Below are 56,189 nucleotides of genomic sequence, written 5' to 3' on the forward strand. Positions count from 1 at the left end.
CTATTACATCGGCTCTGCCGATTGGATGCCTCGCAACTTGGACCGCCGGGTAGAGGCAGTCGTGCCCATCGAAGCAGAAAAGCTGCAAGCAGAGCTTTCTGAGCTACTGCAAATCTGCCTGAATGACAACCGGCAGGCATGGGAGATGCAGTCAGACGGCACTTATACACAGCGCCACCCTGAGGAAGACGAATCAGTGCGGAGCACGCACAACATTTTGATGACAGAAGCACTCGGCCACGGCTAGAAGTCATCGCAGCTGCGCTATTCGAACTTTTCGAGCTGCTCTAGCTTCAGCCACATATTCGGGGTAGGCACCCGGCCAAACTTCACCAAACCGTAATCGTCACGAGTGTCTAAGATCTCGCCTTTAGTCTCAAACAAATACTTAGAAAGGCGAGAATCACTGGCCTTAGCTTCCAGACTATTTTCAAACTTGTCTCGCACCAGACGAACGAAATCCCCTTTTTTTACGGGCATAGCTTTCTCGCGTAATCAGTTATCAACATATAATCGGCCTTATTGTACCGCTCTGGCAATCTTCCATAAGGATCGCATCAGTATCTGTTTGAAGGAGTTCCGCCCCCACCATTTACCGCCCCACCATTCGCCGTCTACCGCTGGCACTGCGGGCAGTAGTGAGCCGATCGCCCCGCTAGCTTGAGTCGGGCAATCTTACTGCCACACACCCGGCAAGGCTCACCCTCGCGGTCGTACACCCAGGCCACGCCGCCATAGTTGCCATTGGTACCGTGAACATCGCGAAAGTCGCTAAAGGTGGTGCCGCCTGACTCGATGCTGGTCGTTAACACCTGTAAAATCGCATCGCGCAGCCGGGCGATGCGCTGCTTGCCCAGGCGATCGCATACCACCTTAGGACGAATGCCGCTCATAAACAGCGCCTCATCAGCATAGATATTGCCAATACCTGCCACCAGTCGCTGATCGAGCAAGGCGTTTTTAATCGGTCGCTGCCTGCCTTTGAGCGCAGCGGTGAGATAGGCAACCGAAAAATCTTCGGCAAAGGGCTCCGGGCCTAGCCGCTGCAAGCCCGTCATCACACCTTCTAACGGCTCCGATGGCGGCACCCACCACAGCCGCCCAAAGGTGCGCTGATCAACGTACCTGAGTTCTCGCCCCTGGTCAAAAAAGAGCCGCACCCGGCAATGGGTCTGTACCGCTTCAGCCTGATCGACCCAGAGCAGCTGGCCCGTCATTCGCAAATGGACGCCTAGCCAGCCTGCCGCCTGCACTTCGCCAGACGGCTGTTCTACTATGTCGTGAGCGATAGCCTCTAGGGGCAGAGGCCGCTGCAATTCACCCAGCAGATACTTACCGCGCCGATGCCAGCACCGGACTTGCGTACCGACGACGCCCGCCAAAAAATTATCAGCCAGCTCAGGGTAGGCGATGCTACGCGCTAAGCGTACCTCTCCCCCTCGAACCGGCTGATTGAGCGAGACCCGATTGAGCCCCAAGCGGACGGTTTCTACTTCAGGTAACTCAGGCACCGCAGCAGCTAGCTAGTTGTTGCCTTCACCCGGAATATCGCCCTCGGGAGGTGCGGTCTTCCGCTCAGCAGTAGGCGTTGCCTTCTTAGCAGCAGACTTCTTGCTTGCCTTCTTCTTAGGAGCCTCGACTTCGACCAGCTCAAATTCGCCGAAGTTGTTAGTATTGACGCCCGCGTAGTTCACCTTGTCAAAGCGCACCACAACTGGGTACTTAATCCCACTTTGATCAACTGAAGCAACGTTGCCAACTTCTCGAAACCAGTAAGACTCCGGACGGAGCACTCTAACTTTAGAACCACGCTGAACCATGAATACTAACCCTCTCAAACTCTAGATAAAATTAGTCCGTGACCCACAGGGCCACTCGTTACAAGGTTACTACTCAGCTGGGAAGAACTCCCGTTTTTGCGGTTTAAGTTTTATTGCTACGAAAGCATAACTTTTACAAACGCTGAGCCTGACGCTAGCTGATATGGCATTACAAAGCCCTTATTGGCGCAGCGATAGCAGGCAAGGCAACTGTCGGTAACCCAACTGTAGGCAAAGCCGCTTGAGCACCGGTAGCAGGCGTCGCTGGGCTATCCGGCTGGTCGCTACTGTCAGCTGAAATTGGCCGAGAGACCTCAACGCCATTTTCTTCTAAGATCACCCGAGGTTCAAAAGCTAGCGTCTCAATGCGCTTAACGCGGACGCTGCCACCCGCAAGGCGATCGCCCACCCGCACATACCGCTCGGGTTCACTGCCAGAGCGCACAATTGCATAGGGCACATTACCCAGCTGAACCACGCCAGAAACTGATATCGTTGGCGCAATCACCGGTTGTGGAATCGGTGGCAGTGCTGCCCGTGGAGAGGGCAGTACCAAAGGTCGATTATTCGGCTGTACGCGCACTGGCGGCGGCAGCGGTGCGGACCTGCTCGCGACAGCCCTAGCCGCAGCGCTGCCGCCACCAGCAGACCTACCGGCGGCAGAGCCGCCGCCTGCAGAGCCGCCGCCTGCGGAGCTAGGGGCATTTCCAGCTGCATTAGCGCCCGCATTGGAAGATGGAAACCCACCATTACCCGCCGCCCCAACGGGAGAAACCACAATCGGCACGGGTGCAGGTGGAATTGCCAAACTGGCGAAAGGATCGGTTCGACTGCGCTCCACCTGCTGAGTACGCGCATTCGGGTCGGTGGAGCGAATCAGATCGGGAGCCGCTATAGAGGTCACACCCGTCGGCTCTACAGTCGGGTCAGTAAACGCTTCACCCCCCTCGCCCGCAGGCACAGCGGCGACATTACCGCCACTCTCATCAGTAGCCAGCGGATCAATCACCACGGCATCTTCGCGGTTGAAAAATTGGCAACCTGTGAGTGAGATGGTTGCAAGTGAAACGAGCAGCAGACGCCGCATGCCTGATCCCTCCCGGGAGTAGAGTAGAATAGTTAAACAAAATAGTCAGCGCTAGCCCTATACTTCCCCAGCAGGCCGCATAATTACCTGCAAATGCTTAAGCCCTTTTTTAACCTGTCGGGAGACTGTTACAGAGCTAATCCCCAGGCGCTCTGCCGTTTCTTTTTGCGTGAGATCGTACAAAAACACAAATTCCACCACTTCACGGGTGCGCTTTTCTAGCTGCGATAGCGCCTGCTGCAGTCGAATCCGGTCTTCTTGAGCGAGCTGAAAGCTGCGATAGTGCGAGTCGGGCAGCAGATCACCCAAGGAGGATGACCCGCTTTCATTCTCTTGAGCGGGCGCGTCTAAGCTCAGTAGGCTACGATTACTGCTGGCGATTCTGACCTGCTGCCACTCTTCCAGCGTAATTTCCAGATAGTCAGCGACTTCTTGATCGCTGGGCCGCCGGTTGAGAGTGACCTGTAGCTCACAGATCGCCTTGGCTGACTGATTTTGCAGGGTTTGCCAGCGCCGAGGAATACGGACTACGGTGCCTTTATCTCTTAGATAGTGCTGAATTTCGCCCCGGATATAAGGAATCGCAAAAGAACTAAAGGCATAGCCCTTCTGTAAGTCAAAGCGCTCAATCGCTCTGATTAAGCCAAGGCTACCGACCTGCATCAGATCGTCAAAGGCTTCTCCAGAATTGTGCAGCCAGCGGTGCGCTTCACGGCGAACAAGGCCGATGTTCATCTGTACTAGACGGTTGCGGAGCTGCGGTGAACGATTTTTCTGATAGGTCGTTAAAATTTCTAACGACTGACTTTTGATGACCTGGTTGGTAGACGAGGAACGCATATTTTTAGAAGGGCCTGATAAGTGTCAATTGCGGCCTCTTAGCAGATGAGAGAAGGCACACCCAAGGCGGATGAGACTCCCAACAGAACCCTATGAAGGCCAATCAACTGCTTGGGATGCCCACCGACACGTTCAGCCTAATTAAGGTTTCTCTCTCCAACAATTGGGTTTCTACTGAACTCACCTGCCTGGCCGGAGCTAGAGGCTAGATTGAGGCTAAATTGAGGAAATGGGCTGACCCCAAAACAAAAAAGAGGACACCATGAAGGTGTCCTCTTTCGCTGATATAGAAAGCGTACGGATGCAGGCGTACGCTGGCGTAACACTTGACCCGCCATACACAGCGGTTCTAGCGATTACTGATGGGGTGAGCAAAGTGGCCAAGTGCCATAGGTCAACAGCATTTTGCCTGTTGATACGCCTGGTCAGCGGCTCAATAGGCTACTTTGCTGAATTTATCTAAGGCCATGTCTTGGCCGTGTATTGGCGCTTAGGCACCGTAACCCGTTTCAATGCGACCGTAGAAGACGCCTTGGAGACGAACATCATCTGCCGCTGCAGTTCCCATGTCTGTGTCGGAGGGCTGCTCGGAGATGAAGGTGCCACCAATTTCACCAGTGCTGCTGTCTACTTTAGAGACCTGCAGAGAAATGAAGCCTTCACCGACATCAAATGCCTTGACGTTCTCTCGGCTCAGATCTACGGCATCGGCTCGGGCAGGCAGTGCTACCGCGTTGTCATAGCCGGTTGTCAGTCCACGGGCTTTGGGATCTAGGAAGTTAGAAGTCCGGTAGGAAGGCACCCGGAAGCCGCCTTCAAAATCTGTAGAGGTAGTGACTGCGTTAAGACCAGGCTGTGAGAGAGCTTTGAGGCCTTTAATCGTGAAGAGGAAAGGAATTTGATCGCCACCGGGCAACTGTACGGTAATCGGCTGGAAGTCCATGCCGAGCTTTTCATCAAACAGTAGGCTACCGTCTTCTTGAAGTTTGATGTCGCCACTGACCTGCTCTAGAGAGGTCGTGTAGCGAGTGAGGGATTTACCTGAAATAAATTCAGCTTCTTTGCGCTTGTTAGCAGACTCTTGCTTGACGAAGAAGCTAGTGGGCTCCAGGCACAAATCAACCAGCTTATAGGATGTGCCTGATTCGATGGGAATCTGACCGCGACGGGTTTCGTCTACTTGGGGGCAGCTGTTGGCTAAACCAGTATTGCGAATTTGGTCATAGGTGAGTGGAATGTCGCTAGTAGCGCTAGGGGCTTCGCTACAGGCAGTGAGTACACCTAAGCAAAGAGCAAAAAACGCAGCGAGCAGGGCGCGATACCTCATGGGCAACCTCATGACTGTTGAATGTTAAAGATTAAGGGATTTAGTAGATTATTTTACACCGCGACCGCCCGGTTTTGGGCGAGGCTTGCACCATCGCCGAGCGATCGCGTAGGCTCTGACAGGTTACCGCACGCAAGCAGACCTGTCAGCTCTGTCCTTAAACCCGCCCATTACCCGAGTCGAAAACGGTGAGCAATTCTGTCTCTTCTCCTCACAATCTGCCTGCCGACCTTTCGGAGCTTACCCAGGCAGTTAATACAGCGGCCCAAAACCGCGAAGGCAACTGTCTGGCATTGCTAGAGTTGTTAAGGCTGCTCAATACGCTCCACTCTGATATTCGAGATACGCTGTTTCGAGATGCGCTGCCTGACAACCGTCAGCGGCTGTACCGACTGCTGCGAGATATTGAACAGCAAGGCGGCTGGCCCTATATCAAAAGGATGCAGCTAACCGCGCTACTGGAGCATCTGGCAGAGTTCGCTGAGGATAGCGAGGTTGACGCTGGTCGCGTTCAATCTGTCCCTGAGTCATACCCTGATTCATAGTTGTAACCGGGGAGTCATAGTGTGATCGAGCTGCGGGCATGAGAGAGGCTGCCTGGGCGATCGCCTGTTATTTTGGCTATGTTTGGGGTTCCTAACGGCCATATCAGAGTTTTTTCTTTTTTAAAGGGTTCGCCAATTTTTGCGGGTAGTGGTGTTTTCAGGCTGTAAGTGGTTAATACTTTTACAGGTCGTTGGTAGTGGGCCTTGGGTCACCAGTGAGCTTTTATATTTTCAGAGCAATTCAGAGCAATATTGAAGCGGCCAATTATCCTCAAGCGAGCTAGCGATTTAGCTAAACAAGCAACTATGGTCTTTAGAGAAAGTTACAAAAGCTGGCATCGCCTTTTGAAAGGCACTGTTTTATCTGGCGTGATGGCACTGCTGGCCCAGGGAATGGCGACCCCACCCGCCCAGGCCGAGGTCAATCGGTTTTGCCAGCTGTCTCAGGCAGATGTAGACAGCAAGGAGGCGCTGCGCGTTGCGGGTTTGCAAGGAGATGCCGCAGCTCAGCGGCAGTATGAAGCCCTGAGACAGCAGCATTCGGCTGAGGTACAAGACTGTCGCCGGAGCCGCTGGCCAGAAAATCAGGCTATTTGGCTGCGGCTGTATCCCTGCGATCTGCAGCCTGGCCAGCTAGATGCGCTGATGGATCGCATTGTTAACCTGGGCTACAACCAGGTTTACATTGAGGCTTTTTCGAACGGGCAGGTGCTGCTGCCTAAAAATAATAATCCGACGGTTTGGCCCAGCGTCGTGCAGTTTGATGAGTATGCTGATCGCGATTTGCTGGCAGAAGCGATCGCCTCTGCCCATCAGCGCGGGCTTAAAGCCTACGCCTGGATGTTTACCCTCAACTTTGGCTATTCTTACGGTCAGCGGACTGATCGCCGTCAGGTGCTCGCTCGCAATGGCAGCGGCTTAGATACGCTGGACTACGCCGATACTGGCAATAGCGGCACTTCTGAAGAGGCGTTTATTGACCCCTATAACCGCCAAGCGCAGAGCGACTATTCACAGATGGTGCAGGCCGTGATTGCCCGGAAGCCTGATGGAGCACTCTATGACTACGTGCGCTACCCTCGCCTGACCGGTGCCGCTTCCGTCGTTAGTGATGTCAGGAACCTTTGGATCTATGGCCCAGCATCCAACCAGGCGATGGTGCAGCGGGCCAATAACGGAAAAGGCAGAGAGCTGATTCAGCGTTTTCTACGCAGCGGCTACATCACCAATACCGACGTGGCCCAGGTTGATAGTCTGTATCCTAGCGAGGGCGAACCCCTCTGGCAGAGCCGCAACCCGCCCGCCGTTGACCCTAAAAATTTAGCGCCTGCGGCTGATCGCAGGCCAGGGCTGCAAAGCGAGCTATGGCGGCTGAGCGTCGCCCATGCGATTCAAGGCGTCGTCGATTTCTTGCAGGCTGGGGCAACTCCGGCACGGCAGGCAGGTTTACCGACGGGGGCTGTCTTTTTCCCTTACGGCAACCGGGCAATTGGGAGTGGCTTTGACTCTAGATTGCAGCACTGGAACCGCTTTCCTAGCTGGATGGAGTCTCATCCAATGGCTTACGCGGTCTGTGGTAACGCTAGCTGCATTGTAGAAGAAGTACAGCGCGTTCTAGACGTGCGGCGTAACCCGGCTACGGTAAAGCCTGCCCTTGCCGGAACCTGGGGCGCGGCCCAACAAAATCGACCTTCGCTAGAAGCACAGATGGATGCGTTGCAGCAGTCTATTCCTCAGCTGAAGACAGTGAGTCACTTTTCCTTTGCCTGGCAAGACGCCGAATTTGAGCGTACGCGCAAGTCTTGTAGGCCTGCCGCTCGAAGTACTGATCTAGAGTCGTTGAGAGGCGGCGTTTTGCCGGAGAGCCCCGACCAAAGTGTGGTCAACTTACAGTAAATAACCTCTTGGTGTGATAAACCAGCCGGCGTAGTTTTTGCTGCTGCGGTTGCCGATGATGACGGTTGTGAGCATGTCGATGGGGTGGTTGAACATCTCATCGAGAGTGGTTAACGTCACGTCTTCGTCGGGGCGATAGAGGGAGCGAGCTAGAGCGACAGGAGTGTCAGGACTGCGATGCGCTAAGAAGGTATCGCGGGCAAAGATGATCTGCTCTGTGCGGGTTTTAGACTTGGGATTGTACAGCGCTACGATGAAGTCGGCTTGGGCAGCAGCTTGCAGCCGGGCTTGAATCACTTCCCAGGGGGTGAGCAGGTTACTCAGGCTGATGGCACAAAAGTCGTGCATCAGCGGTGCGCCGACGCGAGAGGCTGCTGACTGGAGGGCGCTGACCCCTGGAAACACCTGAACTGCTGGCGTTTTGCCATCCCAATTTTGGGCTCGTAGCTGCTCTAGGACTAAACCGGCCATGCCATAAATGCCGCAGTCACCAGAAGAAATAACGGCGACGGTCAGCCCCCAGTTTGCCAGGTGAATGGCTCGCTCCGCCCGCTGCTGTTCTTGAGTGATGGGCAGTGCTTCTACGATTTGGCCGGGGCGCAGTAGGGGGCGAATGAGATCGACATACAGCGCATAGCCAACAACAACATCGGCGTTAGTAATAGCGGCTTTAGCGGCGGGCGTGATTTGATCGAGGCTACCGGGGCCGGTGCCGACCAGGTGCAGTTGGCCAGTGCGACCGGTGTATTCGCGTTCGGACTGGGCGATCGCTACCGTCACCGCCCCTCTAACCCCGTCCTGCTTGACCACCTGCTTTTTGACTCGGAGCCCACTAGCATCAGCCACATCAGCTGCCACCATCGCCGCCGCTTCTGCCACGCTGGGCGTTCCGACTGCGTTTTGCACAACATCAGAAGGGTTGGGAACGGCTACGGTTTGCAATGTTTCGGACTGGAAGCAGCGTAAGGGCCAGTCTCTTTCCTGGACGAACGCCAGCAGTCCGGTTTCGTCGGCTTTGAGGTCTATGGTGGCAACGCCAGCGACGGCAGCGATCGCCAAATGCTGCGTCTGGCAAACTTTCTCAACTGCGTACTCAATCAGTTCCTTAGCAGTATCGCGCTCACAGCCAATACCGACCCACAGCACGCGCGGATGCCACTGCACTTTTGGCAGCTCCGAGTGCTGTTCTGAGGGGGGCGCAAAGGTTCTTTGTATAGGGCTAATCCAGATGCGCGCCTGCGGATGGGCCTGCTGGTCTCTCTCTGCAAATTCTGGAAAGCCAAACTGAAAGGGATGCGCTGCCGGTAGATGCTGCTGCCAGAGATCGGTGCCAGCTTCTTGTAAGACTTGAATGGGGGCTTGACTAGCGATCACCGCACTGACGCCTGTCCAGTCTCCGGTGCCGCGAATCCAGCCAAAGGGAGTGCCTAACGTGTCTACTCCTGGCAGGTCAAGCGCGTTGGCTGCACCGGTCAGGATGGGTTGGCTACCGAGGAGGTGACTGAGACGTTGGGTGAGGCGATCGCCCCCGCCCTGATGCCCGCCACACAGGCTGATGGCAAACTTACCGGACTGATCAACGACAACAATGGCTGGATCGACTGTCTTGTCAGTGAGCAGAGGGGCAATCAGTCGCACGACTGCGCCGCTTGCCAGGCAAAAGATAAACCCTTCGTATTCGTGCCAGTGGGCCTGCAAGAAGGTCGCTAGCGAGGTGTCGTAGACGCGATAGTTAAGATTTAAAGAGTCCGCTGCGGGCTGTAATTTAGGCGTGATCCATAGCTGGCTTTCTTCGCAAAGAGGAGCCAGACAGCGCAGCCCCGCAGGAGTTGTGGTGATAGCGGCGAGGGCGGAGGACATGTAGACATCTATCGGCTGAGACTACACGACATGATAGGCCGTAATCGCCACTTTAACTTTACGTGACTGGCTTTATCGGGTGGAGAGCGTACAAATTTCTACGGTGCTGCTGGGGTTGGGAATGGCGGTCGTTGAGGAGAATTTGGGGCTATCGTAAACTGAGAATGATGGGGCGATCGCTCAATAGTCGATCAAGCCAGAGAAAATAGTTTTTTACGCAGACAACGCTAGGGCGACAGACGATGATTGCCAGTAAAAGCAGCGGGCCTTACTTTACGCCAGAAGAATATTTACAGCTTGAGCGCGAAAGCTCAGTCAAGCATGAATACAGGCAGGGACTTGTCTTTGCGATGGCGGGAGCAAAAAAAGCGCATGTTGCTATCGTGGGTAACTTATCGGGGCTGCTGTTTAATCATCTGCGCGGGTCGGGAGATTGCGTTACTTATGCCACTGACATCAAGGTCGAGTTTTTGGAGGGAAGCATATATTACTATCCTGACTTAGCAGTGACTTGTGACAAGCGGGATCAAGCTTCAAACAGTGCGCTTATTCAGCATCCTAAGCTGATTATTGAGGTGCTGTCTGATTCGACTGAAGCCTTTGACCGAGGAGAAAAATTTTCAGATTACAAGAATATTCTAGAGCTAGAAGAGTATGCGCTAGTTCATCAAAAACAAGTTTTAGTGGAACGTTTTTGGCGCAAAGCTAGCGGCCTGTGGTTGGCGCAGACATATCGAGTGGGCGAGAAGGTTGAGCTGGCGAGCATCGGCTTTACCTGTCCCATAGAATTTTTGTATGAGAAGGCTGAGCAGTTTCTAGAAGATCAAGGGTGAGATTGGATATTACACGAACACCGCCGTTTTGACTGCACACGAGAATAATGGAGCGATCGCCCAGTGGCTACTAGAAACTCTCAAGCAGGCATCGATTCAGATCTAGAGGCCATTTGACGGCTGAGTAGAGTGATATAGTTTTCTATTGTTTTTAGTAGGAAACCCATGATCATCAGCAGGCGGCGGGCGGCTCAGTTCACGCCCGAGAAATATCTAGAGCTTGAGCGCAGCAGTAAATTTAAGCATGAGTACATTCAAGGGCATGTGCTCGCGATCGCTAGTGCGACCAGGGCGCATGAAGTCATTACCGATAACCTGACCGCCCTATTTGTAAATCACCTGCGGGGGACGGGCTGCATTTCGCACTCTGGCGGAATGAAGGTGTATATGCCGGAGCTGGGCGTATTTTATTATCCGGATCAGTCGGTAACCTGCGATGAGACCGAGGGCAGCGGCGATCAGGACTTTATCGTGTATCCCAAGCTGATTATTGAGGTGCTTTCTGAGTCGAGCGCTGCTTTTGACCGGGGCGATAAGTTTGCCGATTATCAGACGATTCCTTCATTAGAGGAGTATGCGTTGATTCATCAGCGACAGATGGTGGTGGAGCGCTTTTCTCGCGATATTGAAAAAGATGTTTGGCTACCTCACATTCATCGGGCTAAAGATCAAGTCAGGTTCAAGTGCATCGGCTTTACTTGCCCGATAGAATCTTTGTACGAGAATGTCAATAGTCTTTGATGGCGAGTTCTGCGAAGGCTGCCGAATGCCTGGGATGACGAGGCGATGAAGGAGGTTTGCCAGTAAAATTCAAGGGCCGCACTTTACGCCAGAAGAGTGTTTTGAGATTGAGCTGACGAGCCCTGTCAAGCACGTTACGGTACAGGTACGAAGGTTCAAATTTCAGATCGAAAAGGAAGTTATTTTGCAGGTCAGAGGAAATTATATAAAATGACTAACGCGCCACCGTCAATTTTTATTAGCTACAGCCATACAGATGAGGCTTACGTCAGAGGGCTAGTAAAAGCTTTTGAAAGTCGAGGATTGTCTGTATGGCTAGACAATCACATTAATTATGGCGCTCAGTGGCAGCAAGTGATTGAGGCAAATCTGAGAGCTTGTCGGGCATTTGTACTCGTAATGACACCCCGCTCCAACCAGTCTCATTGGGTGAATTGTGAGTTAGCTCTTGCCGTAAGCTTGAACAAGAAAATATTTCCGATCCTTCTAGAAGGGGATTCGGTATGGTTCAACGTTTATGCACTTCAATCTGCTGACGTGAGAGAGGGTAGACTGCCCTCCGCTCATTTCTTCGAGGATATGATTGCAAGCGGTTCAGATTCAATACATGTGGAGGATAGTAGATCGTCAGTTCAAACTTTAGATCTTTCTACAACAATTTCTATAACAGAAAGCGTAAACGACGATCTCGCCTCTGACAACAGTAAGATTGACGGCACAGAACTGCAAAACCTAGCGTGGGCTGGCGATTGGTTTGTCAACGTAGGTGAAGGTGTACACAGAGACTGGGATGACTGCGTAAAGTATGGATTTATTAGTGCGGGCCAAGGCTCAGTATATTCAGATGCCCTGAGAAAATTAGAGATCGGCAGCACAATCTATGCGTATATTTCTGGATTGGGTTATGTCGGTTTAGGCAAGGTTACTGAACAAGCTGTTCCTATCAAAGATTTTACTGTAGGGAGAGAGAAGATGCCCCTACTCAGCCTGGATTTGAAAGCGGAAAAACCCAGTGAGCACAGCGATAACTTAGAACTTTCGGAATGGGTTATTGGTATAAAGTGGCTCAAGACTTTTCCAAAGGATAACCCTCAGCGATTTGTAGGTGCGTTTGCAAATCCGAATGTCGTTTGCAAGTTGAGGAACAAGAGGACTTTAGAGTTTCTGCGTGAGAAATTTGGCTGGGCAGGAGACTGGTTTGTCAACATAGGGGAGAGACAAGGACATCTTCTATGGGAGGACTGCTTGCGATATGGATGTATCAGCGCTGGCGGCGGTCAAAAATACAGAGACGCTATACAGAAACTACAGCCTGGTAACGTTGTTTACGCATACATAGCCGGTGCAGGCTATGTCGGCTACGGCAAAGTCGTTGAGAACGCCGTTCCGGTTAAGGATTTCATGGCGAGAGACGTACCTCTGCTTGAACAAACCTTGGCAACGGTTAGATTTGAAGAGCATAAAGACAAGAATAACCTAGAAATTTCAGATTGGGTTGCTCGTATAAAATGGCTCAAAACATACAAAAGAGAACAGGCGCGTTTCTTCCCTGGTGCGTTTGTTCACCGAGGTACACTATGCAGACTTGGTCAAAGGGAAACTTTGGAATTCCTTCATCAGGAATTTGGTATATCGGATAGTTTTAGTACTTAAATTCGGTGGTAGAGAGTTGACACAAAACCAGAAACATTTTCTGATTTTGTGTTGAGCGCCTTTTCTCTTAAGGTGATGTGTTTGGGAAACAGGATAGTCAAATGCAATAAAATTGGCAACGAGCTAGATTTTTGCTGAGCGAGATCGCCCATTAACCCACACCCGATTCTTGAAAAGCCTGAGCTAAATCATCACTCATTGCCAAACGATCAGCCCATTCTCTCAAGTATTCAAAATCTAAACTTTCATGCTGTACCTTAAGAACGCCGAGAATGTCTCTCCACTGTGTTTCGGAGCGCGATCGCCTTCGCCACAAAAGCTTACTGAGCACAATGTCTTCTGGCGAGATAAAGTAAAGCTCACCTTCTAGCCGTCTCCGTTCAAACTTGACAGTATCCCAGGATTCCTCCCCTGACAGGATTAAGTCAGCTTGCATCACTGTTTCCTGGTGAATGATTTGTAGCGTTCTCATTCTGCCTGAGATGATATCCTCCACGCCAGGAACATAAAATCCGGCAGTTTCTAATGCTGAAACCAAAGTAGCCATATCCGATTTACTGACGTTGAGTACAACATCGAGAGCTCGCGTTGTGCGAGGGTCGCCGTAGGCGGTCGCAGCGACACCACCAGTGATGTAATACGCAATGCCTATTTGCTCGAAGATGGGGTGTAGCTGCCTCGCTAGCTGTAGTGAGTCTTGAATCCAATTCATAGGCTTTCCTCTAAATGCAAAGCCGGGTGGCCACTGATGCCCTAGCCAAACAAAGGCAACCTTTTTTGCAAAGTCGCTGGGGCTTAGCTCGCTGAATGTCCGTTTTAAGCCCATGAGAGAAAGTTCTCTCGCCCCTCTGCTGAGCGCGGCTGACATGGCTAGGCGATCGCTATTCGACTTCTGTCGCAACAGCTGAAACACAAACCGATCCGCCTCGACCGACGTATCAATAGATTGGGCCTTGTACATAACATCCATTCTACGAGCGATTATCAAGCGGCGAAATTGCCAAGATTCCCTGTCAAAGATAGTTGACGTTTTTAAAAGAACACTGGTACTCTAAGTCTCACAGCTATTGCGTGTAAGGCGCGATCGCTCAACCGCCCGAAAATTTAGCAGTCGCAGCCAATGATTGGTAGGACAATCACTGACTGCTCGCCCCCTCGCTGACGAGACCAGCAAGGCGGTTATGGTCATGATGCCATAGCCACCCTGACTCTTAGCAAGTTGGGGTGGCTAAATTTTGGGTTTTTCTAACCACCACACTGGAGAAACCATGAAAACGACCGCTTATCTCACTAGCGATCTGTTGAATCCTGACCCAGAGGGCAGACAGACCGCACCCGCCGCGCTGCGAATTGGGCCCGGTTTTAGCAGCAGCCCGCACAGAGAAGAACTGAGACACATTCTGCTAGGGACTCCCGAGGCTATCCAGCAAGCCATCCATCAGCTCCACGTTTTGAACTATGCCGAAACAGTGCTGTGGAGCCCGGTGATGCCCGTTGGCGAACAGATCATTTTAACCACGACGCAAGGAGAGGCGATTAGTTTGCTGCGGCGATCGCTGTAATCCTCTGTATTAATATGGGGCCATCTTTGTCAAAAAGCAGAGATGGCCGAGAGGGGAAGGGCGATCGCCGTTTTATACCCTTTGCTCCGACTGTCTGACCGCTGGCTGCGGCTGCGGCTGGAACTGGAAGAGCGTATAGACAACGTTGCGGCGAATGCCGGTCATCATATCGAGAAAGACTTCGTAGCCTTCGCTCTTGTACTCAATCAGCGGATCTTTTTGACCGTAGCCGCGCAGCCCTACGGTTTCTCTTAGAGCATCCATCTGCTGAAGGTGCTCGCGCCAGAGGCTGTCGATCTGCTGAAGGATAAAGAAACGCTCAGCTTCTCGCATCAGCCCAGACTTGATCGAATCTACCTGAGCCTCTTTGAGATCGTAAGCAATTCGTACCTGTTCAATTAAGAAGGTTTTGATTTCTCCCATCGAGAGATTTTCGAGCTGATCGGGGGTGAGGTCGGCCAACAGGTAAACAAATTCTTGCACCTTAGCAACAACACTCTCTAAATCCCATTCTTCTGAGGGCAGTTCTGGATTGACATAGGCTTCAACAATGTCGTTCATAGTCTGCTCGGCATAGCCCAGCACCAGCTCTTTGAGCGCATCTCCTTCTAGCACCCGTCGTCGCTCGGCGTAGATGGCGCGGCGCTGGTTATTCATTACTTCGTCATATTCAAAGACTTGCTTACGAATGTCGTAGTAGTAGGTTTCAACCTTCTTTTGTGCGCCCTCAAGCGATCGCGTCAGCATTCCTGACTCAATCGGCATGTCTTCTTCGACGCGGAAGGCATTCATGAGTCCGGCAACGCGATCGCCGCCAAAAATCCGCAGCAGGTTATCTTCTAAGCTCAAGAAGAACTTCGTCGAACCCGGGTCACCCTGACGGCCTGCCCGGCCTCTGAGCTGATTGTCTACCCGGCGCGACTCGTGACGCTCGGTACCAATGACGTGCAGACCACCAAGTTCGACTACTTCGTCATGGGCTGTCGAAGTGATGCTTTCGTAAACTTTGAGCACCTGATTATAAACGTCGCGCAGCTTTTGAATCACCGGATCATCGGTTGGGGCTTTTTCGGCAGCCACAGCGATCTTATCTTCGGCAGCAAGTTCAGACAGACTTTGCTCCCCATAGGTTTTGACGGCAAAAGACACCGCTTCTTTGAGCACTGATTTTAGCTCGGGCGAAAGCTCGGTCGGGAAAATTTGAGGAGACGCCTTCCAGGTCTTTGGCTTCTTGCCACCAGCGAACCCCTGAGCCTGACTGCCGCTTTTAGCCGCCGCAACTTGAGCCACGCCAAACTTTTCGTCATCTTCAGGCTTCACCAGACGGGGCATGAAGTACTCTCGCACCTTGAGCCGGGCCATGTAGTCGGCGTTACCACCCAAGATGATGTCTGTACCGCGTCCGGCCATGTTGGTGGCAATAGTCACCGAGCCACGCCGCCCGGCCTGAGCGACGATTTCTGACTCGCGCTCTACGTTCTCGGGCTTGGCGTTAAGCAGGTTGTGGGTAACGTTGAGGTCGCTGAGCAAAAGTGAGAGGACTTCAGATTTTTCCACGCTAGTGGTACCCACCAACACCGGGCGACCGGTTTCATTCATGTCAGCGCATTCTTGAGCGATCGCATCCCACTTAGCGTTTTCAGTCTTGTACACCACGTCTGCCAGGTCGCGCCGCTGAGAAGGGCGATTGGTCGGGATGATCGTGACTTCTAGCTTGTAGATTTTCTCGAACTCGGCCTCTTCCGTTTTGGCCGTACCCGTCATTCCTGAAAGCTTGGGATAGAGCAGAAAGAAATTTTGATAGGTAATCGAAGCCAGAGTTTGAGTTTCTGGCTGAATCTCGACATGCTCTTTCGCTTCAATCGCCTGGTGTAGGCCATCGCTCCAGCGGCGACCGGTCATCACCCGCCCAGTGAATTCATCGACAATGACAATCTCGTCATTGCGAACGATGTAGTTCACATCTTTAGTGAACAGTTCTTTTGCCTTAATAGCATTGAATATGTAGTGGGCCCAGGGGTCTTTAGGGTCGAATAGATCGGTAACGTTGAGCAGATTTTCAGCTTTTTCAAAGCCCTCATCGGTCAGCAGCACGTTACGGGCTTTTTCATCGACCTCGTAGTCCACCTCGTCGCTCTCTAGCTGAGCGGCAACGACGGCGGCCTCAGTATATTTTTCGCCAGGGCGCTCTACCTGCCCTGAGATAATCAGCGGCGTGCGGGCCTCGTCAACCAGGATCGAATCCACCTCGTCAATGACGCAGAAGTTAAACGGGCGCTGCACTACATCGGCCATCTGCGTGCTCATGTTGTCACGCAGATAGTCAAAGCCAAACTCGCTGTTGGTGCCGTAGGTGATGTCGCAGGCGTAATTTTTTTTGCGCTCAGTGGGGCTCATGCCCTGCTGAATTAAACCGACGCTCAGCCCCAAGAAGCGGTGGACCTGGCCCATCCACTCAGCGTCACGGCGGGCCAGATAGTCGTTTACCGTCACAATATGGACGCCTTTGCCCGACAGCGCATTCAAGTAAGCAGGCAGCGTAGAAACCAGGGTTTTGCCCTCACCGGTTTTCATCTCGGCAATCTGGCCGTCGTGGAGCACCATGCCGCCGACTAACTGCACGTCGTAATGGCGCAGTGCGAGCACCCGTTTCGCAGCTTCGCGCACAACGGCAAAAGCTTCGGTTAGCAAGTCTTCAATATCTTCACCCTTCTCCAGGCGCTGCCGAAACTCAACCGTTTTCCCAGCTAGCTCATCATCCGAAAGCGCCTGCATGTCTTCTTCCAGCAGGTTTATTTCCTTGACATCGGGCTGATATCGTTTGAGCTTACGGGCGTTAGGATCGCCTAAGAGTCTTTTTAGCATGTCAAGCCGGAGAAACGACGGGCGGGAGGCACAGGGAGTCCTCACGTTTAATTGTATCTAATCTTATGGGGAGAAAATGCCCTCTCGGAAGGCGGTATCCGGGCGGGTTACCCTACAGCGCTTATGGTATCACCTGGGTCTGTAACCTTGCTTAGCTGCGCCTCTGTAATTTTGCTCGGCTGCTCCGAGGTGACAGCCCACACAGCTGCCAAGATTGAGCGGCTGGGGCAGGGCGACATTGGGATGTAGCGCTTGAAAATAAGCCGACTCTTCAAGGCGATAGGGCACCGATTCGCGGCCCTGATGAGCGCGTGAGTATACCTGCAGGTAGTTGATCATGAGCTGCTGGTCAAACTGGGTAATTGCAGGTAGAGCCACACCGTAATGGGCGGGGTCGATAACGAGCGTTTGCCAGGTTTGAGTAGGCAGTACGGCGGGAGGCAAAGCGACATGGCAAGTGGCGCACTGGCTGAGATAGAGGCTGTAGCCAGCAGCATAGCGGTCGTCTACTGGATCGACCATGCCATAAGGGTCGGTCACAGCGCGGGCTAGGCCAATGCCCAAGAGACTGCTGATGGCAAAAGCCAGTAGGCCCATCAGCAGAGTCTTAAATGAAAAGGGCCGAAGAAAACAGAGCATGGAGGATCGCTCGGGTGATAAGCAAGGAATGATCAAGCGCGTCTGAACGGACTGGCTGGGTAGGAGGCGATCGCTCTCATCAGACCTCAGTGGAATTATTTAGTCATGAAAGCGTCACTTTTGCGGAGATCGCAGAAAAAACGCCGTTACTGTCTTTATTATCAAGTTAGATTTACATCAATTAAAGATTAGGGATGTTTATCTGCATCTCAAGTCTCAATGCCCATTTCTCAACGCCTATTAGAGAGGAGCGATATGGACAGTCGGCATATTCAGTTTCGCTATACAGAGATGCTGAGTCCAAGTCAGCTGATTCAGCTATGCGATTTATTTGTAGCAGCGGCTTTTTGGGCTGAGCATCGCCAGGCTGATGATATCGCGAAGGCGATCGCTCACAGTAAGCCGGTGGTCACCGCTTGGGGCGATCAGCGGCTAATTGGCTTTGCTCGCGCCACCTCTGATGGCTGTTTTCGCGCCACTATCTGGGACGTGGTGATTCATCCTGACTACCAGGGCGTGGGCCTGGGCCGTAGATTAGTCGAAACGCTGATTGCTCACCCTCATATGAACCGGGTGGAGCGCACCTACTTAATGACCACCCATCAGCAGAGCTTCTACGAGCGCATTGGCTTTGAGCAAAACACCACAACGACGATGGTGCTACATAATCAGCCGCTGTCTGACTGTCTTTTGGGCGTGACCGAGACCCGCCGAGTGAGCGCAGACGCCGCCAGTAGATAGCCTCGCCGTCGGCCTAGTCGGGTGTATTGGCTTCTTCGGATTCGAGCTTTTCGCGAGAGTCGCCCCAGTAGGCACTATACGTCCATTCTTCGCTGTTGCCCTTGTCTACAGTAGACCAGCGATAGATCACGCCTTTATTAGGGTTAACGCCGATTTCTAAGAGCTTGGCTCCCATGTAGTATTCGGTTTGCTTGAGGGTGCGATCGCGCGTAAAAGCACTCTCATTTTTAGGCAGGGTCTTAGAGATATGGGCCTGGGTATGTTTTGCCATGAGCTGTCAGGAAGGAATGAGCTGTCAATGTGGTTTTGCCTCCGTGATTTTATTATGCTTTTTGATCGATTGTCAGATCTAGCGTCGCCGCTGAACCGTAAACTCTTGAAGGGTGACTCCATGCCAGGCCGGAAAACCGAGCGCGGCTCACCGGTCAGGACAGGGGCGCAAATAGGACAGTGAGGATACTGTGAGGCGATCGCAATTTTTAAAAAAATCTCTAAAGCGCGGGCTGATTGGGCTAGCGATAGTGGCCGGGCTCCCCAGCGCAGTGACGGCTTATCGCCGGTTAAGCTCTAAGCAGTCAGTATCAGAGCCATCAACCGCTGAGCCATCCACTCCTCAGTCAGATACTCAGGCAGCGGCTAGCTCTGTCGCTGCCGCCGAATCTTCTTCAGAGCCGCCATCGGCTGAAGACGAGTGGCGAGTGGCGATCGCGCCTGGCGTAGCCCCCTTTGTCATCCAAAAAGGCGATCGGCTAGTAGGCTTTGATGTCGATTTGATTCAAGCCATCGGTGCTGCCTGCGGCGCGACCTTACAAATAAAGCCTCAGCCCTTTGATGCGCTAGCGCCCCTGGTTCAGGCAGGCAGTATTGACGTTGCCATCGGCGCAATTCCGATCCTCCCGGCGCGAGTAGAACCAACGAATTTTTCTCAGCCCTATTTTCGCTCTGGCATTGCGATTGTGGCACTGCCGGAGAATGAACAATTCGACAGCCTGAGAGCACTGAGAGATAAAACCATCGCCGTCCAGTTAGAGACTGCTGGCGCACGGCTAGCGATTGACATTCAAGGATCAAACATTCTCACATTCGACGCAGCATCAGACACGTTAAAAGCCGTAGAAGACAGGAACGCCGACGTTGCACTGGTCACACTGCCGGTGCTACTGGACGGCTTAAAAACCGATAGCGTGGCGGGCGTGCAGCAAATGGGCGAGCTGATAGAAACCTACGACTTCGGTATTATCGTGCGGCCCACCGATCCTGAAGCAGAGAGAGAAGACAGTGACCCAGTGGAGGAAAAAAGCGATCGCAAAGCCAAAGCCACTTCCGAAGAAAATCGCCTCAACGTCATCAACGCCGCTCTCGACACCCTGATAGAAGACGGCACCTACACCAAAATCTACCAGCGCTGGCTCGGCATCGAACCACCCTCATAGTCTGCTGTTCCATCCTGTCTCCTGTCTCCTGTCTCCTGTCTCCTGTCTCCTGTCTCCCGTTCCCCCTTCCCCTACGGCGACCACTCCAAACTAATCCCCACCCGACTATCCCCTTCATCAGCAGTCCGCTGCCATTCCAAATCAGTCGAGAGGCGCAGGTTTTGAGAAAAGGCATAGCCCACATTGAGCTGAGTGATGCCCAGCCCTTCGCTGTCACCCACCACCCAAGATTGATCCAGCGTCAAATCAGCAGCGCCCGTCCGGGTAGGCACAAATCGCAGCCGCACGCCCACATTGGCCCCGCTCACCTGATAGTCATCACCGGCCCTGGCATGGCGATAGCCCAGTGTCGGCGCTACGTTGAAGTATCTGCCCAGTGGCAGCACATAGTAGTGCAAATCTGCGCCGTAGGATTGGCGATCGCCCCTAAAATTTTGCTGATAGTCAGCGCTCACGGTGAGCGGCGTACTGCCAATAAACCAATCATCCACCCCCACAGCGAAGCCGCCCGTCCCCTCAGAAGACGGGAAAAAGCTATAGCCCGCCTGCACTCGGGTGTTGAAGCTCGGATCGTTGCGAATATCGGCCTGCACATCGGGAATGGCTTCTAGCCAGCGCTGCAGCACCGGGCTTTGCTCAATCACCTCAGGCGACAGATTAAGCGGCGCATCCGGTAGGGTCATCTCTACAGATGGCGTGTCCGCATAGGCGCTAGAGGCGATAAGCACAGTCATCGCGCCTGATAAATAGCTAAAGATCCGATATCTCATAGCCATAGACTAGCCGCCCCCTGCCCAAAAGTCAGCCTGTCAGAGATCAGAAGCTTGGGCAATCGACAGCAGCTAGATTAGAGAAAGGCCATTGGGTCAGTCGGCTCGCCATTGTGCCGAACTTCAAAGTGCAGATGGGGGCCGGTAGAGAGCCCGGTTGTGCCAACAGCAGCGATCGCATCGCCCTGTTTCACCGCTTCCCCCTCCTGTACATTGAGCCGACTCGCGTGACCGTAGAGCGTCGTTACTCCCGCGCCATGGTCAATAATCACCGCATTGCCGTAGCCGCCATACCAGCCCGCAAAAATCACCACCCCCGACTCAGCCGCCAGGATTGGGGTGCCATGCGCCGCGCCAAAGTCAGTACCCGCATGAAAACGGCTGTAGCCTAAAACAGGATGGAAGCGCCGGCCAAACTGACTGGTGATCGGCCCTAGACTAGGGCGCACCATGCGGCCAGAAGAGCGAGCGGCGCGCAGGGCTTCTTCTCTGGCCATTTTGGAGTTGATGCCATCGGCGGCGGCTACTCGCTCTAAAATCAGCTCGGTCAGATTGGCAGAGTCTTTGTCTAGCTGGTTAATGGCCGCTGATAGCGCCCCTCGGTTTTCCTGCAGGCGGGTCATCATTTCAGACTGCTGCTGTACCTGAGCGGCGTACTGCTGACGGCTCGCCATGAGCTGCTGGCGCAAGAGAGCAATAGAATTTTTCTGCTGCTCGACCCCTTCTTGCTGAGCGACCAGCTCTGCTGCTGCTGCCTCTAGCGCCATCAGTGCCGTCCGGTCGGTTTGATAGACCTGCTTCAGCCGGTAGCGCCGATCTAAAAAGTCGTTCAGATTTTGGCTTTGTAGCAGCAGCGCCCAGCCTTGAGCCTCCTGCTGACGCTGCATAAATTGGAGCCGACCCACTGCTGCCGTGCGCGACTCTTCGTAGGTTTGCTGGTTGCTTGTGAGGTCGGCCTGGAGCTGATTGAGCCGCCGCTCAGCTTCGCCGAGCTGATATTCGGTATCGCTAATCCAGGCGTCGGTACCCTGAATTGTCTTAGAGAGATCGCGCAGTTGCTGATCGGCTTGTTGCTCAGCGGTTTGGTAGCGCTGGTCAGTCTGGTCATAGATCTTGAGCTGCTGATCGACTTGATCGCGCTGCTGCCGCAGATTGTCTAGTGTCTGAGCCTGAGCCGCTGCCCCGTGGCCCGACGGCTGCCAGCCGTGAGCAAAGTCTCCAGTGATTAGGCAAAAGGCGAGGGCGATCGCCAACCCAAACCCAACGTATCTCTGCCAGCCTCTCTGCCAGCGCTGATGCAGCAAAACCATGTTTGGAGACCTGTTTTATCGGTTTCTTTGAAGCTGTCTAATTGAGCGCAAGCTAAGCCAGCAGGGCAACCACCCCAAAGCCAAAGATCAGCGCCCCAAAAACTTTGTTAGCGCTCTGGTTGAAGCGAAACAGTCGCTGCGGCGTTAGCTGACGGCGCAGATAGGTTACCCCAGACACTAGCATGAGCCACCATAGGACTGAGCCCGTAAATACGCCAAACACAAGGGTTACAGAACTCAGATAGGATGTCTGCGTAATACCTAAACCGGCAAAAATAGCAATAAAGGAAAGGACGGTAGCCGGGTTAGTTAACGTGAGCGCCAGTGTGGAGCCGTAGGCGCTGAGGACGGTCAGGTTAGCAGTGCTCGTGGGGGCGTTAAGCGAGTCGCTTTGGGTCAGGGCGATCGCCGGTTTAGCCCGAAAGGTCGTTAAGCCCAGATAGCAGAGAAATAGACCGCCTATGAGCTGCAAATAATCGGTGTTGGCGACTAAACGATCAGACAGGGCAGTCAGCCCAAACGCCGCGACTACACCATACAAACCATCTGCTGTCGCCGCGCCAAAGCCAGACACCAGCCCCACCACCCGCCCCTGAGTCAGCGTTCGGCGAATGCACAGCAGCGCAATCGGGCCGACCGGGGCGGCGATCGCCAGTCCCAGCAAAATTCCCTTTAATAAAATAAATAGCAGCATAATCTATCCTCAAACGGCTGATGAGTTAGCAGGTGTTAGCAAAGGTGGCTCGTAATGCAGCTAAGAGCGACTTACAGAATCGGTAGAACAGCCGTGTCTTTAACCATTGAGAGCGCAATTGTGGTGCGGGTTTGCTGAATACCCGGCAGGGCTTTGAGCTCTTCGCTAAGAATGCGCTCTAGATCGGCAGTAGAGCGACAGCAAATTTTCAGCAGGTAGTCGCCCTCGCCGACTATGTGGTGGCAAGACTGCACGTTTTCACAGGCTTGCACATAGTCGATCAGGCGCTGGCGGTATTGAGGATGCTCTAGCATCACCAAGACGAATGCGCTGAGGCTGAGACCCAGCTTTTCAGCATCTAGCCGAGCTGCGTAGCCTGTCACTACGCCCTCTTTTTCTAATCGACGTACTCGGTCGGCGATCGCCGGAGCCGATACCCCTAGTTGCTCAGCTAGAGCTGACCACCGCACCCGCCCTTCACGACTCAAGATCGACAGGATTTTGCAATCTAGCTCATCGAATTCCATGTGCTTATTTTTAGAGACAATATCTGCCTTATGACTTCATTTATAAGCCATAAGGCAAACAGTAGAATCATTTATAATCCAAAAATTACACAATGGCTAATAAAATATTATGCAGGGCAGCGAGGTGGTCAATCAATAATGACGCTAAGGAAGCCGTCAGTCGCCTCAGAATCCTTAACACTAGGGATGGCATTTGTTGACCCAGGCCGAAACGTGATGAGGCATGATTAGAAGTGGGCAATCCCCGCCGCCAGCTACGAGCATCTACAGGCATCTATTGCGAGTCTCGAAATTTCTTATGATTGGGCATCTCATCGCGACCCTTGAGCAAATTGACCTTCCCGCCGATTGGATTGGCATTCGGGCCATGCGGGAGACCAGCAGTTGGCGAGCCGTCCGCGACGGCCATCCTCAGCAAAACGAAACCGGACTGAATCAGGGAGCCATGATAGAAGTATTGGCTCAAGGACAATTTGGCTACAGCGCCACCAACCGGTTGACTACAGAGGCTTTGCAGGCCGCCGCCAGCCGCGCCTATCGCCAGGCAGTCGCCGCCAGCCGCTGGACTCTTCATCGCTTCACCCAGGCTGTCCGCCCGCCGGTAACTGGAGAATACGTTTCGCCTTATCAACAGCCCCTGAGCGGACTAGGTGTGAGCGAAATTAATGATCTTTTGCGTCAGCTATGCGCGCAGCTCAAGGTGTCGGCGGCGGTCGTGCGGACTATTGCTGCTGCCCGTACTCACGAGGTGGAGTCGTGGTTTGTCAGCAGCAATGGCTCTAAGATCTATCAAAAACTGATGCTGTTAGAGAGCCATTTGGGGGCGATCGCCCAAGCCCCGGGCGTCACCCAATCGCGCACAGACAATGGCTATCTAGCCCGTAGCTATCAGGGCGGTTGGGAGATTTTGGCCGGCGCTGAGGAAAGGGCGACGCGCATTGGCGAACAGGCTGTAGAACTGCTGAGCGCACCAGACTGCCCCGATACTGCGACCACCCTCGTCCTCGCGCCTGACCAGATGATGCTGCAGCTCCACGAGAGCGTCGGGCATCCGTTGGAGCTAGACCGGATTTTGGGAGACGAGCGCAACTATGCGGGGGGCAGCTTTGTGCGGCCTCAAGACTTTGGTAGCCTGGTGTATGGCTCGCCGCTCATGAACGTTACCTTTGACGCGACGATGCCTGGCGAACTGGCTAGCTACCGCTTTGACGATACGGGTACGCCAGCTGAGCGTCAGCACCTGATTCGCAGGGGTGTTTTAGAGCGGGGCTTAGGCGGGCTAGAGAGTCAGGCCCGATTGCAGGTACCCGGTGTAGCCTGTACCCGCGCCTGTAGCTGGAATCGTCCGGCGATTGACCGCATGGCCAATATCAACCTAGAGCCCGGCGAGACCGATTTTGACACGCTGATCGGCAGCATTGAGAACGGTGTCTATATGGAATCGAATCGATCCTGGTCAATTGACGATCAGCGTCACAAATTTCAATTTGGCTGTGAGTATGCTCGCAAAATTGAAAACGGGCAGCTGACAACGACCCTAAAAAATCCTAACTACCGGGCGACGACGCCTCAGTTTTGGGGCAGTCTGGCCCAAGTGGGCGATCGCCAAACCCTGGAAATGTACGGCACTCCCTACTGCGGCAAGGGTGAACCCAATCAGCTCATTCGCGTTGGCCACGCTTCACCCGTTTGCGCTTTTGACCAGATCGAAGTGTTTGGAGGCGCGCAATCATGACCTTACGCTCGTCGGATGTCAGTACCCACCCGTCGGCGGATAGCGCTGCCAGTAGCACTCATCACGCTCGCAGCAGCTACGAGACGGTGTTTAATCGCTTAACCGAAGCTGTGGGTGATCGCCTCTCCCCCGATCACCATTTCACCCTCTCTATCGCCGGCGAAGACAGCCAGTTCACCCGCTTTAACCAGGCTAAAGTGCGGCAGACCGGTCAAGTATGCGACGGGCAACTGCGGCTAACGCTGATGACAGCGACTCAGACTGCTGCTGCGACTGTTCCTTTTATCGGCGAATTTGACACAGATTGGGCCATCGCTCAGCAAGCCTTGACGACCCTACAGGCAGAGCTGCCTCATCTGCCTGTCGACCCGTACATTGTGCTGCCGTCGCCTGCTGATGTGCCTGCCAATGGACGCAGCCGTGAAGTGCGCGGGGGTGATCTGCTGCCTGCCAAGGCGATCGCCGAGACGCTGCTCAGTCCGGTGCAGATGCTCGATTTTTCGGGACTCTATGCAGCCGGACTCTCTTACCGGGCTTACAGCGACTCGGCGGGCAAGCGCCACTGGTTTGAGACCTCGTCTTTTACCCTGGACTATTCTCTGTTTGGCGATCGCCCCCACCAGGCCGTCAAAGGCACGCTGGCGGGCCGCCACTGGCACCGGCAAACCTACCAGCAAAACATCGCTGCCGCCCAGCAGCAGCTCGCACTATCCCTGCGTCCGATCAAAGCAATTCCTAAAGGACGCTATCGCACTTATTTAGCGCCAGCAGCGGTGGCCGATTTGATGGAAACCGTTATCTACGGCGGACTGGGCGAAGCTGCTCTGCGCCAGGGCAATAGCGCCTTTAGCAAGCTAGAGCAGGGTGAGGCCATCCTCTCTGAGCAGTTCTCACTCGGTGAAGATTTTCAGCGGGCAGGCGTGCCCCGGTTTAATACCAGTGGTCAGGTAGCCCCAACCCAGCTTCCTATTATTCAGGCAGGCCGCTGGAATACCTCACTGGTTAATGCCCGCAGCGCCAAAGAATACGGCCAGCCCAGCAACGCCGCCAATGCCAGGGAGACCCTGCGGGCACCTGCTTTAGCGCCGGGCCAGCTACACACTGACCAGGTGCTCGCCGAGCTGGGCACTGGCCTATACCTCTCTAACTTGCACTACCTCAACTGGAGCGATTTGACCGCCGGACGGATCACCGGAATGACCCGCTATGCCTGCTTTTGGGTCGAAGACGGTGAGATTGTCGCCCCGATAGAAAATTTGCGGTTTGATGATGAATTTTATCGTTTTCTCGGCGAAGGGCTGATTGCACTGAGCGATCGCCTCACCTTTTTACCGGCAGTGGGTACCTATGAGCGGCGATCGCTGGGCGGCATGTGGATGCCCGGCATGTTGATAGACCAGTTTCGATATACGCTTTAGCTTCATCTTTTTCCAACCCTATGGCTTCTGAACAGCGACTGTCTATCTCTCTGAGTGGCGTTCTGGTGGTATTTGCCGCGATCACGACGGCGATCATAGGCTGGCAGTTGAGAGGACTGCTGCTGCTGGTGATGATTTCCGTCGTACTGGCTTGCTCTATCGCCCCGATTGTCAACTGGGCCGAACAGTATCGAGTCCCGCGCTGGCTGAGCGCTGTGCTCACCTACCTAGCGATTATCGGTACGTTGGTAGGGGTCGCCGTCCTGATTGGCCCCACCGTACTCGAACAAATTCAGCTATTGGTCAGGCAGCTACCTGTGCTCCTGCGTAAGGCAGCGACCCAAATAGAAGTGTGGGTGCTTGCGCTCAATGACAGCCGCCCCGATTTAACCGATCAGGTGTTTGGCCAGCTCGATGTACAGGCGATCGCCGCTTGGGCAATTCGCTCGACTCGCCAGGTGGCGCTACGCTCTTACAATCTCACAGCCGATATTTTGGGCACGCTGCTGAGTCTGGTGCTGGCTATTTTCATCTCGGGCTACATGCTGGCCGATAGCCGCACCCTGACCACCAATTTTGTGCGGCTGATACCCGCCCCCTGGGATCAGCGCGTCAGCGAGCAACTGCCAGAGATAGCCAGCCGCATTGGCAGCTATATTCGCGGTCGGGTGCTTGTCTCGGGCACACTCGCCTTGATTACCGGTATTGGCTTGAGCTTTTTGGGCTTGAAAGATTTTGCTATTGGCTTAGGGGCGATCGCAGGCGTCACCAATCTGATTCCCTTTCTCGGCCCTATCTTAGGCGCGATTCCCGCCCTGCTGGTTGCGATTCCTCTAGGGGGCTGGGCCGTGCTGTGGCTGGTTATTTTCTACGCCATTATTCAAAACATTGAGACCTATCTGCTCGATCCGCTGCTGGTGGGTTCCTCAGTGGGCGTTCATCCGCTGTATCAGCTGCTGGCAGTGCTGGGCGGCGCTCAGGTATTGGGCATTGTTGGCGCGCTGATTGTGCCGCCCTGGGTAGCCGGGGGGGCCGTCCTGATTGAGGCGCTATATTTACAGCCCAAGCTGAAGGCAGAAGAGCACCCGGAACTCATCGTCTAAGCCATGAGTCGATAGTGTTTAGTCTCTAAACGGCCTCTATCCGGGTGGCACCTGTCCGGATAGAGACCCAATCGCATGAACGTAGAAAATAACTGCACACACCTGCAGAACATTTTCAGCACATCTGCACAGCAAACCAAATTGCGATCAGCCGCCTTAATGAGTAAAATCGCATATGCCTCGACGGATACTCTAACCCTATGAGCATCGTTTTAACCCTGAGCGTGACGGCGATCGCCTTAGTGCTATTCATAGTCGAAAGATTTCCCTCTGACATCACAGCCTTAGGGGTGATGGTGTCGCTAATCTTGCTCAAACAGGTAACACCTCAAGAGGGGATTGCAGGCTTTAGCAACCCGGCGACGATTACGGTGATGGCGATGTTTATCCTCAGCGCTGGCATCGCCCGCACCGGCGTACTGCAAAATGCCAGTAGCTGGCTAATTCGCTGGGGCGGCAAACGGCTCAGCCAGCAGATTATCACCTTGGGCATTATTGTCGGCCCCCTATCTGGCCTGATCAACAACACCGCCATTGTGTCTGTTTTTTTACCCATTGTCGAAGACTTTTGCCAGCAGCACCGGATCTCTCCTTCTAAACTGCTGATGCCGCTCTCCTTCGCCACTATCTTAGGCGGTATGATCACCGTTATTGGTACTTCTACCAGCGTTTTAGCCAGTGGCCTAGCGGGTGACTTGGGCCTGGGCGAATTCTCTCTGTTTCAGTTCACCGCGCTGGGCATGATCACCTTTATTGTGGGTCTAGCTTACTTGGGGCTGGTGGCTCCCTGGCTGCTGCCCAATCGGCAAGTAGATGATCGCGGCCTCAGCCAAAAATACGGCATGAAAGATTACGTCAGTGAGCTGGTGATTACGCCCCGCTCTAGCTTGGTCGGGCAGACGCTGCGAGCCAGTCAGCTCCAGCGCCGCTTTGATGTAGACGTACTGGAGCTGATCCGCAACGACACTCATTTTCCTCAGCCCTTTGCCGATAAAACACTCGCGGCCAGCGATATTTTGCTCGCTCGGGGCGGCAAGCAAGACCTGCTCAAAATTCGTGAGAGTGAGGGGCTAGAGATATTGCCCGATGTGCAGTTCGGGCAAAAATCCTGGCAGCGCGATGTCAGCGAAGAAGAGGGCATTGCCGAAGCGCTCGTGATTGCTAACTCCAACATGATCGGCTCTACGCTCAAAGACATGCGATTTCGCCAGCGCTACAACGTCACGGTGCTTGCTATTCGTCGGGGGCAAGAGCTGCTGCGCGATCGCATGGGCAAAGTCTCGCTTCGCTTTGGCGACCTGCTGCTGGTACAAGGCCCCAAACAAAGCCTGGTCGGGATTCAAACTAGCCGCAACCTGCTGCTGCTAGAGCAGCGCGACCTAGACACACTGCGCACGGGCAAAGCTAACATTGCCCTGGCCATTGGCCTGGCAGTGATAGTCGCCACTGTCGTCACCGACTATCCAATTTTGGTCTCAGCCCTAGCAGGCGTCTTAGCAATGGTAGTCACCGGCTGTCTGAAGCCCGGCGAACTCTACCAGGCAGTCCGCTGGGATGTCATCTTTTTGCTAGCCTGTCTGATTCCTTTAGGCACCGCCATGCAAAATTCTGGCGCGACCGAGTGGCTATCTGACCAGCTCGTACAGGTCAGCGGCGACCTCTCCAGCTACTGGCTGCTGACATTAATCTATGTCTTAACAGTCCTTTTAACCGCTGTGCTGTCTAACAATGCCTCGGTAATCTTGCTGCTACCCATTGGCGCTCAGGTCGCTCAGTCCATCGGCATCAGCCCGCTCACCGTCATTTTCGTTATCACCTTTGCCGCCTCCAACAGCTTTATGACCCCCATTGGCTACCAAACCAACACCATGGTCTACGGCGCTGGCGGCTACCGCTTCCTTGACTTTCTCAGAGTAGGCGGCCCCCTCAGCTTACTGATGGCCATCATTACCCCCCCGCTAGCCATCTGGATCTACGGACTCTAAGCACAGCGACCACCCACCCCCTTCTCCCTACTGCCCACTGTCTACTGCCTTCCCCCTTCCCCGGGCCTGCCGGTGCCCTCCATCAGGTAAAACCAGCACTTCAACTCGACTGTTAGGAGATAATACAAACATGTCATCACAACAACGCGGCGTCACTATCTGGTTCACCGGGCTCAGTGGCGCAGGCAAAACCACTATCAACGACGCGCTAACAAAAGAACTGCGCGATCGCAACCTCAAGTTAGAAGTACTAGACGGCGACATCGTTCGCACCAACCTGACTAAAGGGTTGGGCTTCAGCAAAGAAGACCGCGATGAGAACGTGCGGCGCATTGGGTTTGTCTCTAACTTGCTAACGCGCAACGGGGTAATCGTCTTAGTTGCCGCCATTTCTCCTTACAGAGCTATTCGTGAAGAAGTGCGCGATCGCATCGGTGATTTTGTTGAAGTATACGTCAGCGCCCCGGTAGAAGTGTGCGAACAGCGCGATGTAAAGGGGCTATATGCCAAGGCCCGCTCTGGCGAAATCAAACAGTTCACTGGCATCAGCGACCCCTATGAGCCCCCAAGCAATCCTGAGGTCAACTGTGAGACTCACAAAGAAACGCTTCAAGAGAGCGTCAATAAAGTGATCGCCAAGCTAGAAGAAATGGGCTATCTGCCTGCTAGCGTCGTCGCCTAGCGCATCAGGTCATCGAGTTCGGCGTAGTCGGGCAGGGTGGTATCGATCTGTTTTCCCTGACGGATGACAGTGCGATCGCTCTGCCCCCTCGCTAACAATTCATTAAAGCTGCGTGCCTTAAACACGACCAAATCGGCAGTCACTCCCTCACCAATCTTCCCAACATCACGCAGCCCCATCATCTCCGCTGGAACGCTGGTCACCGACTGAGCCCAGTCATCTATAGGATGGTCAAGCTGAGCGATGCGAACCGACTGAGTAAAGACTTCTAAGCCGTCGTGATCGCCATAGGCAAAAAACGGGTCACGGCAATTATCAGAAGCCAATGCGCACTTTACTCCTGCTGCCTTCAGCTCGCGCAAAATAGTCACCCCCCGGTATCGCGGCGTTCTCTCCGGCTGACGGTCTTGCAGATACAGATTGCACATGGGCAGACTGACGATAGCCACACTTGCTTGTTTAACCGCCGCTATTGTCTGGTGCGCTTCGCTCTCAGACTGCACAGACAGACTACAGCAATGACCGCAGGTAATCTGCCCGGTGAACTGATGGCGAATGGCCGCTTCTGCTACATAGCGCAAGGTAATATCGCTAGCGTCCAAGCTCTCATCCGTATGAAAATCCAGGTCTAAGCCTCTCTCTTTTGCTAGCTCAAATATTCGGTCGATCTGTTGAACAACATTCGGGTTCATATAGGCTACACCACCCAAAACGCCGCTCGAATCAGCTACCAGATCGGCTAATTTCTCTCCTTTTTGCCCTATAAAATAGCCTAGAGAGACTAAACAAGCCGCCTGCAGAAAAATTTTGTTCTTCCACTCCTTGCGCAGCTGACGAAATACTTCAAAACTAATCTCTCCCTGACCATCAAGCGCATCCAGGTGAGTGCGAACAGCCTGCGTACCATGGGCATAGCTACATTTCAGCCCAAATGCCATGCGCCGATAGATATCTTCCGCTTGCCATCGCTGAGCGCGATCTTGTTGCACATTTTTTAGCGCCCCTTCAAAAGTACCGTCTGGATTAGGACTGCGCGACCAAATATGCCCTTTATCTAAATGGGTATGCATATCGACAAAGCAAGGCCAGATCAGCCCCGATTGCGCATCGACAGTGGGTACCTCAACTGATTGACCGGCGATCGCAGGCTGCACTCGCCCGACTGTTCCATCGCGCACCTCTATATCGACTGCCACTAAAGATTCTCTATACTGACCCCTTTGAAACTGTTCAACTAGTGGCCAGTTGAAAGATCCGTTGGTAAGTAATGTCAGCGGCACTCGGGCATTACTCAGCCAATAGTGAGACTCAGCTGGAATCTGTAAAAAGGGCATCGTTATCTGTCATCGTAATGAGCCTTTAAATTAACGTTTTTGGGCGGGCGATCGCCTCACCTTCTCTGTTAGCTACACTAGGTCTAGCCGCTCAGCAGGTTGGTTATGGTTCAGCAGCTTCCCAAAACGGACATTGTCTATCCCGATGGCGACGGCCAACCCATGTCGGATAATACCTTACAGTTCCAGTGGATCGTCAATATCAAAGAAAACTTAGAAGCTATCTATGCTAACGACCCGAATGTCTTTGTCGCGGGCGATCTGCTGTGGTATCCGGTCGAGGGCAGTAATAGCATCCGTCAGGCACCAGATGCGATGATCGCTTTTGGGCGGCCTAAAGGCGATCGCAGCTCATATATGCAGTGGAAAGAAGGCGATATTGCCCCACAGGTTGTCTTTGAAATTCTCTCACCGGGCAATCGTGGCGGTGAACTGGCTAAAAAATTTCAGTTCTATCAACGCTATGGCGTTCAAGAATACTACGTTTACGATCCTGACGATGTAGAGCTGATCGGGTGGCAGCGAGCAGGTCAGTATTTAGAGGTTATTGAGGATGTCAATGGTTGGACTAGCCCGCTGCTAAAAGTGCGTTTCGTCGTCCAGCCAGACACCTTAGAAATTTATCGGCCAGACGGTGAGCCCTTCTTAAGTCTGACCGATACTCGCAGAGAGCGTGACGCTGCCCAGCAGGAACGGGATGCCGCCCAGCAAGAACGTGACGCTGCCCAGCAGGAACGCAATATAGCCCAAGCTAAAGCTGAGCGTCTGGCGGCGCGACTCAGAGAACTGGGGATCGACCCAACCGAGGCTTAACTACAGTTGGGTGTTACGTTGACCGCTACCCGCTATGGACGCGATTTCTCTGCCCACTTCACAACCTGGTTGCCCAGGCGCACGCCATCTAGCCGGTCGATCTCGCGGATGCCGGTAGGACTGGTCACATTAATCTCAGTGAGATAGCCCCCAATGATATCAATGCCCACAAAGATCAGGCCATCTCTGCGGACAGCGGGGGCTACCTGCCGGCAAATCTCCAAATCACGAGCGGTGATTTCGGTTTTCTCACTGCGACCGCCAACCGCCATATTGCCGCGAAATTCTTTACCTGTCGGCACCCGGTTGACTGCGCCAATGGGTTCCCCGCTAAGCAAGATCACGCGCTTATCGCCTGCTTTTGCTGCTGGCAGATAAGTTTGCACCATCACCGGTTCTTTGCCTCGCTGAGTACTCACTTCGATAATGGAGTTGAAGTTGCGATCGCTCCCCTCCAAAAACAAAATTCCCTCTCCAGCCTTGCCGCCCAGCGGCTTTAGCACCCCCGCACCCCACCGTTCGACGGCTGCTCTAATCACCTGCTTATCAGCACTGACAATCGTTTCTGGAATGGCATCGGTAAACTGTAAGGCATACATTTTTTCATTCGCCGTCCGCAGCCCCTTCGGAGAGTTGATCACCTGAGTCTTGCGGCTATCGACGTAGTCAAGAATATACGTCACATAGAGATAGGGCACAGTCACTGGCGGATCGGTACGCATAAAGACAACGTCCATCTGCTCTAAAGGACGCCACTTCGATTCTCCTAAGCGGTACCAGTCAGACTCGGCCACCCAGCGATCGCCCTGTTGCACAACCGGCTTCATCGTTATCGGCTGCAGCCAGCCATAGGCGCGGCTACCGACAACGCCCAGCCGGTCGGACTGGGTGATAAACACTTCGTGCTTTAGTATCTGCGCCGCTTCCATAATCGCCACACTCGTATCGTGGCCAGGGTCCAATCGCGCAATCGGATCAATGATGAAAGCAAATTTCAAAAGAACTCTCCCAAGCGAATGCTCTAAAAGCATAGGCCAAAATATCTGCTTAAGCCGTCAAACGACCCCTGGCTCATACCAGGTTTACTAGCGCCGCGCTGGTAGAGAGCCCAAGAGCCCTAGCAGTAGCGCTTACCTGCCCTATCAAACATTCGTAAAATCTTTATTGGAGATACACCTGAGCGAGCAAATAGCAAGCTAGTTTGAACATGTATTTTTGAGAGGGTGCATTTAGGCATAGCGCGAGCCGGAGAACCGGGCATGAGACGACCTGACCCCTTGATTTTTAATGAAAAATCGCGGCTACTGTGCCAATTCAGATTGGGTAACATTACCGATTCGCCTGTCTATTTAGACTCATTAATCTAAGCGAGAGCTAGGGTGAGAGGAAATTACAAATGTTCGTCAGATTAACGCAGGCCACCACAATTACACTGGTCCTATACGTTTTGCTAGGTCTCAATAACTTTCAGAATAGAAACGCCAGCGAGCAGGTAGCCCCTGCCGAAGCGCTAGTTGCCTTTAAGCAAGCGCTCGTTCGGCGCTAGAGTTTTATAGCCTCAGCTAGCGCAAGCGTTCAGTTAAAGCTGCTGGCAAGGCAACGTCTCGCGGCAATTTCTATGACGTTGGGCATTGTCTGGTCTGAGGTAAGGGCCTGCTGTGAGTCACGATTTAGTCGCTAAATAATTGCCGCTATCAAAGAAGGACTTGCTAGGATCACGGATTTCCTCAGGCGAATCCAGCGCTATAACAGGTAATGCCATAAAAGATAGCGCCGCCGAAAGCAGAGCCAACACCCTCATTTACCCCTCGCCAGCAGCAACCGGGATAGTGGCAGACAGGACGGCTGCAAAGCATACAAAAGCGCACCCTTGATAATGGAGTGCGCTTTTATGGTGGGTTTAGCTTGGCCTGAAAGGAACCTGCTGGCCTGACGTTTGCTCTATTACCCCATTGCTGGAGAAGCCGCCAATGCAGCAGGCGAAAAACTGGGCGCATATGCCTCAATCACCTGGCCGGTCTCAATGCAAATACTCATTAAGTAGTCGCAGTGGGAGCACTGAGTGCGCATGATGCCATCTTCTTTGAGATGGTAACGTTCAGCAGATCTGCCACAGGTGGGGCAGTGCACTCTCTGCACAGTAGCGATAGCAGGAACCTTTTTGGTATCTTCTGACAAAAAAGACTCCAAAAAGGACTTCGCCGGTCTTTCCATAGCCTTCATAGTTCTTATGACTTATTCAAAGGTCAGAGACATCGTTTCTTAAAAGCTAGTTGCATACGGCGCGTAGACTTTTGATTCGCAACATCAATGATTAACTCATTTATTATGGCAACTTATCTGAGTAGCCGCAAAGAACCTAAAGATAGACAAAAACCGGGGATCGCCCATCACAAGCTTGATCCCAACTTACTAGAACACCTGCCGGGGCAAGGATAGATGGTATTTGTGCGTCCCGCAAAGGCGCTAGCGATCCCCAACTACCGGCTTTAAAGCCCTTCAAATAAAAGGTTTACTTTATATTCCTCTCTCATTATCGTTACGCTTCTCAACATGTTTCTATGTCATTACCTGCACATTATTAAAAGAAGCTTAAGCTATAAATTTTCAGAGAAAACGTGTATTTAATACGACACTTCTAGGGCTAGTCCTATAGGTGCAGCCTTTTCTCTCAGAACTATTTCTTTTGATTAACTTAAGAAACCGTAGAAGGGTGGAAGTATTCGTAGATTTGCTGAGCTAGCTGTGGGCCAATGCCGTCTACGGTAGCGAGCTGCTTAGGAGATGCTTCGCGGATATAGTCAATAGAGCGAAAGTTAGCCAGCAGCTGCTTGCGCCGATGATGACCTAAGCCGGGAATGTCTTCTAGGCGCGATCGCCGCATTCTATCGGTGCGTTTTCTCCGGTGAAAGCTCACTGCAAACCGGTGGGCCTCGTCTCGCAAGCGCCGCAATAGCTGAACGCCTGGCTGATCAGCTGTGGTTTCTAAAGGTTTCTTTTCGTTAGGCAAAAAGATTTCCTCACGCTGTTTGGCTAAGCTGACGACTCGCAGAGCGCTGAGCAAATTCATCTGCTCTAATTCGGCGACGACTGCTGAGAGCTGGCCTTTGCCACCGTCGATCATGACTAAATCTGGCCAGTCAGAATTGCCTACCCGCTGCAAATCAGGATCTTCGGCATAGCGGCGAAAGCGACGGCGGATCACTTCTGCCATGCTGGCAAAATCGTCTGAGTGGCCGCTGGTAACCGTCGGATTTTTGATTTTGTAGGTGCGATAGTGCTGCTTGGCCGGGAGTCCATCGACAAAGACTACCTGAGAAGCTACCGCATCAGAGCCCTGAATATGCGAAATATCGTAGCCCTCAATGCGTTTGGGCGGGCCGGGCAAATCGGCTAGCTCGGACAAGTCTTGCATGGCCTGAGTGTTGCGGTCGGCAAACCTTTGAGTGCGGGCCAGCTCATACTGAGCATTGCGCTCTACCATTTCTACTAGTTCGGCCTTCATCTGGCGCTGGGGCATTTCGATAGAGACTTTGCGGCCTTTTTGCTCGCTCAAAAATTCTGCCAGCATGTCGCTCTCAGGTAGCGCGTGCTGGGCCAAAATCTCAGCAGGGATTTCCACCGGGTCTACTAGCCGGTAATGCTCCTCTAATACGCGCTGCAAGATCTCGCCGGGGGTGCCCGACTGAGCATCGGCGACAAAGCCCAAACGCCCAACTAGCCGACCGGCTCGCACCTGAAATAGCTGGACGCAGGCGTGCTGATCGTCTGAGGAGAGCGCGATCGCATCTCTAGAGATCGTATCGTCAGGTAGGGCTACCTTTTGATTGGCGCTGAGCGTTTCTAACCCCTTGAGCTGGTCGCGAATCAAAGCAGCTTTCTCAAAGTCCAGATTTTCGGCAGCTTGCTCCATCTGCGCAGTGAGGATGTCAATCAGCTCGTGCGATCGCCCCTGAAATACCATCGCCACCCGCTGCACGATTTTGTGATAGTCCTCGGGGGCAATCAGCTGCTGGCACACGCCCGGACATTGGCCAATGCTGTAGTTCAGGCAGGGGCGATCTTTAAACAAAGGTTGGCGGCGCTGACGCAGCGGAAAGATCCGCTTGGCAATTTGCAACGTTCGCCGCAGCAGCCCGGTATCGACATAGGGGCCGTAGTAGCGATTTTTAGCGTTTTTACGGCGCTGGCGGGTGATAAAAATGCGCGGATAGTCTTCTGACCAGGTAATGCAAAGGTAGGGGTACTTTTTGTCGTCTTTGAGCAGCACGTTGAAGTGGGGCTGATGCTGCTTAATCAAGTTGGCCTCTAGGGCCAGGGCTTCAGCTTCGGTATCGGTGACGATAAACTCAATCTCAGATACCTTGGTCACCATCGTGGCAATGCGGGGCGAATGGTGATGAGCCGCATCTCGGAAGTACGAGCGAACGCGCGATCGCAAACTTTTAGACTTGCCAATGTAGAGGATCTGGTCAGTCTCGTCCTTCATGAAGTAGACCCCCGGCTCTTGAGGAATCTCCTTCAGCCGGCTTTCTAGCCTGCTCGGATCTTGTAAAAGGACTTTAGCGATAGACGAAGTAGGCACAGCTGACACAACTCAAACGTAGATAGGTATTTAGCAAAAACAAAAAAGGACGCAGATAAACTAACGAAAAAAGGGCTAAGCCTACTTGAAAAAACGGAGAAAAGTATAAATTTGAGATATCAGGAAACGAGATATCAAACCCAAAAATCCCGTCTCAAAGTATCCGTACTATTTGTATCGGGCTTAAACCATTCTTTAAAAAAGTGACGCAGACCACGAAGATTCAGCAGGAATCTGGCCCGAAGCTCCATGCGAAAGGAAATATGTGTATAAATTATTACATCTACTTTCACAGCATCTATAGTCCTCTACCCTATTTTAGCGAAGCCTTGTCCTGACTGCTATTGCGCCAATATCCTGATGGGTCTGAGCGGGGTATCTCAAGTGGGCGCATGTCGGCGGCAATGAATCGTTTTTTGGCGCTTTGCAATTCGGCCAGCGAGTAACCACCAGCTGCTTTTTCCCAATATCGGCAGCGACAGCCAAACCTGAAGCGAAGACGCTAGCGCCTATATTCTTATCTATTGAGCAATTGTGAACATCCAAGAATTTGAAAGTCAGTATCAAGAGTCTGTAAGTCAGATCCTCAACGAACTCCAGTCAATGGCCATCATCTCCAGTCGGCTAGAATCTAACATCGTAGAAGTTGGCACAGCGGTGCAAGGGCTCAGCCAGATGGTAGAGAGCTTTGTACGGCAGCAGAGAGAGCAGTCGCCGCCGTCTAACCATTTGCGCAGCTAGAGAGCGTCGAACCCGGTTGTCTGAGCGCAGCGCTAACCCAGTAGTTGAGCGACCGCTGCGCTCAGGTCATGAGGCAAAATTGGCTTGGTCAAGTAGGCATTGGCACCTACCTGATAGGCTTTGCGCTGATTTTCGGCGGTGACATAGCCGCTCACTACCAGCACGGGCAAGGCGTGCCATCGGGTATGGCTACGGAGCTGCTCAATAATGGTAAGTCCATCTATGACGGGCAGTCTTAAGTTGAGAATCAGCAAATCAGGCTGGAAAACTTCCAGGCTCTCGAAGACTTGTTGCTCATCTGAGAGAGGAAGCACCCGGTAGCCACAGTGCTCAAGGTAGTCTGCAAAGAGAATGCGGTTGCTGTAGTCAATTTCTAAAATGAGTACCCGGCCCAAAGCTGAAGAAGACATACTTTAATAAGGAACTGGCCTTAGCCAGTGATCTCTATCCTGCGAGGATATGGTAGATTCTTGCGCTAAACGGTAACCCGTTTTCTGTAGGGGGCATCAGCCAGGCGACATCATTCGCATTTGGCCGGTACTAAGAGTAATATTAGGCGCAGCTAGTCACAAGTTCACCCATTTTCTGAATTGCAGCGGTCAGTACCGCTGGCGGATGAACCAGGGCAAAGCGGACATAGCCTTCGCCCGACTTACCAAATCCTCGACCGGGTGAGAGGGCGACGCCGGTCTGCGCTACCAGCTCCGTACAAAAATCGATAGAGTGATTGGCCCAGTCGTTTGGCAGATGGTCGGGCAGTTTTACCCAGATATACATGGTCGCATCGGGTGTGGGCACTGGCCAGCCGATGGCCCGTAGTGCTGAGACTGCCGCGTCACGCCGGGCAGCGAAGGTATTGACCATGTGAATAACACAGTCTTGAGGGCCGGTGAGGGCAGCGATCGCCCCGCGCAAAATGCCCCGATATTGGTTAAAGTCTACCGTCGCTTTCACCTGTCGCAGCGCTTTGATGATACGCGCATTGCCAATGGCGTACCCTACCCGAAAGCCGCCCATATTGTACGACTTAGACAGGGTAAAAAATTCTATCGAGACTGTCTTTTGGGGGTCTGCCTGGAGAACTGAGGGGGCGGGCTCCCCAGCAAAGTCTAGATCGACATAGGGAAAGTCGTGAACCAAGACAATGCCATGCTGCTGACAGAAGGCGACCGCTGCTTGAAAGAAGGATAGAGAGGCGATCGCTGTCGTTGGGTTGTGCGGATAGCTGAGCACCATCATCGTCGCCTGCTCAACTACCGACTGAGGAATCTCAGCAAATACGGGCAAAAAGTCATTTTCGGCCACAATCGGCATCGGATAGATGTCGCCGCCTGCTAGATACACACCGCCCGCGTGAGACGGATAGCCCGGATCTAGCAGCAGGGCCACATCGCCAGGATTCATCACCGCTAACGGCAAGTGAGCAGTCCCTTCTTGAGAGCCAATTAAGGGCAGTACCTCAGTTTCGGGGTCAACGGCCAGACCGAACTTTTGCTCATACCACTGAGCGGCAGCTATCCGAAAGTCTTTGGTGCTGTTGAAGAGGGCATAGCCGTGGGTTGCCGGGTCGTGTAGAGCTTCGGCGATCACAGCTAGCACATGCGGCGGCGTAGGTAAGTCAGACGACCCTAGCGACAGGTCTATGATTGGCTTGCCAGCAGCGATCGCCTGCGCCTTAGCCCGGTCCATATCGGCAAAGACATTGGTTTGTAGAGGGGCAAGGCGATCAGCAATTTGCATAGCGATGAGGTAGAGGGAAAAGCAGTCAGCTCAGTCAAAACCAATAAATGTCCCCACCTAGAGAAAGTCCAAGTGGGGTTTAGTTAACTAAAGCCATATCTATCAAGGTTAATAGATTAAGCCATAATCAGGTGCTTTACAGGCTGTCTAATTCAGACTTGAGCGCTTCTAGCTCTGCATCGACAGCCTCATCTTTGGGCGGCGCGACAGCCGGTTCATCACCCGCCGGCAGGGCTTCTTGAGCAGGCGCTGAGCCACCCAGCATTTGGGCTTTCATCGCTTCTAGCTCGTAGTCTACGTCGTCGCCAGATTCTAGTCGGGCAAACTGGCTCTCTAGATCTGCGCCCGCCAGCTCAGCAGCGGCTTCACCACTGGCTTCCATTTGCAGTACTTTGTCTTCCATGCGCTCAAAAGCACCCATGGCGCTGCTGGTACCGAGGGTGCCGACAGTTTTTTGCAGCTGCTCGTTGGCCTTAGCCGCACTGGCGCGGGCTTTAAGCATGTCTTTTTTGGTTTTGGCTTCAGAGATTTTGCTCTCCAGGCCAATTAGCTGACGCTTGATCGTAGAAACTGAGGCGCTTTGCTGTTCGAGCTGAGCTTTGAGAGCATTGGCCGTTTCGGCCTGAGTCTTTTTACGAACGAGGGCTTCGCGGGCCAGATCTTCTTGGCCTTTTTGCAAGGCGAGCTGAGCGCGCTGTTGCCAGCTAGTAGCCGCTGATTGGGCCTGCTCCGCCTGGCGCTCTACCCGCTTTTGAGAAGCGATCGCCTGAGCGACGGCCTGGCGCATATTCACCAGGTCTTCTTGCATGTCAATGATGGCCTGATCGAGGATCTTTTCAGGATCTTCAGCCGAACTCACCGCCGCATTTAGGTTGGAGCGCACCACCCGGCTAACGCGATCAAACAGTCCCATGTCGTTTTTTCCTCAGTTCTCTTCTGCGTTAATGACTAACCTAACCTTATGCTGCTAGCTGACCGATGACCTCAGCAAGGGTTTATCAAAGGTTCTGTTCTAGTATATACAGCATCTTAGAGGGGCAACCGTACTGACTCAATTTTACTGGCTCAATTCTATCTGAGGTAGCGCTGGTAATGACTGCATGTGAGGCCGTAGCGCACTTGGCGCAACCCCCGCTCGGTAGGCCGCGATCGCCCCGACTGCTTCTAAATAAGTATTGACGGCGATCGCCCGAATGCCCAGATCAGCCGCGCTGACGGCCATCGCCGTGACATTTTCCTCAACGGCAATCACCTGCGCCGCCCGCTGCGCCAAACTCATCACCGCACTGCCGCCAAAAGCCGTAGCGGGCGCGATCACTGTATCAACCTGGTCAGCGCTAATCACCACAGCCTGCGTCCGCTCGGATGAATCGTTACCCAGGCCGACAAATTGCGGTGCCCGGCTCAAGCCAGCTAGAACGCAGGGTAAAAAGGTATGGCCAATCTCTTCGGCGGCGGAACGGGGAGAGATCGTCGGGTCGAGTGGCAGCGGGGAGAGGGCAGGCGCGTGGGCGCAGGGGAGCTTAAAGGTACGCACTACCAGGTGACTGATAACGGCTTCGGCTCCGGCTAACGGGTCAACGCCTTGGCCCTGACGGTAGGCAGCGAGGGCAGCGGCATCTTCATCTTCAGGGAAGCGGGCAATGACGGCGATCGCTTTTACCCGCGCCTCATGGATCAATCGCTCTGCCGCTCGCAGCAGACTGCCCGGATTTTCTAATGTGCCCCAAGACGCGCCCGACTGAGTGGTTTTGAGGCTGACCTGCAAAGGCATGTCGGTCACGACATGTGCTCTGATGTCCAGACCAAGCGTAGCCCGAGCCGCATCGGCTGCCTGCAAGTGTCGCCAGCGCAGCTCGGATTCTACCGCTTGGTCAATTACCAGGCCAATCGGATTTTGATGCACCGGTCGTAGTCCCCAGTGCCCAGCGGCAAACTGATCCAGGCCGTAGCCCTCGACGTAGTCGGCATTTTCTATCGGCCAGTAGAGCTGCGCCCCATTGAGCACGTTGGGATGGGTGATCAGTCGGTCGGTGACTGTCGATAGCGTACGAGCAACGGGCAGAGCATCTCCGGCGTAGCCCCCGATGGCCGCGCCGACGCCAGTGGGGATAATCAGCACCGTCGTATGCGGTTTTTTTACGGTCATTTGATGAGGGTGACGACCGCTTCCACATGGGCGGTCTGATTGTCTTTGTCGATGGCGGTAATGGCCCAGCGGAGAGGGTCACCGTGGTCTGAAAGGGTGGTTTCGATGTGCGATCGCAGCGCATCTGAACGCATCACATCAGAGCCCGCTACAGCAGCGCGTAGTTTGCCGGGGGGCGCTAGCAAAGACACCTCTATCGTGATTAGTTTGGTCTGCATCGTGGTTGCCTAGCTAGCCCGGCTGACCGAACTGACGGGCGTAGACTTCGTCCTCTTTTTCAGTTTCTAGCTTCAGATCTGAAGTGGGAAAAGCTACGCAGAGCAACGCATAGCCATCGGCCTGCAGCTCTGTGCTCACACCCATCCCGTCGGTCTGATCGACAGTGCCCTCTGTAATCAGCGCGGCACAAGTCGTACAGACGCCCGCACTACAAGAGAACGGTAGATCTAGCCCAGCGAACTGAGCCGCCTCTAGCACCGTTTGGTCTTCGGGTACTGGAATGCTGTGAATCTTGCCCTGATGATGAATTTCGGCTGTAAAGGTTTTACCCATCTTTAGTGCTTACCTGCGTCCCTTTGGCTGCGTTTCTCTATGACGCTACCTCTCTATGACGCTACTTGAGAAGGGAAAGCGCGGTCAAATTCTTCGAGCAGGTCATCGATTTCTTCTAGCGCCTGGTTAACGTCGATGCGCAAAGTCCCGATGCCGGGCTGCTCTAACAAACGTAGCAGCGATTGCCGCTTAGTGCGGATCAGCTCAATTCTGGTTTGAAGAGCGGCAAATTCCATATCAAACGGGTCTCCGAGATGAGTTACATTTCTTTATAGGATTATAGGATAAATACATCCGGGGCTGAGCGCATCTGCACCTCTGCCTATTTCGAGCGATTTAAAAAAAGGAAAATGACCATGCTGCGCAAAATTCCCCTGGGATCTGTCCTCCTCATCGCTGGCGGCCTTCTGACGATTATTGGCTTTGTCGCCTATGCCCAAGAAAAAGCCACGCTCAACCTGATTGGCTTTTTCTATGGGGTACCCATTTTGCTGGGGGGATTAGCCCTGCGCGCCGCTGAGCTAACGCCTGTACCCTACACACAGCTACCCAGTGCGGCGGTGATCGCCCTGCGCCAGCAGGCCACTCAAACCCAAACCCAAGTGCGCCAGGACGTTACCCGCTACCGCTACGGACAAGAGGCTCACCTGGATGAAACCCTGGAGCGGCTCGGCCTCAGCCCCAACGACACGCAGCGCCCGGTGCTATCAGGTATTCATGAAGAGCAGCGAGATGGCGCGTACACGCTGGTATTAGAGTTTGACTCGCCCTATGTGCCGTTTGAAAAATGGCAGGAGAAGCAGCCCAAGATTGAAGCCTTCTTTGGCCCTGGCATCGTGGCCGAAGTGAGCCAGCCCGCTGAGAAGAAGGTAGCGCTGGCGATGAAGACAGTGTGATCTCGACTGCGCTCGGCCACCGGGATTTTGGCTACGCTTAGCCACCGGGCAGTGCTCCCCAGCCCCTATCGCCCCAAACCAGGTAGCTGAGCGCAGTCGAAGCTACTTTTCTAACCTGACCGCATACCACTGCACGGCTTCACCGGGTGCAGTTTCAAATTCGCAGTGGGTTTCCATCAGATACTGAGCCCGTTTTTCATCCGATGAAATCTTTTTCAAGTCGGGCGGCAGATTGTCTGAGTGTTGGGCCAGCACTGCCTTTAGCTGATCGAGCAGTTCGGCGGGTGTCAGGAAAGTCTCACTGGCATCAGGGGTGAGAAAGACAAACATCTCCTCGCTATACATCATCGAATCGGCCATGGGTGGGGCTCCTAGAGCGATCGCTCAAACACTCAGTAACATTGAACTACTCGATACAAAATAAGTCGAATCTTTTCCAGGCAACCCCCTTGATCAAACTACGGTGATAAAATTTCTATAGATACACCGACATCCCGACCGGATTACCGGACATTCACTCGCTCAACTATTCATCACGCTCCTCAAATCAAACTTCCCATGGTTCAAACGCCCATTCAACCCGCCGAAAAAAAGGTTTCTAAGCTTGAAGGCATTAAAGAGCGCAGCCAGTTTCTGCGGGAGCCTGTGGCGACTGAGCTAAAGCAAGATACCACTCACTTTACCGAAGCCGGCATTCAGATCCTCAAGTTTCACGGCTCCTACCAGCAGGATAACCGCGACAATCGCATTCGAGGCCAGGAAAAGGACTATCAGATGATGCTCCGCCTGCGCAATCCCGGCGGCTATATTTCTCCTGAGCTATATCTCACCCTGGATGATATCTCGAATAAGTATGGGAATGGCACGCTGCGGGCGACCACCCGTCAGGCTTTTCAGCTCCACGGCATTCTCAAGAAAAATCTCAAGGCGACGCTAGCTGAGATTATTCGCAGCATGGGCTCGACCTTAGGAGCCTGCGGCGACCTCAGCCGTAATGTGATGGCTCCGCCCGCCCCTTACAAAAATAAACCTGAGTACATCCTGGCTCGTCAGTACGCCACTAACATTGCCGACTTGCTCACGCCTCAGACCCCGGCCTATTACGAAATTTGGCTAGATGGTGAAAAGGTGGTGACCACCGCAGAAGATCCGGCTGTCGTCGCTGCCCGACAGGGCCGAGCCGGTCATGTAGACGGAGAGCCTCATCCGGTAGAGCCGATTTACGGGGTGCAGTATATGCCTCGCAAATTTAAGTGTGCGGTCACCGTTCCGGGCGACAACTCAGTCGATGCCTACACGCAAGATGTCACCCTGGTCGTGATCACTGATGACGGCGGCGAACTGCAGGGCTTTAACGTGATGGCAGGCGGCGGCATGGGCCGCACCCATAACAAAGAAGAAACCTTTGCTCGAATTGCCGATCATATTGGCTATGTGAATAAGGACGATATCTATGACCTGATCAAAGCGATTGTCTTTACACAAAGAGACTATGGCGAACGGTACAACCGCCGCGTGTCTCGGATGAAATATCTCGTTCATCGCTGGGGTCTGCCGAAGTTTATTGCCGAAGTTGAAAAGAGATTTGGCAAAAAGCTGGAGCCTTATAGAGATCTACCCGAATGGAAGTTTGAAGACTATTTGGGCTGGCACGAGCAGGGCGATGGCAAGCTGTTTGTTGGGGTGCATGTCCGCAATGGCCGGGTGCACAACCAGGGCAAACTCCGTAACAAAGCGGCGCTCAAAGAGATTGTCGAAAAGTTTCAGCTACCGATGCGGGTAACCCCAAATCAGAGCGTGGTTCTCTGCGATATTGATCCGGCTGACAAGGCCGCAATTCAGGCGATTTTAGACCGTGACGGCATCACGCCTGACAGCAAAGTGGACTCTTTAGAGCGCTATGCGATGGCCTGCCCGGCGCTGCCGACCTGCGGCCTGGCGGTGACAGAGTCGGAGCGAATTATCCCAAGTATGTTGGAGCGGATTCGCAAGCTGTTGAACAAATTAGGGCTGAGGAACGAGACATTTGTCACTCGTATGACGGGCTGCCCTAACGGCTGCGCTCGCCCTTATATGGCCGAACTCGGGTTTGTCGGCAGTGCGCCCGATAGCTATCAGCTGTGGCTGGGCGGATCGCCTAACCAGATCCGACTGGCTCGGCCTTACATGGAGCGCTTGCATGTAGACCATTTAGAAAAAGAGCTGGAGCCGCTGTTTGCTTGCTTTAAGCAAAATCGGAATACAGGAGAGAGTTTTGGTGATTTTTGCGATCGCTACACCTTTGATGCCCTCCGCCAATTCAGCGAAACCTACACGCCAGCCAAAGCAATCGGTTCAGGCCGTCGTCGTAACCGGGTAGGCGTCTCCGACGAGCTGTTTGCCAAGATCAAGGCAAAAGCAACGGCCGAGGGTAAGAGCATGGCAGACGTACTTGAAGATGCGATCAAAGCAGGCATCGATTAGGAAAGGCTGGCTCACTGGTGACGGTTGATCGGTCGAGTACGATAGAAAGGCGAGTCAAATACTGTAAGCCCGATGAAACGTACCCACAAGCGAAACGATCTCATTCAAGCTGGCCGCGATATTGTGATCCGACAGGGATTTAACGCGGCTGGACTCAATGACATATTGACGACCGCAGGCGTGCCCAAAGGTTCGTTTTACTACTACTTTGCGAGCAAAGAAGACTTTGGGCTCGCGATCATTGAGGATTTTGCCCTCAAGTACGGCGAGAGACTACAAGCCACGCTAGAAGATGGGCGGTTTTCGCCGCTAACGCGCCTGAACAACTATTTTGAGATGGGTATTGCTGAGATGAGGGCCTGTCAGTGTGCCAATGGCTGCCTGATCGGCAACCTCGCTCAGGAGCTATCTGCCCAAAATGAGCTGTTTCGCGATCGCCTCAATCAAATCCTATCTGACTGGGAACAGCAGTTTGCCAAGTGCCTGCAAGCCGCCTATGAGAGTGGAGAGATTGCTGGTGACCGTAACTGGACAGATTTAGCCAAATTCACCCTGTCTGGCTGGGAAGGCGCTATATTGCAGGCAAAGGTGACCAAGTCCGTAGCGCCCATGCAAACTTTCGTTCAGGTGCTATTCGCTCAGGTCTTTAACAGATCTAATCTAACTAGCGGTAGATCTAAAATAGTCGATTAAAACATACCATTAAGCATTGGTAGACGACTGGTCTACTAATGTTCCTATTCACAATTTTAGAGAAAATGAGCGGCCAAGTTAGCAGTCCTGTTCGTAGCTTGTTCGGACTAGCCAGGCCGCTGATACACACCATAGAAAGGATTCATTATGTCTGAGATACAGAACAAAGTCGTTATCATCACGGGTGCTAGCAGCGGCCTGGGTGAGGCGACCGCTCGCCGGTTAGCAAAAGGCGGGGCTAAGCTCATGCTGGCCGCTAGAAGAGAAGATCGGCTGAAAGAACTGGCTGATGATATTAACAAAGCGGGCGGCACAGCCAAATATCAGCTGACCGATGTGACCGACCGCAGTCAGGTCGAAGCGCTGGCTAAGGCGACTCATCAGGCCTATGGCCAGATAGACGTACTGGTAAACAACGCTGGACTAATGCCTCTATCGCCTCTAGCCGCCCTCAAGGTAGATGAGTGGGACAAGATGATCGATGTCAATATCAAAGGCGTGCTGTACGGCGTAGCAGCGGTACTGCCGATTATGAAACAGCAAAAGTCTGGTCATATTATCAATCTCTCTTCCGTTGCAGGGCATCAGGTTTTTCCATCTGGTGTGGTCTACTGTGCGACTAAGTTTGCAGTGAAAGCTATTTCTGAGGGCATTCGGCTAGAGGGCAACGGTGAAATTCGCTCGACTAATATTTCTCCTGGCGCTGTAGACACTGAGCTAACCAGCACTATCTCTCACGAAGAAAGTGCAAAAAATGCCGATCAGATGTATGGCGTTGCGATTGATGCAGATGCGATCGCCCGAGCCATTGCCTACGCCATCGAACAGCCTAGCGATGTCGATATCAACGAGATGATCATCCGCCCAACCAAGCAAGAGCTGTAATTATTTTCACTATGACTTCTTCGACAAACGTTCCTCATCTCCTCAGTTCTTTTAATCTCAAAGATCTCTCTTTAAAAAATCGCGTGGCCATGGCTCCGCTGACTCGGGCCCGCGCTGGCGCAGAGAGAATGCCCAATGAGCTGATGGCGGAGTACTACGCTCAGCGGGCGGGCGCTGGCCTGATCATTGCCGAAGGGACTGCGCCATCCCTTCAGGGCAATGGCTGGCAGCATGCCCCGGGTATATATACCGCCGAACAAGCGGCAGCTTGGAAACCGGTAGTGGATGCGGTTCATGCGAAAGGAACGTCCTTTTTCTTACAGCTGTGGCATACCGGCAGAGCTTCTCACAGCAGTTTTCAAGCCAACGGCCAGCTACCGGTTGCGCCCTCGGCGATTAAGATTGAAGGCTCTGAAGCGCATACGCCCAGCGGCAGTCAGCCTTATGAAGTACCCCGAGCGTTAACGACTGAAGAAGTTCCTCAGGTGGTAGAAGACTATCGCCAGGCGACTGAAAACGCGAAAAAAGCGGGCTTCGATGGCGTCGAAATTCATGCTGCGAATGGCTATTTGATCGATGAATTTTTGCAGTCTAAGACCAATCAGCGGACTGATCGGTACGGCGGCAGCGTGGAAAATCGCTATCGGTTTTTGCAGGAAATCATTGAGGCCATTCTCACGGTATGGCCTGCCGGTAGAGTGGGCGTGAGACTTGCACCCAACGGCAACTTCAACGATATGGGTTCACCCGACTACCGGGAGACGTTTACCTACGTCGCCAAGCAGCTCAATCAATACAGTCTGGGCTATCTGCATGTGCTGGATGGATTAGCGTTTGGCTTTCATGAGCTGGGCGAGCCGATGATGCTCGCTGAATTTCGGCAGGTATATGACGGGGCGCTCATTGGTAACTGTGGCTATGATCGGGAGATGGCAGAGCAGGCGATCGCATCTGGAGATGCCGACCTAATTGCCTTTGGCCGCCCGTTCATCAGCAACCCTGACCTGGTTGCCCGCTTTGAAAATAACTGGCCGCTCAATGCTGACCCCGATCAGGCGATCTGGTATTCCTTTGACGCGGCGGGATACACAGACTTCCCCACCTATGAGGCAGCTAAAGTAGCTGCTTAAGCAAGCATTGTCCTAAGTGCTTTAGCGGCTACGTTGGGGCAACTGACTAACATCCTAAAGACGGGATTATAGGGGGCGTTCTTCGGAGCGTCCCCTATGCTCTTAGAGAGCCGTTTATCTATGAAAAACTCAAACCGTGAAATTTAAAAGTACACCCAATCGCTGTGTCAACGTTGACGGCGCAGAAATCTGGATCAGCCGCAGCGTGACTGTTTTACCCGTTCTCTTCTTTGTCAGCAAAGGCGTCAAGTACGTGCCGCTGGGGCTGCGCGGCGAAGATCTGCCCGAAGGCGTTGGGCAGTGGGGTCTGCCCGGTGGCTATCTCGACTATGACGAAACTGCGACTGAAGCCGTCTACCGCGAAGTCTGGGAAGAGCTGGGTCTAGATATTCCACAGCTGATTCAAGACTTTCGCTTTGAAGGCAACCTTGACCATCCGTATGAGGTTTACAGTACGCCGCTGCGCCGCCAGAATGTCACGCTCAAGTATGCGCTGATGTTTCATCTCGGCGAGGCCAACCTGCCCCCGCTCGATCCGCAAGTTTCTCAGGGTGAGGTGGTCGAAGCGCGATGGTTTGACGTGGCGACTGCTTTGACGATGCCGCTGGCCTTTAATCATCATCAGGTGATGAGGGAATGTCTGGAGCGCTATTACGCCGAACCTTCGCGCCAGCAGGCATAGATCTTTCTTCAGCTATAGTGTCTAGCCTCGGCGGTTCGATACGATCAGGCTCAGTCGCTATTGGTAGCCCCTATGCTCAAAATTCCTTTCGTCGATCAAAAAAGTGTGGAAACGCAGCTAGGGAAGATTATCTATTACGTTCCTACGCTGCCACAGTATCCAGGTCAGCGCCCAATTGATGAGCGAGAGACGCTGATGTTTTTGCACGGCTTTGGCGGCGGGTCTTCGGCCTATGAGTGGTCGAAAGTATTTCCCGCTTTTGCGAGCGACTATCGTGTTATTGCTCCGGATCTGATCGGCTGGGGCCGCTCTGCGCACCTTGAGCGCGACTATACAATTAGCGACTACCTCAGCAACATTCCTGAATTTATTCAGGCGGTTTGCCCAGAAAAACCGGTGACCGTGGTAGCTTCGGCACTGACGGCAGCTTTTATGGTGAGAATTGCGATCGCTCAACCCAATCTCTTCAAGTCGCTCATTTTGATGACGCCTGCCGGTCTCTCTGACTTTGGCAATGACTATACCCGTAGCCCGTTTGCGCAGATTGTCAGTACGCCGGTTTTAGATAAGCTGCTGTATAGCGGGGCGATCGCCACTCGCTTCGGCATCGAAAACTTTTTGAAAAATCGCCAGTTTGCCGACCCCAGCCGCATCTCTGACGATATCGTGCAAGCTTACCTGCAGTCTGCTCAGCAGCCCAACGCCGAATATACCGCCCTTTCATTCGTTCGCGGCGACCTGTGCTTTGACCTAGCTGACTACATCGGTCAGCTAGCAGTGCCGACGACGCTGCTATGGGGAGAAAAAGCGTCATTCACCGGACCAGATTTGGGCCGCAAGCTAGCGCAGAGAAACCCAACTGCAATCAAGCTGTTTGAGGTGATCAGATCGACCGGTCTGACTCCGCAGCTAGAGCTACCGGCTGTCACCATCGGCATGATTCGCATCTGCCTAGAAGTGCTGGCATAGAGGCTTTGGATGAGCAGGGAAGGGAAGGTTCTGGCCGCGACGCAATATACCGGAACCCACCTCACCCTGGGCGCAGTCCGCTCCGATAGAGGGGATCAGGCGGCGGCGGCGATGTCTTGGGCAAAGCTCTACGCTTTCTCCTGCGTGGTAGGCTCAGCGTTTACAGCGGCTACCGATTCTGGATCGGCAGGCATTGCCGTCGTCGCACCTGTCCCTACACCGCTGTTGACTTTCTCAATGACTTCAGATTCAGCGGCTTCGGCGGCAGCAGTAGACTCTTCTGAGGTAGCCACTTCATCGGGCTCTGAAGACAGCGTTTGCATCTCGTCAGACTCATCGGCCAACAGGGCATCTGCCTCACCAGACTCTGGTGAAGTAGCAGCGACTTCGGGGGCGACTACCGCGTTGTTCACATTGTCAGGGTTGGGGGTTGACATTGTTGTTTCATCTTCATCTTCACTCACGACGCTAGCATCAGTGGCGGCAGCGGCGGTATTATCTTCGGGCATATTCTCAGCTGTTTCAGACTCTTCCTCAGCGGAGAGGTTGGCAGTCTTTGCTGGCGTATCTTCTACTTCGGGTTCGGAACCTGTTGCATCGGCTGTCTTTTCAGGCGAACCAGCTTTGGCAGGCTCGACGACTGTCTGAGCAGACTTATTCACTTTTTTAGAGATAGTTTCCGTCGGCAGCGCTTCTGGAATATTAAATTCTGCTGACCAGTCCTGCTTAAATCTCAGCTTGCGGATGACCCCTGCATCCAGATTTTGCTGATTGCTCTCTTTTGATAGCGCTACAATCTTTTGCCCTAGCGCTGTCCCGACTGCCTTTACCTGCGCGTCTGAGTCGAAGGGAGCTGCGAGAATTTCTTTGACTAAAAAGCTCAGCTCTTTGTTGCCACTGCGGGTGCTGGTGATACTGCTTTGAGAAATTGCCTGCTTGATGCGTTTGGTCAACATTTTCTCAACCTGACCGGGAAATAGCTGCTGGGTATCGACCATAAATAGACTGCTAAGTAAGCTACAAATTCAAGGTACAGCAATCCCTCAGCTTTACTATGCAGTTTTAGATACATTGACCGCTACATTCGCTACAAAGCCGCTAGCTGGTCACAAACTCCCTGTCAGGATAAAGCATTGATTTTGCTATGAACGGAGCGATCGCAGAACTCCTCTCAGCCTTAGTGAAAAGTAGCCAAGGAGGCATCCGATTATGAACCATCTCACCCAGTATAACCAGCGTCAGGCCAGCCTCAGAATATTCGTATGGCTGGCCCTGGAAATACTGTTCAATCTGGCAGGAACGGACAACCTAGCAGACTACAGCGAGTTTGTTTTTGAGCGCTGCTATTCGAGTGCAGCAATTGTTCAGTTAGCTTAGCTCAGTTAGCTTAACCTCTCTATCCGCCGTAGTTCCAGCCAGTATCTTCTAACAGCAGCGGCTTACCCTCACGGTGTTCGCCCGCGCCAATTACTTCCCCGACAAATACCGTATGGTCACCCTGCTCAACTGTGCCCACTACCTTGCATTCCACATAGCCGAGAGAATCTTTAATAATTGGGCAGCCAGTCTCTTCACCCAGATAAAATTCGATATCTTCAAACTTGTTGCCCGTGCGTCGCAATGGCTTAAAAAAGTTTTGCGCAATCTGTTTTTGATTGTCTTCTAAAATACTCAGCGAAAATACGCTGCTGGCTTTCGCCATCGCGTGAGAAGTCGAGTCGTTCTTAATGCAGGTCACCACCATCGGTGGCTCAAAAGAAGACTGCATCACCCAGCTGGCCGTAAAGCCATTTACGTCTTCACCATCTTTTACTCCGCAAACATAGAGCCCATGAGGGATTTTGCGGAGCATAGTTTTCTTAGCTGCTTCGTTAAGCACAGATTAGTTCCTCGTTACGTTCTGCTTAGTAGTCTATGGCAAAGGGTAGATCTCAGTGCTCTACCTGGGGTTACAGCTATTTTTTGGCAATCCCAGCCGCGCGAGCCACTTCTTTGACAGCCGCTGCCACTGCCGGAGCCACTCGCCGGTCAAACACTGACGGCACAATTTTATCGGCACTGAGTTCTGTCTCGGAGACAAGAGAGGCGATCGCCTTGCTTGCCGCTAAAAACATCTCGGTGGTAATCGCCTGCGCCCGGCAGTCTACCGCGCCACGAATCACGCCTGGAAAAGCCAGCACATTATTAATCTGGTTGGGGTAGTCGCTGCGCCCGGTCGCCATCACTGCCGCAATGCCGGCCACCAGCTCAGGCTGAATTTCGGGCACGGGGTTGGCCATAGCAAATACAATCGGGTCAGCTGCCATAGCGCGCACCATCTCCACGCTGACCACGCCTGGCGCACTTACCCCCATAAACACATCTGCGCCCTGCATGGCATCGGCCAATGAGCCTGACTGCGGCACTGCAAACTCTTTTTTAGCCTCGGTTAGGTCAGAGCGATCGCTCCCAATAATCCCTTTAGAATCGCAGATAATCAGCTGCTGCACCCCCGCCTGACGGAACAGCCGGCCCATCGACAGCCCCGCTGCCCCGGCCCCATTGATCACCAGGCGAATATCACCAATCTGCTTGCCCACCACCTTCAGCGCATTCGTCAGCGCTGCCAGACTGACAATCGCGGTACCGTGCTGATCATCGTGAAAAATGGGAATGTCTAAATCAGCCTGCAGGCGTTTTTCAATTTCAAAGCAGCGCGGCGCGCTAATATCCTCTAGATTCACCGCCCCAAAGACCGGCGCAATCCGCTTTACCGTCTCAATGATTTCTTCGGTATCTTGCGTATCTAGGCAAATCGGAAAGGCATCGAGCCCGGCAAACTCTTTAAACAGCATGGCTTTACCTTCCATCACCGGCATGGAGGCTGCTGCGCCCAAATTGCCCAGCCCTAGCACCGCACTGCCATCGCTGACAATCGCCACCGTATTGCCCTTGATCGTCAGGTCGTAAACGCGCTCTGGATGCTGGGCAATCTCAACGCATACTCGTCCGACGCCTGGCGTATAGGCCATCGCCAGATCGTCTTGTTCGCGCAGCGGAATCTTGGGCTCTACGCGCAGCTTGCCGCCCCGATGCAGAGCAAACGTCCGATCATCTACCGACTGCACCTCAATTGTTTTTATAGCGCGCACGGCAGCCTCTATACTATTGGCGGCTTCTGTGCTGGCTGCATCGACCGAAATTTCTCTGATGATAAACTCGCGGCTTTTTTCGATGACTTCGATATTGCCAAGATTACCGCCCGCCTGGGCGATCGCCTCAATCACCGCCGCCAGCCGACTCACCTGATTTGGCAGCTTGATCCGGAGGGTTAAACTGTAGCTAGGATTCGGCGTCAAACTAACCATGAGTTATAAAGATGAAGTAGGAAGGATGAATGATGAGTAAAAGACTATCGCTTTTTCATACACTTCGAGCAGAGACACGCCGGGAAACCTAAAGACCTATCCTGATCTTGCCTTCATCGTTCATCGTTCACCCTTCCTACTTCCAATGCCTACCCTCTACGCCGAAATCGACATCAACGCGCCGCAAAGCGTCGTCTGGGATGCCCTCATCCGCAAAGAACAGTGGCGCTTTTGGAATACTTTTCTCTATGACTGCAACCCCAGCTTGCAAATCGCTCGGGGTAACGAAATCTTCCTGTCAATGCAGCGACTAGAAGGCGACGAAGAAACCGAATTTCAGCCGATTATCACGATGCTGCGCCCTCCCTACCTGATGCGGTGGGTCTCGACCATTCCCGGTCTGCGCAGTGAGCACCTGTTTGAACTGCAAGAAACGGTACCGGGCCGAACGCACTATATTCACCGGGAGGTGTTTTCAGGCATTCTCTCTAAGGTGTTTCTACCGTTCATCCGGCGAGATGAGCGTCAGGGGCTAAGACGCATGGCCCAGCAGCTCAAGATGCATGTGGAGGGTACGATGTTGAGCGATCGCCCGCAAAGCCACCCCGACGACCGCCACCCCGACGACCGCCGCCCGGACTACGATGGTCGTAGCTATGACAGCAGAGACAGCCGCCGCGACTATCCGCGTGACCATGATCCGCGTGACTACGATCCGCGCGATTATGATCGCCGTGACTACGACTACAGGCCCCGCCGTCCACGCTAGTAAGCCTGCTCAGAAAGGCTCTAAGCCCTATCGGTTGTACGCATCGACCGAGCTAAACGATAGCTGATACCGGTAGAGAGCCACCGGCTGGTCTCGGGTCTTAAAGTAGTTGGGGTCTTGAGGCGAGAGGTAAATAGCTGTGATTTGGTCAGCGCCAATTGGGAAATTTGGGTCTGAGCGCTTGCGGTAAAAAGTCGTATTTTCGACCTCGTTGAGATAGATCGCAGGCTCGCGGTCGGGAGTTTTAAGGTTGCGAAAAAATTGCTGAAAGACTTCTGTGGTCGCAAAAGATCCTGAGTTTGGCTCTTCTACCTTGCGGCCTGTCACCGTAGAGATCAGCTGCTGGTTACCCTGCAAAAAAGTGATCTGTCGATTGGGGTTATCCGGGTCTACCTTGACCGCTTTTACCCCCTCTTCACCCAGATAGGCCCGCGCCAGGCTGAGCCCATTAAACGCCCGGTCTGCAATGATTTGCACTTCGTCATCATCGCCGCCCGGTATTGCCCGATCTAAAAAGCTCCCTTTCGGAAGCGTGTGAGGGATAAACCGCACAATCGCCTCGATGGGCCGATACAAAAACTGCCGATTGCCTTCAAACCCCGGCGTCACAATTTCTGGCGCAAAGGGGGCCACCATATCTACTAGCGTAGAGGTCATGCGCCAGCTGCCTGACATCCAGCTAGGATAAGCCAGATCGCCGTCAGAAACTTGCACAGGCGGCTTGTTCTGCCAGTTGGGATAAGCCTGCTGGCGTTCGGTCAGGGTTTCTGCGCCTGCCTGCCCGCTGCAGGTTAGCCAGACTAGGGCCAGCAAGCTCAGCCATACCAGGTTGCGTCGCACTCGCTTCCACAGCAGTTGTTTTCCGACTGGTTCCATTGCTTCAGCGGATTAGCCGCCCTCACTTCTTTCAAGCCTGTCTTTTAGCTTAGCTTAGCGCGATCGCCTATCCATCCCAACCAGCCTACTCAGCCGTCGGTTCTACTGCGGGTTCGACGATGACCGGTTCGACTGTGACCGGTTCTGCCATGGGCGCAGCGAGCGGCTGTCCCGCCTGCACTGGAGCTAAATTCATCAGCGAATCTAGCTGCCAGTAGTCGCGGGTGCTAGAGGTAGTGCTGCCAAAGCTGCGGATCGTTCCTAAAAAGCTCTTAACGGTTTGAAAAAACGGATCGTTTGGGGGCACGGCCAACCAACTGCTCAGCAAACTGTAGATTAAAGACAGCGTAGAGCCAGCGTTGAGATACGAATAGCCATTATTCGGATGAGGCAGCGAGCCAGTCGTCTCTATGAAAGTAGAAGAGCGCTCTATTGACTGGAAATCGGGCACATTCAGTAGCTGTGCCATCGCCCGAGTGCCAGAGGTAAACACCACCGTATCTTCAGAAATCCAGCTGTGAGCAAGCACACTGAGCGGCTGAGTCGGGCCAAAGTAGGCTGGAATCTGCCAGCTAACTGCCGGGATATCATTGATATTAGTGGTCGTAACGCTCAGGGTTCGCCCCACCACGTCGCTACTGCCAACAAAAGTATCCAGCGCGTCCAGTGCCTTTTGCGCCGTCGCCCGGTCGCTCGTCTGAATGGCTATCCCCGTTTCAAGATTAAACTCGGGCCGAAAGCTGCCACCGCCCGCATTAGGGACAAAGAACAGTACGATTTCTTTGTCCATCCAGCCCAATAGCTCTGTGTCCAGATCCAGCCCTAAGAACGTCGAAACTGTGTTGCGCGCCTGCTGTAAAAATTCGCGAGTAGGTTCGCTCAGGGCTAGACTTGCCGCAATCTGCCGCCACAGCCCGGCCAGATCGCGACCGCTATTGAGCGAATAGGCGGGGGCCGGGACAAAGCTCAGCGCTGAATCCGCCTCTGGCAGCTCGGGAGTAGCGACGCTGCGCACCAGGTCGTTGCCGTAGAGTCGTCCCTGGAGCCGGATGCCTTCTGCCTGCAGGTAAATCAGGCTGTCAATGGTTACCCCTTGTAAGGCGCTGGCGGTGAGCGATCGCGCTTCTAAAGGCAACGTCAGCTGCGGTATGAGTTCGGGCAATCCCGGAAAAGGAGTCGGGAGCCCTGGTAGCGGTGAGTTGAAGCCAGATAGTCCGCCGTCGAGGTTGAACTTAACGGTTTCTGACAAGTTGGCATAAAAGCGAGCGATCGCTCCTTCTGAGTCGGTGTATTGCGATCGCAAAAACAAGGCACTGTCGGCCAGCGAGGGCTTAGCTAACTGCTGATAGTCAATCAGCGTTTTTAAGGCGGCTGGCTCCTGAGCGAATACCAGGTAGTTGTCTAAGATGGCAACCGCAAGGCCCGGTATCCGGTAGATATAGTCTCCTTCTTCGAATTCACCGGGTACGGGCAATCGCTGAGGAGTCGGCGGAGAGACT

Annotated in this window: 58 protein-coding genes and 1 pseudogene (2 of these 59 only partly in view); 27 read left to right on the forward strand and 32 right to left on the reverse strand. The window is 53.4% G+C overall.

The window, feature by feature from the left end; genetic code table 11:
* Positions 1–247, forward strand: the 3' end of a protein-coding gene (gene ppk1, locus CKL79_RS02135) for a polyphosphate kinase 1 (protein ID WP_121967920.1). The gene continues 2,051 nt to the left of window position 1, outside the view; the window shows 247 of its 2,298 coding nt (coding positions 2,052–2,298); its start codon lies beyond the left edge, outside the window; it ends in the stop codon at positions 245–247.
* 17 nt (positions 248–264) lie between these two features.
* Here the strand turns inward: ppk1 and CKL79_RS02140 are convergent, their stop codons facing one another.
* The 6 genes and pseudogenes from CKL79_RS02140 to CKL79_RS02165 form a co-directional block, all read right to left on the reverse strand.
* Positions 265–480, reverse strand: a complete 216-nt coding sequence (locus CKL79_RS02140; protein WP_121967921.1) for an NAD(P)H-quinone oxidoreductase subunit O — start codon at positions 478–480, stop codon at positions 265–267.
* A gap of 134 nt (positions 481–614) precedes the next feature.
* Positions 615–1,511, reverse strand: a complete 897-nt coding sequence (locus tag CKL79_RS02145) for a DNA-formamidopyrimidine glycosylase (protein ID WP_121967922.1) — start codon at positions 1,509–1,511, stop codon at positions 615–617.
* A gap of 99 nt (positions 1,512–1,610) precedes the next feature.
* Positions 1,611–1,820: pseudogene (locus tag CKL79_RS02150) on the reverse strand (photosystem I reaction center subunit IV); the annotation flags it as partial.
* A gap of 169 nt (positions 1,821–1,989) precedes the next feature.
* The gene (locus CKL79_RS23005; RefSeq protein WP_170943931.1) at positions 1,990–2,907 is read right to left on the reverse strand and encodes a hypothetical protein; all 918 of its coding nucleotides are present in this window, start codon (positions 2,905–2,907) and stop codon (positions 1,990–1,992) included.
* 57 nt (positions 2,908–2,964) lie between these two features.
* Positions 2,965–3,747, reverse strand: a complete 783-nt coding sequence (locus CKL79_RS02160) for an RNA polymerase sigma factor SigF (protein WP_121967925.1) — start codon at positions 3,745–3,747, stop codon at positions 2,965–2,967.
* Positions 3,748–4,237: 490 nt separating this feature from the next.
* On the reverse strand, positions 4,238–5,074 hold the full coding sequence (locus tag CKL79_RS02165; RefSeq protein WP_121967926.1) for a photosystem II manganese-stabilizing polypeptide: 837 nt from the start codon (positions 5,072–5,074) through the stop codon (positions 4,238–4,240).
* A gap of 188 nt (positions 5,075–5,262) precedes the next feature.
* On the opposite strand from CKL79_RS02165, the gene CKL79_RS02170 reads away from it, so the two are divergent.
* Both CKL79_RS02170 and CKL79_RS02175 read left to right on the forward strand, forming a co-directional pair.
* The gene (locus CKL79_RS02170) at positions 5,263–5,619 is read left to right on the forward strand and encodes a hypothetical protein (protein WP_121967927.1); all 357 of its coding nucleotides are present in this window, start codon (positions 5,263–5,265) and stop codon (positions 5,617–5,619) included.
* 306 nt (positions 5,620–5,925) lie between these two features.
* Positions 5,926–7,515 (forward strand): family 10 glycosylhydrolase, encoded by a 1,590-nt coding sequence (locus CKL79_RS02175; protein WP_121967928.1) that lies wholly within the window; start codon positions 5,926–5,928, stop codon positions 7,513–7,515.
* Here the strand turns inward: CKL79_RS02175 and cobJ are convergent.
* Positions 7,507–9,375 (reverse strand): precorrin-3B C(17)-methyltransferase, encoded by a 1,869-nt coding sequence (gene cobJ / locus CKL79_RS02180; RefSeq protein ID WP_121967929.1) that lies wholly within the window; start codon positions 9,373–9,375, stop codon positions 7,507–7,509. The genes CKL79_RS02175 and cobJ overlap by 9 nt on opposite strands.
* A gap of 242 nt (positions 9,376–9,617) precedes the next feature.
* Between cobJ and CKL79_RS02185 the strand changes: the two genes are divergently transcribed.
* The 3 genes from CKL79_RS02185 to CKL79_RS02195 all read left to right on the forward strand — a co-directional run bounded on the left by CKL79_RS02185 (position 9,618) and on the right by CKL79_RS02195 (position 12,602).
* A complete protein-coding gene (locus CKL79_RS02185; protein WP_121967930.1) occupies positions 9,618–10,208 on the forward strand; it encodes a Uma2 family endonuclease in 591 nt (196 codons plus the stop codon).
* A gap of 165 nt (positions 10,209–10,373) precedes the next feature.
* Positions 10,374–10,949 carry a Uma2 family endonuclease gene (locus CKL79_RS02190; RefSeq protein ID WP_121967931.1) on the forward strand — a complete coding sequence of 192 codons (576 nt, stop codon included), beginning with the start codon at positions 10,374–10,376 and terminating at the stop codon, positions 10,947–10,949.
* Positions 10,950–11,159: 210 nt separating this feature from the next.
* Positions 11,160–12,602 (forward strand): toll/interleukin-1 receptor domain-containing protein, encoded by a 1,443-nt coding sequence (locus CKL79_RS02195; RefSeq protein WP_121967932.1) that lies wholly within the window; start codon positions 11,160–11,162, stop codon positions 12,600–12,602.
* Positions 12,603–12,753: 151 nt separating this feature from the next.
* On the opposite strand, the gene CKL79_RS02200 is transcribed toward CKL79_RS02195, so the two are convergent.
* Complete coding sequence (locus CKL79_RS02200) at positions 12,754–13,314, reverse strand: hypothetical protein (protein ID WP_205878962.1); 561 nt, start codon at positions 13,312–13,314, stop codon at positions 12,754–12,756.
* 556 nt (positions 13,315–13,870) lie between these two features.
* On the opposite strand from CKL79_RS02200, the gene CKL79_RS02205 reads away from it, so the two are divergent.
* Positions 13,871–14,164, forward strand: coding sequence for a hypothetical protein (locus CKL79_RS02205; protein WP_121967933.1), 294 nt, complete (start codon positions 13,871–13,873; stop codon positions 14,162–14,164).
* Positions 14,165–14,236: 72 nt separating this feature from the next.
* On the opposite strand, the gene secA is transcribed toward CKL79_RS02205, so the two are convergent.
* Complete coding sequence (gene secA / locus CKL79_RS02210; protein WP_121967934.1) at positions 14,237–17,029, reverse strand: preprotein translocase subunit SecA; 2,793 nt, start codon at positions 17,027–17,029, stop codon at positions 14,237–14,239.
* Positions 17,030–17,158: 129 nt separating this feature from the next.
* Positions 17,159–17,626: a cytochrome C gene (locus CKL79_RS02215; protein WP_205878963.1), complete on the reverse strand. Its 468-nt coding sequence runs from the start codon at positions 17,624–17,626 to the stop codon at positions 17,159–17,161.
* Positions 17,627–17,923: 297 nt separating this feature from the next.
* Here CKL79_RS02215 and CKL79_RS02220 point away from each other — a divergent pair, with 297 nt between their 5' ends.
* Positions 17,924–18,409 carry a GNAT family N-acetyltransferase gene (locus CKL79_RS02220; protein ID WP_121967936.1) on the forward strand — a complete coding sequence of 162 codons (486 nt, stop codon included), beginning with the start codon at positions 17,924–17,926 and terminating at the stop codon, positions 18,407–18,409.
* Positions 18,410–18,422: 13 nt separating this feature from the next.
* Here CKL79_RS02220 and CKL79_RS02225 read toward each other — a convergent pair whose 3' ends face one another.
* A complete protein-coding gene (locus tag CKL79_RS02225; protein ID WP_121967937.1) occupies positions 18,423–18,680 on the reverse strand; it encodes a hypothetical protein in 258 nt (85 codons plus the stop codon).
* 190 nt (positions 18,681–18,870) lie between these two features.
* On the opposite strand from CKL79_RS02225, the gene CKL79_RS02230 reads away from it, so the two are divergent.
* Positions 18,871–19,842 carry a transporter substrate-binding domain-containing protein gene (locus tag CKL79_RS02230; protein ID WP_121967938.1) on the forward strand — a complete coding sequence of 324 codons (972 nt, stop codon included), beginning with the start codon at positions 18,871–18,873 and terminating at the stop codon, positions 19,840–19,842.
* Positions 19,843–19,913: 71 nt separating this feature from the next.
* On the opposite strand, the gene CKL79_RS02235 is transcribed toward CKL79_RS02230, so the two are convergent.
* The 4 genes from CKL79_RS02235 to CKL79_RS02250 form a co-directional block, all read right to left on the reverse strand.
* Complete coding sequence (locus tag CKL79_RS02235; protein WP_240518598.1) at positions 19,914–20,618, reverse strand: hypothetical protein; 705 nt, start codon at positions 20,616–20,618, stop codon at positions 19,914–19,916.
* Between the two features lie 71 nt (positions 20,619–20,689).
* Positions 20,690–21,922, reverse strand: a complete 1,233-nt coding sequence (locus CKL79_RS02240; RefSeq protein WP_121967939.1) for a M23 family metallopeptidase — start codon at positions 21,920–21,922, stop codon at positions 20,690–20,692.
* 52 nt (positions 21,923–21,974) lie between these two features.
* The gene (locus tag CKL79_RS02245) at positions 21,975–22,616 is read right to left on the reverse strand and encodes a LysE family transporter (protein WP_121967940.1); all 642 of its coding nucleotides are present in this window, start codon (positions 22,614–22,616) and stop codon (positions 21,975–21,977) included.
* Between the two features lie 71 nt (positions 22,617–22,687).
* On the reverse strand, positions 22,688–23,143 hold the full coding sequence (locus tag CKL79_RS02250) for an Lrp/AsnC family transcriptional regulator (RefSeq protein WP_121967941.1): 456 nt from the start codon (positions 23,141–23,143) through the stop codon (positions 22,688–22,690).
* A 298-nt stretch (positions 23,144–23,441) separates the two neighbouring features.
* Between CKL79_RS02250 and CKL79_RS02255 the strand changes: the two genes are divergently transcribed.
* The 5 genes from CKL79_RS02255 to cysC all read left to right on the forward strand — a co-directional run bounded on the left by CKL79_RS02255 (position 23,442) and on the right by cysC (position 30,066).
* Entirely contained in the window at positions 23,442–24,878 is a 1,437-nt protein-coding gene (locus CKL79_RS02255) for a TldD/PmbA family protein (protein ID WP_121967942.1), read from the forward strand.
* Positions 24,875–26,296 carry a metallopeptidase TldD-related protein gene (locus tag CKL79_RS02260; RefSeq protein ID WP_121967943.1) on the forward strand — a complete coding sequence of 474 codons (1,422 nt, stop codon included), beginning with the start codon at positions 24,875–24,877 and terminating at the stop codon, positions 26,294–26,296. The genes CKL79_RS02255 and CKL79_RS02260 overlap by 4 nt, the downstream gene beginning before the upstream one ends.
* A 20-nt stretch (positions 26,297–26,316) precedes the next feature.
* Positions 26,317–27,399, forward strand: a complete 1,083-nt coding sequence (locus tag CKL79_RS02265) for an AI-2E family transporter (protein WP_121967944.1) — start codon at positions 26,317–26,319, stop codon at positions 27,397–27,399.
* A gap of 200 nt (positions 27,400–27,599) precedes the next feature.
* Positions 27,600–29,384, forward strand: a complete 1,785-nt coding sequence (locus CKL79_RS02270) for an SLC13 family permease (protein ID WP_121967945.1) — start codon at positions 27,600–27,602, stop codon at positions 29,382–29,384.
* A 130-nt stretch (positions 29,385–29,514) separates the two neighbouring features.
* Entirely contained in the window at positions 29,515–30,066 is a 552-nt protein-coding gene (cysC, locus tag CKL79_RS02275) for an adenylyl-sulfate kinase (RefSeq protein WP_121967946.1), read from the forward strand.
* Here cysC and CKL79_RS02280 read toward each other — a convergent pair.
* The gene (locus CKL79_RS02280; protein ID WP_121967947.1) at positions 30,063–31,400 is read right to left on the reverse strand and encodes a cytosine deaminase; all 1,338 of its coding nucleotides are present in this window, start codon (positions 31,398–31,400) and stop codon (positions 30,063–30,065) included. The genes cysC and CKL79_RS02280 overlap by 4 nt on opposite strands.
* 105 nt (positions 31,401–31,505) lie before the next feature.
* Between CKL79_RS02280 and CKL79_RS02285 the strand changes: the two genes are divergently transcribed.
* Positions 31,506–32,213 (forward strand): Uma2 family endonuclease, encoded by a 708-nt coding sequence (locus tag CKL79_RS02285; RefSeq protein WP_121967948.1) that lies wholly within the window; start codon positions 31,506–31,508, stop codon positions 32,211–32,213.
* 32 nt (positions 32,214–32,245) lie between these two features.
* On the opposite strand, the gene gshB is transcribed toward CKL79_RS02285, so the two are convergent.
* A complete protein-coding gene (gshB, locus tag CKL79_RS02290; protein WP_121967949.1) occupies positions 32,246–33,211 on the reverse strand; it encodes a glutathione synthase in 966 nt (321 codons plus the stop codon).
* A 398-nt stretch (positions 33,212–33,609) separates the two neighbouring features.
* Here gshB and CKL79_RS23010 point away from each other — a divergent pair, with 398 nt between their 5' ends.
* Complete coding sequence (locus CKL79_RS23010) at positions 33,610–33,759, forward strand: hypothetical protein (RefSeq protein WP_170943932.1); 150 nt, start codon at positions 33,610–33,612, stop codon at positions 33,757–33,759.
* Between the two features lie 398 nt (positions 33,760–34,157).
* Here CKL79_RS23010 and CKL79_RS02295 read toward each other — a convergent pair whose 3' ends face one another.
* A complete protein-coding gene (locus CKL79_RS02295; protein ID WP_346427036.1) occupies positions 34,158–34,436 on the reverse strand; it encodes a hypothetical protein in 279 nt (92 codons plus the stop codon).
* A gap of 87 nt (positions 34,437–34,523) precedes the next feature.
* On the opposite strand from CKL79_RS02295, the gene CKL79_RS24110 reads away from it, so the two are divergent.
* A complete protein-coding gene (locus CKL79_RS24110; protein WP_276298777.1) occupies positions 34,524–34,652 on the forward strand; it encodes a hypothetical protein in 129 nt (42 codons plus the stop codon).
* Between the two features lie 256 nt (positions 34,653–34,908).
* Here CKL79_RS24110 and uvrC read toward each other — a convergent pair whose 3' ends face one another.
* Positions 34,909–36,798, reverse strand: coding sequence for an excinuclease ABC subunit UvrC (gene uvrC, locus CKL79_RS02300; protein WP_121968017.1), 1,890 nt, complete (start codon positions 36,796–36,798; stop codon positions 34,909–34,911).
* Positions 36,799–37,332: 534 nt separating this feature from the next.
* On the opposite strand from uvrC, the gene CKL79_RS02305 reads away from it, so the two are divergent.
* Complete coding sequence (locus CKL79_RS02305) at positions 37,333–37,539, forward strand: hypothetical protein (RefSeq protein ID WP_121967950.1); 207 nt, start codon at positions 37,333–37,335, stop codon at positions 37,537–37,539.
* A 32-nt stretch (positions 37,540–37,571) separates the two neighbouring features.
* On the opposite strand, the gene CKL79_RS02310 is transcribed toward CKL79_RS02305, so the two are convergent.
* From CKL79_RS02310 to CKL79_RS02340, 7 genes are all read right to left on the reverse strand, one after another.
* Positions 37,572–37,949, reverse strand: coding sequence for a response regulator (locus tag CKL79_RS02310; RefSeq protein ID WP_121967951.1), 378 nt, complete (start codon positions 37,947–37,949; stop codon positions 37,572–37,574).
* Positions 37,950–38,091: 142 nt separating this feature from the next.
* The gene (locus CKL79_RS02315) at positions 38,092–39,279 is read right to left on the reverse strand and encodes an LL-diaminopimelate aminotransferase (protein WP_121967952.1); all 1,188 of its coding nucleotides are present in this window, start codon (positions 39,277–39,279) and stop codon (positions 38,092–38,094) included.
* A 136-nt stretch (positions 39,280–39,415) separates the two neighbouring features.
* A complete protein-coding gene (locus CKL79_RS02320; RefSeq protein WP_121967953.1) occupies positions 39,416–40,192 on the reverse strand; it encodes a PspA/IM30 family protein in 777 nt (258 codons plus the stop codon).
* Positions 40,193–40,336: 144 nt separating this feature from the next.
* Positions 40,337–41,428: a DUF3326 domain-containing protein gene (locus CKL79_RS02325; RefSeq protein WP_121967954.1), complete on the reverse strand. Its 1,092-nt coding sequence runs from the start codon at positions 41,426–41,428 to the stop codon at positions 40,337–40,339.
* Positions 41,425–41,646 (reverse strand): hypothetical protein, encoded by a 222-nt coding sequence (locus tag CKL79_RS02330; RefSeq protein ID WP_121967955.1) that lies wholly within the window; start codon positions 41,644–41,646, stop codon positions 41,425–41,427. Before CKL79_RS02330 ends, CKL79_RS02325 begins: the two co-directional genes overlap by 4 nt.
* 13 nt (positions 41,647–41,659) lie before the next feature.
* Positions 41,660–41,980 carry a 2Fe-2S iron-sulfur cluster-binding protein gene (locus CKL79_RS02335; RefSeq protein WP_121967956.1) on the reverse strand — a complete coding sequence of 107 codons (321 nt, stop codon included), beginning with the start codon at positions 41,978–41,980 and terminating at the stop codon, positions 41,660–41,662.
* 53 nt (positions 41,981–42,033) lie between these two features.
* The gene (locus CKL79_RS02340; RefSeq protein ID WP_121967957.1) at positions 42,034–42,216 is read right to left on the reverse strand and encodes a hypothetical protein; all 183 of its coding nucleotides are present in this window, start codon (positions 42,214–42,216) and stop codon (positions 42,034–42,036) included.
* Positions 42,217–42,336: 120 nt separating this feature from the next.
* Between CKL79_RS02340 and CKL79_RS02345 the strand changes: the two genes are divergently transcribed.
* Positions 42,337–42,876 carry a DUF2854 domain-containing protein gene (locus CKL79_RS02345; protein ID WP_121968018.1) on the forward strand — a complete coding sequence of 180 codons (540 nt, stop codon included), beginning with the start codon at positions 42,337–42,339 and terminating at the stop codon, positions 42,874–42,876.
* A gap of 102 nt (positions 42,877–42,978) precedes the next feature.
* Here CKL79_RS02345 and CKL79_RS02350 read toward each other — a convergent pair whose 3' ends face one another.
* Positions 42,979–43,236 carry a chlororespiratory reduction protein 7 gene (locus CKL79_RS02350; protein ID WP_121967958.1) on the reverse strand — a complete coding sequence of 86 codons (258 nt, stop codon included), beginning with the start codon at positions 43,234–43,236 and terminating at the stop codon, positions 42,979–42,981.
* Between the two features lie 198 nt (positions 43,237–43,434).
* On the opposite strand from CKL79_RS02350, the gene sir reads away from it, so the two are divergent.
* From sir to CKL79_RS02380, 6 genes are all read left to right on the forward strand, one after another.
* Complete coding sequence (gene sir / locus CKL79_RS02355; protein ID WP_121967959.1) at positions 43,435–45,339, forward strand: sulfite reductase, ferredoxin dependent; 1,905 nt, start codon at positions 43,435–43,437, stop codon at positions 45,337–45,339.
* A gap of 72 nt (positions 45,340–45,411) precedes the next feature.
* Positions 45,412–46,032 (forward strand): TetR/AcrR family transcriptional regulator, encoded by a 621-nt coding sequence (locus CKL79_RS02360; RefSeq protein WP_121967960.1) that lies wholly within the window; start codon positions 45,412–45,414, stop codon positions 46,030–46,032.
* Positions 46,033–46,179: 147 nt separating this feature from the next.
* Positions 46,180–46,917: an SDR family oxidoreductase gene (locus tag CKL79_RS02365; protein WP_121967961.1), complete on the forward strand. Its 738-nt coding sequence runs from the start codon at positions 46,180–46,182 to the stop codon at positions 46,915–46,917.
* Between the two features lie 11 nt (positions 46,918–46,928).
* Entirely contained in the window at positions 46,929–48,047 is a 1,119-nt protein-coding gene (locus CKL79_RS02370; RefSeq protein ID WP_121967962.1) for an alkene reductase, read from the forward strand.
* Between the two features lie 136 nt (positions 48,048–48,183).
* Entirely contained in the window at positions 48,184–48,729 is a 546-nt protein-coding gene (locus tag CKL79_RS02375) for an NUDIX hydrolase (protein ID WP_121967963.1), read from the forward strand.
* Positions 48,730–48,801: 72 nt separating this feature from the next.
* On the forward strand, positions 48,802–49,698 hold the full coding sequence (locus CKL79_RS02380) for an alpha/beta hydrolase (RefSeq protein ID WP_121967964.1): 897 nt from the start codon (positions 48,802–48,804) through the stop codon (positions 49,696–49,698).
* 128 nt (positions 49,699–49,826) lie between these two features.
* On the opposite strand, the gene CKL79_RS02385 is transcribed toward CKL79_RS02380, so the two are convergent.
* Positions 49,827–50,696, reverse strand: a complete 870-nt coding sequence (locus CKL79_RS02385) for a hypothetical protein (RefSeq protein WP_121967965.1) — start codon at positions 50,694–50,696, stop codon at positions 49,827–49,829.
* Positions 50,697–50,907: 211 nt separating this feature from the next.
* Here CKL79_RS02385 and CKL79_RS23015 point away from each other — a divergent pair, with 211 nt between their 5' ends.
* Positions 50,908–51,075: a hypothetical protein gene (locus CKL79_RS23015; RefSeq protein ID WP_170943933.1), complete on the forward strand. Its 168-nt coding sequence runs from the start codon at positions 50,908–50,910 to the stop codon at positions 51,073–51,075.
* 19 nt (positions 51,076–51,094) lie between these two features.
* Here the strand turns inward: CKL79_RS23015 and CKL79_RS02390 are convergent, their stop codons facing one another.
* Positions 51,095–51,577, reverse strand: a complete 483-nt coding sequence (locus CKL79_RS02390) for a flavin reductase family protein (RefSeq protein WP_121967966.1) — start codon at positions 51,575–51,577, stop codon at positions 51,095–51,097.
* Between the two features lie 76 nt (positions 51,578–51,653).
* Complete coding sequence (locus tag CKL79_RS02395; RefSeq protein ID WP_121967967.1) at positions 51,654–53,045, reverse strand: NAD-dependent malic enzyme; 1,392 nt, start codon at positions 53,043–53,045, stop codon at positions 51,654–51,656.
* Between the two features lie 145 nt (positions 53,046–53,190).
* Between CKL79_RS02395 and CKL79_RS02400 the strand changes: the two genes are divergently transcribed.
* Positions 53,191–53,814, forward strand: a complete 624-nt coding sequence (locus CKL79_RS02400; RefSeq protein ID WP_205878964.1) for an SRPBCC domain-containing protein — start codon at positions 53,191–53,193, stop codon at positions 53,812–53,814.
* Between the two features lie 27 nt (positions 53,815–53,841).
* On the opposite strand, the gene CKL79_RS02405 is transcribed toward CKL79_RS02400, so the two are convergent.
* Positions 53,842–54,690, reverse strand: coding sequence for a DUF6816 family protein (locus CKL79_RS02405; protein WP_121967968.1), 849 nt, complete (start codon positions 54,688–54,690; stop codon positions 53,842–53,844).
* A gap of 85 nt (positions 54,691–54,775) precedes the next feature.
* Positions 54,776–56,189, reverse strand: partial view of a DUF3352 domain-containing protein gene (locus CKL79_RS02410; protein ID WP_121967969.1) — the 3' portion only. It continues 683 nt past the right edge of the window; only the last 1,414 of its 2,097 coding nucleotides appear in the window; its start codon lies off the right edge, out of view; it ends in the stop codon at positions 54,776–54,778.

This window comes from Leptolyngbya sp. BC1307 (assembly GCF_002286735.1).
In the GTDB taxonomy this organism is placed as follows: domain Bacteria; phylum Cyanobacteriota; class Cyanobacteriia; order Phormidesmidales; family Phormidesmidaceae; genus Phormidesmis.

Bases quoted from the DNA above. Each gene is read 5' to 3' on its own strand.
- CKL79_RS02395 (WP_121967967.1), bottom strand. From the start codon at position 53,045: ATGGTTAGTTTGACGCCGAATCCTAGCTACAGTTTAACCCTCCGGATC.
- CKL79_RS02225 (WP_121967937.1), bottom strand. From the start codon at position 18,680: ATGGCAAAACATACCCAGGCCCATATCTCTAAGACCCTGCCTAAAAAT.
- CKL79_RS02165 (WP_121967926.1), bottom strand. From the start codon at position 5,074: ATGAGGTATCGCGCCCTGCTCGCTGCGTTTTTTGCTCTTTGCTTAGGT.
- CKL79_RS02380 (WP_121967964.1), top strand. From the start codon at position 48,802: ATGCTCAAAATTCCTTTCGTCGATCAAAAAAGTGTGGAAACGCAGCTA.
- CKL79_RS02360 (WP_121967960.1), top strand. From the start codon at position 45,412: ATGAAACGTACCCACAAGCGAAACGATCTCATTCAAGCTGGCCGCGAT.
- CKL79_RS02330 (WP_121967955.1), bottom strand. From the start codon at position 41,646: ATGCAGACCAAACTAATCACGATAGAGGTGTCTTTGCTAGCGCCCCCC.
- CKL79_RS02255 (WP_121967942.1), top strand. From the start codon at position 23,442: ATGATTGGGCATCTCATCGCGACCCTTGAGCAAATTGACCTTCCCGCC.
- cysC (WP_121967946.1), top strand. From the start codon at position 29,515: ATGTCATCACAACAACGCGGCGTCACTATCTGGTTCACCGGGCTCAGT.
- CKL79_RS02195 (WP_121967932.1), top strand. From the start codon at position 11,160: ATGACTAACGCGCCACCGTCAATTTTTATTAGCTACAGCCATACAGAT.
- CKL79_RS02365 (WP_121967961.1), top strand. From the start codon at position 46,180: ATGTCTGAGATACAGAACAAAGTCGTTATCATCACGGGTGCTAGCAGC.
- CKL79_RS02400 (WP_205878964.1), top strand. From the start codon at position 53,191: ATGCCTACCCTCTACGCCGAAATCGACATCAACGCGCCGCAAAGCGTC.
- CKL79_RS23015 (WP_170943933.1), top strand. From the start codon at position 50,908: ATGAACCATCTCACCCAGTATAACCAGCGTCAGGCCAGCCTCAGAATA.
- secA (WP_121967934.1), bottom strand. From the start codon at position 17,029: ATGCTAAAAAGACTCTTAGGCGATCCTAACGCCCGTAAGCTCAAACGA.
- CKL79_RS02385 (WP_121967965.1), bottom strand. From the start codon at position 50,696: ATGGTCGATACCCAGCAGCTATTTCCCGGTCAGGTTGAGAAAATGTTG.
- CKL79_RS02175 (WP_121967928.1), top strand. From the start codon at position 5,926: ATGGTCTTTAGAGAAAGTTACAAAAGCTGGCATCGCCTTTTGAAAGGC.
- CKL79_RS02245 (WP_121967940.1), bottom strand. From the start codon at position 22,616: ATGCTGCTATTTATTTTATTAAAGGGAATTTTGCTGGGACTGGCGATC.
- CKL79_RS02190 (WP_121967931.1), top strand. From the start codon at position 10,374: ATGATCATCAGCAGGCGGCGGGCGGCTCAGTTCACGCCCGAGAAATAT.
- CKL79_RS02270 (WP_121967945.1), top strand. From the start codon at position 27,600: ATGAGCATCGTTTTAACCCTGAGCGTGACGGCGATCGCCTTAGTGCTA.
- CKL79_RS23010 (WP_170943932.1), top strand. From the start codon at position 33,610: ATGTTCGTCAGATTAACGCAGGCCACCACAATTACACTGGTCCTATAC.
- CKL79_RS02220 (WP_121967936.1), top strand. From the start codon at position 17,924: ATGGACAGTCGGCATATTCAGTTTCGCTATACAGAGATGCTGAGTCCA.
- CKL79_RS02345 (WP_121968018.1), top strand. From the start codon at position 42,337: ATGCTGCGCAAAATTCCCCTGGGATCTGTCCTCCTCATCGCTGGCGGC.
- CKL79_RS02280 (WP_121967947.1), bottom strand. From the start codon at position 31,400: ATGCCCTTTTTACAGATTCCAGCTGAGTCTCACTATTGGCTGAGTAAT.
- CKL79_RS02240 (WP_121967939.1), bottom strand. From the start codon at position 21,922: ATGGTTTTGCTGCATCAGCGCTGGCAGAGAGGCTGGCAGAGATACGTT.
- CKL79_RS02315 (WP_121967952.1), bottom strand. From the start codon at position 39,279: ATGCAAATTGCTGATCGCCTTGCCCCTCTACAAACCAATGTCTTTGCC.
- CKL79_RS02310 (WP_121967951.1), bottom strand. From the start codon at position 37,949: ATGTCTTCTTCAGCTTTGGGCCGGGTACTCATTTTAGAAATTGACTAC.
- CKL79_RS02370 (WP_121967962.1), top strand. From the start codon at position 46,929: ATGACTTCTTCGACAAACGTTCCTCATCTCCTCAGTTCTTTTAATCTC.
- CKL79_RS02185 (WP_121967930.1), top strand. From the start codon at position 9,618: ATGATTGCCAGTAAAAGCAGCGGGCCTTACTTTACGCCAGAAGAATAT.
- CKL79_RS02140 (WP_121967921.1), bottom strand. From the start codon at position 480: ATGCCCGTAAAAAAAGGGGATTTCGTTCGTCTGGTGCGAGACAAGTTT.
- CKL79_RS23005 (WP_170943931.1), bottom strand. From the start codon at position 2,907: ATGCGGCGTCTGCTGCTCGTTTCACTTGCAACCATCTCACTCACAGGT.
- CKL79_RS02285 (WP_121967948.1), top strand. From the start codon at position 31,506: ATGGTTCAGCAGCTTCCCAAAACGGACATTGTCTATCCCGATGGCGAC.
- CKL79_RS02320 (WP_121967953.1), bottom strand. From the start codon at position 40,192: ATGGGACTGTTTGATCGCGTTAGCCGGGTGGTGCGCTCCAACCTAAAT.
- CKL79_RS02340 (WP_121967957.1), bottom strand. From the start codon at position 42,216: ATGGAATTTGCCGCTCTTCAAACCAGAATTGAGCTGATCCGCACTAAG.
- CKL79_RS02335 (WP_121967956.1), bottom strand. From the start codon at position 41,980: ATGGGTAAAACCTTTACAGCCGAAATTCATCATCAGGGCAAGATTCAC.
- CKL79_RS02325 (WP_121967954.1), bottom strand. From the start codon at position 41,428: ATGACCGTAAAAAAACCGCATACGACGGTGCTGATTATCCCCACTGGC.
- sir (WP_121967959.1), top strand. From the start codon at position 43,435: ATGGTTCAAACGCCCATTCAACCCGCCGAAAAAAAGGTTTCTAAGCTT.
- CKL79_RS02205 (WP_121967933.1), top strand. From the start codon at position 13,871: ATGAAAACGACCGCTTATCTCACTAGCGATCTGTTGAATCCTGACCCA.
- CKL79_RS24110 (WP_276298777.1), top strand. From the start codon at position 34,524: ATGATTAACTCATTTATTATGGCAACTTATCTGAGTAGCCGCAAAGAA.
- cobJ (WP_121967929.1), bottom strand. From the start codon at position 9,375: ATGTCCTCCGCCCTCGCCGCTATCACCACAACTCCTGCGGGGCTGCGC.
- CKL79_RS02295 (WP_346427036.1), bottom strand. From the start codon at position 34,436: ATGAAGGCTATGGAAAGACCGGCGAAGTCCTTTTTGGAGTCTTTTTTG.
- CKL79_RS02200 (WP_205878962.1), bottom strand. From the start codon at position 13,314: ATGAATTGGATTCAAGACTCACTACAGCTAGCGAGGCAGCTACACCCC.
- CKL79_RS02405 (WP_121967968.1), bottom strand. From the start codon at position 54,690: ATGGAACCAGTCGGAAAACAACTGCTGTGGAAGCGAGTGCGACGCAAC.
- CKL79_RS02215 (WP_205878963.1), bottom strand. From the start codon at position 17,626: ATGGGCCTACTGGCTTTTGCCATCAGCAGTCTCTTGGGCATTGGCCTA.
- CKL79_RS02250 (WP_121967941.1), bottom strand. From the start codon at position 23,143: ATGGAATTCGATGAGCTAGATTGCAAAATCCTGTCGATCTTGAGTCGT.
- CKL79_RS02235 (WP_240518598.1), bottom strand. From the start codon at position 20,618: ATGGCTATGAGATATCGGATCTTTAGCTATTTATCAGGCGCGATGACT.
- CKL79_RS02350 (WP_121967958.1), bottom strand. From the start codon at position 43,236: ATGGCCGATTCGATGATGTATAGCGAGGAGATGTTTGTCTTTCTCACC.
- CKL79_RS02260 (WP_121967943.1), top strand. From the start codon at position 24,875: ATGACCTTACGCTCGTCGGATGTCAGTACCCACCCGTCGGCGGATAGC.
- CKL79_RS02160 (WP_121967925.1), bottom strand. From the start codon at position 3,747: ATGCGTTCCTCGTCTACCAACCAGGTCATCAAAAGTCAGTCGTTAGAA.
- CKL79_RS02265 (WP_121967944.1), top strand. From the start codon at position 26,317: ATGGCTTCTGAACAGCGACTGTCTATCTCTCTGAGTGGCGTTCTGGTG.